The organism is Providencia sp. PROV032 (genome assembly GCF_028484875.1).
GTDB classification, from domain to species: domain Bacteria; phylum Pseudomonadota; class Gammaproteobacteria; order Enterobacterales; family Enterobacteriaceae; genus Providencia; species Providencia rettgeri_E.
This window is the reverse complement of record NZ_JAMPSX010000017.1, coordinates 1-57,671: the sequence shown is the minus strand read 5'-3', so window position 1 is coordinate 57,671 and position 57,671 is coordinate 1. Positions and strand designations below refer to the sequence as shown.

Annotated in this window: 41 protein-coding genes (1 of these 41 running past the window's edge); 18 read left to right on the top strand and 23 right to left on the bottom strand. The window is 41.6% G+C overall.

The annotated features are described in order from the left end of the window. The 6 genes from PSF42_RS12810 to PSF42_RS12785 form a co-directional block, all read right to left on the bottom strand. Positions 1-1,639, bottom strand: the 5' portion of a protein-coding gene (locus tag PSF42_RS12810) for an LTA synthase family protein (protein WP_125893740.1). Its footprint begins 26 nt before the window's first position; only the first 1,639 of its 1,665 coding nucleotides appear in the window; it begins with the start codon at positions 1,637-1,639; its stop codon lies beyond the left edge, outside the window. A gap of 69 nt (positions 1,640-1,708) precedes the next feature. Continuing rightward, on the bottom strand, positions 1,709-3,577 hold the full coding sequence (gene selB, locus PSF42_RS12805; protein WP_272680137.1) for a selenocysteine-specific translation elongation factor: 1,869 nt from the start codon (positions 3,575-3,577) through the stop codon (positions 1,709-1,711). After that, entirely contained in the window at positions 3,574-4,965 is a 1,392-nt protein-coding gene (selA, locus tag PSF42_RS12800) for an L-seryl-tRNA(Sec) selenium transferase (protein ID WP_125893744.1), read from the bottom strand. Before selA ends, selB begins: the two co-directional genes overlap by 4 nt. 22 nt (positions 4,966-4,987) lie before the next feature. After that, positions 4,988-5,911 carry a formate dehydrogenase accessory protein FdhE gene (fdhE, locus tag PSF42_RS12795; protein ID WP_272680136.1) on the bottom strand — a complete coding sequence of 308 codons (924 nt, stop codon included), beginning with the start codon at positions 5,909-5,911 and terminating at the stop codon, positions 4,988-4,990. A gap of 359 nt (positions 5,912-6,270) precedes the next feature. Then, positions 6,271-7,044, bottom strand: coding sequence for an FCD domain-containing protein (locus tag PSF42_RS12790; RefSeq protein ID WP_413776255.1), 774 nt, complete (start codon positions 7,042-7,044; stop codon positions 6,271-6,273). Between the two features lie 156 nt (positions 7,045-7,200). Continuing rightward, positions 7,201-8,496, bottom strand: a complete 1,296-nt coding sequence (locus PSF42_RS12785) for an MFS transporter (protein ID WP_272680135.1) — start codon at positions 8,494-8,496, stop codon at positions 7,201-7,203. 381 nt (positions 8,497-8,877) lie between these two features. On the opposite strand from PSF42_RS12785, the gene uxuA reads away from it, so the two are divergent. From uxuA to uxaC, 3 genes are all read left to right on the top strand, one after another. Beyond that, positions 8,878-10,065, top strand: a complete 1,188-nt coding sequence (gene uxuA / locus PSF42_RS12780) for a mannonate dehydratase (protein ID WP_125893752.1) — start codon at positions 8,878-8,880, stop codon at positions 10,063-10,065. Between the two features lie 64 nt (positions 10,066-10,129). Continuing rightward, complete coding sequence (locus PSF42_RS12775; protein WP_272680134.1) at positions 10,130-11,596, top strand: fructuronate reductase; 1,467 nt, start codon at positions 10,130-10,132, stop codon at positions 11,594-11,596. Positions 11,597-11,609: 13 nt separating this feature from the next. Continuing rightward, complete coding sequence (gene uxaC, locus PSF42_RS12770) at positions 11,610-13,022, top strand: glucuronate isomerase (protein WP_272680133.1); 1,413 nt, start codon at positions 11,610-11,612, stop codon at positions 13,020-13,022. A gap of 58 nt (positions 13,023-13,080) precedes the next feature. Here the strand turns inward: uxaC and PSF42_RS12765 are convergent, their stop codons facing one another. The 9 genes from PSF42_RS12765 to fdnG form a co-directional block, all read right to left on the bottom strand. After that, entirely contained in the window at positions 13,081-13,794 is a 714-nt protein-coding gene (locus tag PSF42_RS12765; protein WP_125893757.1) for a YoaK family protein, read from the bottom strand. A gap of 488 nt (positions 13,795-14,282) precedes the next feature. Then, entirely contained in the window at positions 14,283-16,016 is a 1,734-nt protein-coding gene (locus tag PSF42_RS12760; RefSeq protein WP_272680132.1) for a nitrilase-related carbon-nitrogen hydrolase, read from the bottom strand. 224 nt (positions 16,017-16,240) lie between these two features. After that, a complete protein-coding gene (gene frc, locus PSF42_RS12755) occupies positions 16,241-17,497 on the bottom strand; it encodes a formyl-CoA transferase (protein WP_125893761.1) in 1,257 nt (418 codons plus the stop codon). A gap of 75 nt (positions 17,498-17,572) precedes the next feature. Continuing rightward, entirely contained in the window at positions 17,573-18,517 is a 945-nt protein-coding gene (gene yfdV / locus PSF42_RS12750; protein WP_004906833.1) for a transporter YfdV, read from the bottom strand. 104 nt (positions 18,518-18,621) lie between these two features. Beyond that, positions 18,622-20,325 (bottom strand): oxalyl-CoA decarboxylase, encoded by a 1,704-nt coding sequence (gene oxc, locus PSF42_RS12745; RefSeq protein ID WP_272680131.1) that lies wholly within the window; start codon positions 20,323-20,325, stop codon positions 18,622-18,624. A gap of 64 nt (positions 20,326-20,389) precedes the next feature. Continuing rightward, entirely contained in the window at positions 20,390-21,640 is a 1,251-nt protein-coding gene (gene frc, locus PSF42_RS12740) for a formyl-CoA transferase (protein ID WP_125893766.1), read from the bottom strand. 656 nt (positions 21,641-22,296) lie between these two features. Beyond that, positions 22,297-22,953, bottom strand: a complete 657-nt coding sequence (gene fdoI / locus PSF42_RS12735) for a formate dehydrogenase cytochrome b556 subunit (protein ID WP_004906828.1) — start codon at positions 22,951-22,953, stop codon at positions 22,297-22,299. Further along, positions 22,950-23,894, bottom strand: coding sequence for a formate dehydrogenase subunit beta (gene fdxH, locus PSF42_RS12730; RefSeq protein WP_004906826.1), 945 nt, complete (start codon positions 23,892-23,894; stop codon positions 22,950-22,952). Before fdxH ends, fdoI begins: the two co-directional genes overlap by 4 nt. Before the next feature lie 11 nt (positions 23,895-23,905). After that, positions 23,906-26,953, bottom strand: coding sequence for a formate dehydrogenase-N subunit alpha (gene fdnG, locus PSF42_RS12725; protein ID WP_125893768.1), 3,048 nt, complete (start codon positions 26,951-26,953; stop codon positions 23,906-23,908). A 174-nt stretch (positions 26,954-27,127) separates the two neighbouring features. On the opposite strand from fdnG, the gene fdhD reads away from it, so the two are divergent. The 3 genes from fdhD (at position 27,128) to PSF42_RS12710 (ending at position 29,476) form a co-directional block, all read left to right on the top strand. Next, positions 27,128-27,958 (top strand): formate dehydrogenase accessory sulfurtransferase FdhD, encoded by an 831-nt coding sequence (gene fdhD / locus PSF42_RS12720; RefSeq protein ID WP_125893770.1) that lies wholly within the window; start codon positions 27,128-27,130, stop codon positions 27,956-27,958. 161 nt (positions 27,959-28,119) lie between these two features. Continuing rightward, positions 28,120-28,524, top strand: coding sequence for a DUF6088 family protein (locus tag PSF42_RS12715; protein ID WP_125893772.1), 405 nt, complete (start codon positions 28,120-28,122; stop codon positions 28,522-28,524). Continuing rightward, the gene (locus PSF42_RS12710) at positions 28,511-29,476 is read left to right on the top strand and encodes a nucleotidyl transferase AbiEii/AbiGii toxin family protein (RefSeq protein ID WP_248467294.1); all 966 of its coding nucleotides are present in this window, start codon (positions 28,511-28,513) and stop codon (positions 29,474-29,476) included. The genes PSF42_RS12715 and PSF42_RS12710 overlap by 14 nt, the downstream gene beginning before the upstream one ends. Positions 29,477-29,547: 71 nt before the next feature. Here PSF42_RS12710 and mnmE read toward each other — a convergent pair whose 3' ends face one another. The 5 genes from mnmE to rpmH all read right to left on the bottom strand — a co-directional run bounded on the left by mnmE (position 29,548) and on the right by rpmH (position 33,413). Then, positions 29,548-30,912 (bottom strand): tRNA uridine-5-carboxymethylaminomethyl(34) synthesis GTPase MnmE, encoded by a 1,365-nt coding sequence (gene mnmE, locus PSF42_RS12705; RefSeq protein ID WP_272680130.1) that lies wholly within the window; start codon positions 30,910-30,912, stop codon positions 29,548-29,550. Positions 30,913-31,012: 100 nt separating this feature from the next. After that, the gene (gene yidC, locus PSF42_RS12700; protein WP_272680129.1) at positions 31,013-32,662 is read right to left on the bottom strand and encodes a membrane protein insertase YidC; all 1,650 of its coding nucleotides are present in this window, start codon (positions 32,660-32,662) and stop codon (positions 31,013-31,015) included. Positions 32,663-32,664: 2 nt separating this feature from the next. Further along, positions 32,665-32,925, bottom strand: coding sequence for a membrane protein insertion efficiency factor YidD (gene yidD / locus PSF42_RS12695; protein ID WP_102140049.1), 261 nt, complete (start codon positions 32,923-32,925; stop codon positions 32,665-32,667). Further along, on the bottom strand, positions 32,889-33,248 hold the full coding sequence (gene rnpA, locus PSF42_RS12690) for a ribonuclease P protein component (protein ID WP_125893780.1): 360 nt from the start codon (positions 33,246-33,248) through the stop codon (positions 32,889-32,891). Before rnpA ends, yidD begins: the two co-directional genes overlap by 37 nt. Before the next feature lie 21 nt (positions 33,249-33,269). Next, complete coding sequence (gene rpmH / locus PSF42_RS12685) at positions 33,270-33,413, bottom strand: 50S ribosomal protein L34 (protein ID WP_042846776.1); 144 nt, start codon at positions 33,411-33,413, stop codon at positions 33,270-33,272. 761 nt (positions 33,414-34,174) lie between these two features. On the opposite strand from rpmH, the gene dnaA reads away from it, so the two are divergent. The 7 genes from dnaA to PSF42_RS12650 all read left to right on the top strand — a co-directional run bounded on the left by dnaA (position 34,175) and on the right by PSF42_RS12650 (position 45,637). After that, positions 34,175-35,566: a chromosomal replication initiator protein DnaA gene (gene dnaA, locus PSF42_RS12680; protein WP_125893782.1), complete on the top strand. Its 1,392-nt coding sequence runs from the start codon at positions 34,175-34,177 to the stop codon at positions 35,564-35,566. A 5-nt stretch (positions 35,567-35,571) separates the two neighbouring features. Next, positions 35,572-36,672, top strand: coding sequence for a DNA polymerase III subunit beta (dnaN, locus tag PSF42_RS12675; protein ID WP_004906243.1), 1,101 nt, complete (start codon positions 35,572-35,574; stop codon positions 36,670-36,672). A 9-nt stretch (positions 36,673-36,681) separates the two neighbouring features. Continuing rightward, complete coding sequence (gene recF, locus PSF42_RS12670) at positions 36,682-37,776, top strand: DNA replication/repair protein RecF (protein ID WP_272680128.1); 1,095 nt, start codon at positions 36,682-36,684, stop codon at positions 37,774-37,776. Positions 37,777-37,794: 18 nt separating this feature from the next. Further along, entirely contained in the window at positions 37,795-40,209 is a 2,415-nt protein-coding gene (gyrB, locus tag PSF42_RS12665) for a DNA topoisomerase (ATP-hydrolyzing) subunit B (protein WP_213913822.1), read from the top strand. A 299-nt stretch (positions 40,210-40,508) separates the two neighbouring features. Further along, a complete protein-coding gene (locus tag PSF42_RS12660; protein ID WP_272680127.1) occupies positions 40,509-43,406 on the top strand; it encodes an autotransporter domain-containing protein in 2,898 nt (965 codons plus the stop codon). Positions 43,407-43,615: 209 nt separating this feature from the next. Next, on the top strand, positions 43,616-45,199 hold the full coding sequence (locus PSF42_RS12655) for a phosphoethanolamine transferase (protein ID WP_272680126.1): 1,584 nt from the start codon (positions 43,616-43,618) through the stop codon (positions 45,197-45,199). A 90-nt stretch (positions 45,200-45,289) separates the two neighbouring features. Next, positions 45,290-45,637, top strand: a complete 348-nt coding sequence (locus PSF42_RS12650) for a DUF1622 domain-containing protein (protein ID WP_125893791.1) — start codon at positions 45,290-45,292, stop codon at positions 45,635-45,637. Between the two features lie 70 nt (positions 45,638-45,707). On the opposite strand, the gene asd is transcribed toward PSF42_RS12650, so the two are convergent. The 3 genes from asd to PSF42_RS12635 form a co-directional block, all read right to left on the bottom strand. Further along, positions 45,708-46,814, bottom strand: a complete 1,107-nt coding sequence (gene asd, locus PSF42_RS12645) for an aspartate-semialdehyde dehydrogenase (protein ID WP_213913826.1) — start codon at positions 46,812-46,814, stop codon at positions 45,708-45,710. A 336-nt stretch (positions 46,815-47,150) separates the two neighbouring features. Next, positions 47,151-47,291 (bottom strand): type B 50S ribosomal protein L36, encoded by a 141-nt coding sequence (gene ykgO / locus PSF42_RS12640; protein ID WP_004906260.1) that lies wholly within the window; start codon positions 47,289-47,291, stop codon positions 47,151-47,153. Positions 47,292-47,293: 2 nt separating this feature from the next. Next, complete coding sequence (locus PSF42_RS12635) at positions 47,294-47,554, bottom strand: type B 50S ribosomal protein L31 (protein WP_004906261.1); 261 nt, start codon at positions 47,552-47,554, stop codon at positions 47,294-47,296. A gap of 242 nt (positions 47,555-47,796) precedes the next feature. Here PSF42_RS12635 and nagK point away from each other — a divergent pair, with 242 nt between their 5' ends. The 5 genes from nagK (at position 47,797) to PSF42_RS12610 (ending at position 57,621) form a co-directional block, all read left to right on the top strand. After that, positions 47,797-48,708: an N-acetylglucosamine kinase gene (nagK, locus tag PSF42_RS12630; RefSeq protein WP_272680173.1), complete on the top strand. Its 912-nt coding sequence runs from the start codon at positions 47,797-47,799 to the stop codon at positions 48,706-48,708. A gap of 389 nt (positions 48,709-49,097) precedes the next feature. After that, positions 49,098-49,736 carry an OB-fold-containig protein gene (locus PSF42_RS12625; RefSeq protein ID WP_272680125.1) on the top strand — a complete coding sequence of 213 codons (639 nt, stop codon included), beginning with the start codon at positions 49,098-49,100 and terminating at the stop codon, positions 49,734-49,736. 75 nt (positions 49,737-49,811) lie between these two features. After that, positions 49,812-52,013, top strand: coding sequence for a flotillin family protein (locus PSF42_RS12620; protein WP_125893799.1), 2,202 nt, complete (start codon positions 49,812-49,814; stop codon positions 52,011-52,013). A 95-nt stretch (positions 52,014-52,108) separates the two neighbouring features. Then, on the top strand, positions 52,109-57,046 hold the full coding sequence (locus PSF42_RS12615) for a DNA repair ATPase (RefSeq protein WP_272680124.1): 4,938 nt from the start codon (positions 52,109-52,111) through the stop codon (positions 57,044-57,046). Beyond that, positions 57,046-57,621 (top strand): rhomboid family intramembrane serine protease, encoded by a 576-nt coding sequence (locus PSF42_RS12610; protein WP_213913833.1) that lies wholly within the window; start codon positions 57,046-57,048, stop codon positions 57,619-57,621. The genes PSF42_RS12615 and PSF42_RS12610 overlap by 1 nt, the downstream gene beginning before the upstream one ends. Positions 57,622-57,671: the final 50 nt, after the last annotated feature.

The window sequence follows — 57,671 nt, the reverse complement described above, 5'->3', positions numbered from 1 at the left end:
TGGCTGCGTCTAAAGTGCCATAAACATAGTTACGGTAGCTATCAAGTAGCTTTTGGTCCTCACAATCATTTAGCTTGCCATCACATAAGTGACGCATTTTGATGTTGGCCTCATAAAACGGGGAAATTTTTAAATTTGCCCTTTCTAACAAAATTCCGCCTAAGAAGGAAATATCCGTTAACTGCCCTGTTTTTATCGTAGTCCCTGATTTCAAATTATCCCGCAAAGTAAATTGTGTTAGGTAAGCGGGTGATGAAAATGAAGAATTATACTGATTTAAGCTAATACCTGGTTGATGGTCTCCAAAATATAAAAACATCAACGGGCGCTCACGTTTTTCAATAAATTCGGCGAAATCACGTATTGATGCATCTGAAGTTACGATTTTGTCCATATAATGGCTAAATTCGCCTGCTGCATCTGGGTTTTTAATTTTATCTTTTATGCCATAGTCATCACTGTGATTCTCTTTGTAAGGGCCATGTTCATACATTGTAAGAGAGAAAATAAATACGGGTTTATCTGTTTCTTTAGCTAAGATTTCTTTTACGTATTTCAGCATGTCATCTGTGCTGATCGTCCATAAATTATCTTGCAGTTTTCCTGGGTAACCAAGTTCTTGTGGTTGAATAATTCTATCAACCCCAAGCGTTTCATAAGCATGACCGGAGTGGTAAGCACCTTTATTAAAGGGAGTAAGTACCACAGTATAATAACCATTAGCCTTCATTTCTTTGAATAAGCTATTTTTAAGATGGTCAACGATAAAGTAAAATACGCCACTTTTTTGTGCACCGAAATCATCGCTATTTAAACCGGTTAGCGCTGAGAATTCAGATAACCAAGTCCCACCACCAAAAGTTTGCACCCGCATCTGACTATGCGCACTAACGCCACTATCTCGCTGGAACATAAATAAATCAGGAAGCTTGGTTCCTTCCGGCAAATTATAAATATGTGGGTCAACGGTAGATTCTTGCAATAATAAAACGATATCTGGTTTTTCTGATCCCACATTATTGTCTAAGGAAACTGCCGCTGCTTTCTCCACAAAGTAATCGGCTGAACCTGCAAATTCAGGGGATTGGTAACTCGCATTCTGTGCTGACATAATAATATTAGTCACGGTCCCACGGCCTTTTGGCAACGTCTGAGACCACCTGTCATAATAATGTGAGCTTGTTAAGTTAATACCGAAGTAACCTGCAACAATAAGAACAGCACCAATAACGCGAGTCATTTTTGATTTACTTGGCTTGAGCAACCGCCAGCTAATCACCCCATTGATGACTAATAATATAAGCAGCCCAACCAAGGCGACACCCGCTAACCAATAATGGCCTAAGGTTCCCATATTGGAAGTGTCCGTCATGATATTGATATCACTAAAGAAGAGCTGTTCTTTGTAATAATGAACTTTTAACTGATTCAAGAATTTAATGATGATAAATAATGTACTGGTAATCACCACAGAAAATAACCAGCGGGCTGTTAGCACCATTAAAATACCGAATAAAACGGCATATACACTGACCGATATGAGCACAGGATAAATTACGCTACCTTTTTCAAAAACCAAGAAAAGGGAGCCAATAAAGATCAATGCCAGATAAAAGCCTGCAAATAACTTTTTCTTCATCAGTTTTACCACAAATTTAATATTGGAGGTTGCTATGAGGCACTACTATAACGGATCCAAACACTCAATTTATTCAACGAAAATGCCTTTGTCTCGTAAATAGTGACCATCGCCTTTACGACGAGTAAAACCGCTTTTATCAAAAAACTCAAGAATTTGAATAGCAAGCTTACGGCCAATGCCTAATTCGTTACGGAAATCAGCTGCAAAAATGGCCTCATTTTCCAAGCAATAGCGATGAATCAATGAAGCAAAATAGTTAATTTGCTCATGGCTATAATAGCGGTCACGAACTATCGCTGTAATTAATCCCATTTGCGCAGCCTTTTTTAGAACGCGGCGCATCGTATCTTCTTCATAACCACTTTCTAATGCTAAATCACGGACCCACCACGCCTCGTTACGCGAAAATAAAGGATGTATTTGCTGCCAAATTAACTGCTGTTGCGCATCAAATACCAGCCCATGTTGGGGCATATGTAACCAACCTCGAGTTTGCTTAATAACATTTTCATCAATGAGGTCATTAATGAATTTAAATGTTAACGCCTCACTCATGGAAGGTAGAGCCATACGTTTTAAACGAGCTTTACCCACACCGATTTGGTCACTGTGTGTCTCATTAAATTTCTCAAGGGTTTGAACAATGCGATCTTTTGCTATTTGAGCTTTAAATACGGATAAAACATGGTTTCCAACACGTTCTACATCTGATTGTGATAGCAAATTATCTAACGCGTCATGGGTGAGTTGCCGTGCCCAACTGTAATCACGTAAATTAAGTTCACCTTGAGGAAGTTGTAACTTAAAGTGAGCCAGCTCATCTTGTTCTCGGCAAAGCTTAGATAACCAATCCAAGAACTCTGGGAGCCTTTTGCCTCGGCGTGGAGAAACCAAACGTATCACTCGAGCACCGCCTAACGTTTGGCGAGCGCTAATATCACGAATGATTAAGCGGTCATTCTCTACTAACCATAATGGGGTATCTAAAATTAACTCAGCAAGCACGGGGGTTTCCCCTTGCTCCACTAATAACGACACTCGCCCAGTGATATGGCTCGCACCATGATAAAGATGCACAGGCTGCCAGTGCTTAATTAAGGCATCGCATTCCAATTCGACAATAACCCGTGTTGCTATGAATGCAGGTTGCTCCGCAAGTAACCAATCACCTCGGGTAATATTTTCTTTATCAATATCGCCCGCCAAGTTTAAGGCCACGCGATCACCCGCAACAGCGAATTCAGATGGTTGGTTTTGCCGATGAATGCCTCTGACACGAACTTGCTTATCTGCGCCAGTCACCCAAAGTGACTCGCCAACGTGAATTTTTCCTGCTAATGCGGTGCCAGTCACCACTATCCCTGCGCCTTTTACCAAAAAGACGCGGTCAATGGCTAAACGAAAACGACGTTGGGTATTAGGATGTGAACCACTTTGCTGATGAAGTTGTTGCAGATATAACCGCAGCGCATTAATGCCACGGCCATCTTCAGTAGACGTAATAAATAATTTTGCGTCAGGCCAACCTTGCTGAGACAGCTCGGAGGTGACTTGCTCTGTAACTTGTTCAATTCGTGAGTGATCGACTCGGTCAGCCTTCGTCAATACGACACTGACATTTTCACAGCCTGCTAGTCTTAAAATCGAAAGGTGTTCAAGGGTCTGCGCCATTACCCCATCATCACAAGCGACAACCAAAAGAGCATGGTTTATGCCGCCAATCCCAGCCAACATATTGGCTAAAAACTTTTCGTGTCCAGGAACGTCGATAAAACCAATAGAACTCCCATCTGGCTGTGGCCAGTAGGCATACCCTAGGTCAATGGTCATGCCGCGCTTTTTTTCCTCGGGAAGGTGCGCGGTATTAACGCCAGTAATAGCTTGAATTAAAGAAGTTTTACCATGGTCAACATGGCCAGCTGTCGCAAAAATCATGAAAGTAAAGCCTGTAATAATGCATGTTCATCATCAAGACAGCGCAAGTCAAGCCACAATTTACCTTCTTTCATACGCCCAATCACAGGTTGAGGTAACTGACGCCACTGTGTAGCGAGTTGCTCTAATGTGCCACCTTTTCCATTTAGCGGTGTAAAGGTTACCGCAAAACTAGGAAGCCGGTCGATGGGAAGTGAACCGCTCCCTATTTGTGAGAGACAAGGCTCCACTTCAACAATAAATTTGTCCCCGTAAAAGGCTTGTAGAGCAACAACTATGCTTTCTGCGCTATCACGGATCGTCTCAGGGTCTCGGGTCAACCAACGCAATGTGGGTAAATCTGTTGTGAGTTTCTCAGGAGTTAGATACAGTTTTAGTGTTGCTTCTAGCGCAGCTAAAACCATTTTATCAACCCGCAAAGCTCGTTTTAATGGATGCTTCTGAATTGCATCAATCCATTTTTTCTTCCCTAAAATGATCCCTGCTTGTGGACCACCGAGAAGCTTATCTCCAGAAATTGAAACTAAATCAATGCCTTGAGAAAGGTAGCTTTGTGGCATCGGTTCTGCGGGTAGCCCATAAGCTGTCATATCAATCATCGAGCCGCTACCTAAATCAATTGCTGTCGGTAATTGGTACTTTCTACCTAACTCTGCGAGCTCTTCACCTTCAACTTCAGCCGTAAATCCTTCAATGCTGTAATTACTGGTATGCACTTTCATTAATAATGCAGTTTGATCATTAATCGCATTCTCATAATCACGTAAGTGAGTCCGATTCGTGGTTCCCACTTCAACTAATTGGCAGCCAGCCTGCGCCATCACATCAGGCACTCGGAAAGCTCCACCAATCTCAACCAATTCACCCCGAGAAACAATTACTTGCCGACCATTTGCAACTGTTGCTAATAATAATAAAACGGCTGCTGCATTATTATTAACAATGCACGCATCTTCTGCGCCAGTGAGTTCACACAGCAAATCAGCAATCGCACGGTCACGATGCCCACGCATCGCGCCATCTAGAGAATACTCTAATGTGACAGGCGAACTCATCACCTGGCTAACCGCATTCACTGCGGTGGTCGACATTACCGCACGGCCTAAATTGGTATGTAGCACTGTACCAGTCAAATTAAATACGTTTTTTAGCGCACTTTGCCCTAAAGCTTGATGGCGTTGAACTAACTCTTTGACCCAATCGTCCTGCCAAGCAGGTAATTTCCCTGCCTGTGCAATACAGGCTCGAGCTTGCTCCTGCATCTCACGTAAACATGCCGTGACCCAATGAGCCCCTGATTGTTCAACCAATATCTGAACTTCATCGAGCTGCAATAATTTGTCAATAGCAGGAAGTTGACGATATAAAGCCAAGTCTGATTCAGCCATAGTCACAATTCTCTTTTACCGCTTATTTTTCACCAGGGAACAAGAACGGGTTAATACTACTACGCGCAAAGCCTTCTTCTTCCATGCGAGCATCTAAAATAATTGATGCTAAATCATCAGCAACAGCTTCAACTTTGGCTTCTTTTTCTTGATAAAGAATCTTCAGATAGCTACCACAATCACCACAGCTTTCCGCTTTAACTGCTGCATTTTCATCATCTAATGACCAATAATTTAATTTACCGGTTTGCTCACAGTTACTGCATTTTACGCGCACCATATGCCATTCGGTTTCACATAAATTACAGTGTAAATAGCGTAAACCTTGAGAGGTGCCAATTTGCACAATACTCGACACTGGCATGCTATTACAAACAGGGCAGAAATGACGATGGTCACCATGTTCCGCACGCGCTTTACCTGGGATATTTGCGGCCATTTGCGCCCAGTACACCGATAGCGCAGCCCAAATAAACATCGATTTATCCGCAGGCACTTTTTCAAACTCTTCATTCAGCAAAGCCGTTGCCATACCTTCAAGTTCTGTTTCAGAGGCTTTATTCAGGTTTTCTAATGCAGGTCGCACAGACTCAGGCACGACTGGCATTAATTCAGCAATAATTGCCGTTAATAATTTGTGCCAATGTGTTGTCCGTGGAAATGTTTTTGCATCCAATGGCGAAGTTGTGCGTTCAAGGATAGAGACCATATCCACTTCTAATGGATTATCATGCTGTGCATTATGTTGGGCAGTTGCCACTTCAGCAGCAAAATTCAGATAATCTGCAAAAGGATGTTCTCCCGCACCAAGTTCTTTTAGTCGCTCAGCACGGCGCTGATATAAGCTTTTTAAGTTAGGAAACAGAACTGGTGGAATAAAACCAATTCCCTTTTCTTTCAATCTTTCTTGTCCTAACTCTTCTTTAGGAACGATACGAATACCCATTGCGTTCTCTCTTTTCTATTTTTTTATAACGACAATTCCCGAGAAAAGGCTATTTATTTTCTCGAAAGCGTTTTTGCTCATCATATTTATATCCGCGAAAGCGGTTCTCTAACATTCAGGATAAAACAAAAGTCACCTTGAGGCTACTCTGGCCCCTGAATTATCCATTCCATTAACCCGTAGTAGATCAAGGTAAATGTAAATCAGGATGATGATTGTTTTATTTGATATAAATAATTTGTTATCACTAGGATAAAAATAGTGAAGTTGAGGTTTGAAGTGGTTATGACTGCAAGGCGCTCAATATCATAGTCGCTCTATTGTTAGTTAAGAGCGACCTATTCAAATTAAATTTGTCTTTAATTACGTACTAAAACGACAGGGTAAGAATTGAATAAATAACCATCAAAATTAGGGTCGTCAACGTCCGATAGCTCAAGTAACCTTTGCTTTACATTCTCCAAATGCTGCCACATAGCTTCTTTTGCCGCTGCAGGATCTTTTTTAATCATGGCCGCTAAAATGACTTCGTGATCCGTCATCCATGCTTTTCGATAGTCTTTATCTGTGATGCGCGCGTGTAACTTTTGCCACATCGGGTTGTTTTCACGCCACTCCCATGATTGTTTCAGTAACTCGACTAACATACTATTATGCGTTGCTTGCGCTATCGCAAGGTGAAACTCACGATCTCCTATTTCATCTTCACCTGTTTTTAGTTCATCTCGTTCTCTTTTAAGCGCTTTACGCATATTCGCAATATCTACAGGGGTAACTTGTGTTGCTGCGAATTCTGCAATATTGCTTTCGAGTAATTGACGAGCTTGAAGTAATTCAAATGGCCCTGCGGCATTAAGAGCAAGGCCGTCAGGTTTATCCTGCTCACCAATTCCCTTGTCCTGAGGCAGTGCAATAACATAAACCCCAGACCCCTTACGAACTTCAATAAGATTTTCAATTTCTAACATAATCAAAGCTTCGCGTACGACTGCACGTGAAACATCTAGCATTTCAGCAATTTCCCGCTCCGGTGGAAGCCTGTCACCAATCGCATAGCTCATATTAGAGATCATTTGGCGTAAAGCATGGCCGACTTCCTGATAGGGGCGTTTATATTCAGTAAACTGTGTCATTACATTGGCCATTCAATTAAAACTTAACTTTTATTATATTTAGTTTAACAGATATTGGTCGACCAAAAATAGTTTTGTACTACACAAGTGCAATAAAAAACAAATAAAAAGGCGCAGAACAATAAATTCCGCGCCTTTTCAAATAACTAGCACTAATTACGATGTTGCTAATGAGTTATCTTGATTATGCCCATTTTCTTCCGGTTCTTTTTTTTCTTTAATAAGGATCCACAATACTGCAGCACCAATTAAATCAAAAACAGCTAAAGCCACAAAGAATGGACCAAAACCGATGATACCAACAAATGCACCGATGAATAAATTAAAGATTAACTGACCAGTCCAAGCACATGCACCTGCCATACCAACAGCTGTTGCAACTTCGTTCTTTTTGAATAAATCCGCACCGAGAGTGGCTGCAACTGTTGATAATAGCTGGTGAGAAAATCCACCAATACTAATAAGTAAAACAGCAACATATGGATTCTCAACAATACTCACTAAGCCAATGGTCGTCATCAAAATGGCACCAATGGTAAAAGTAATACGGCGCGAGTTAATTAATGATACTCCACGGTCATTTAAAAACTTGGCAACAAAACCACTTGCCAAGCAACCTAAATCTGCCATTAGGAATGGCAGCCAAACAAACATTGCGATTTCTTTGAGGCTAAAATTTAGTGTTTCTACAAAGAAAATAGGTACCCAGAAGTTAATCGTTCCCCAAGCCGGGTCAGCAAGAAAACGAGAAATCCCAATTCCCCAGAAATTACGTTGTTTCAAAATATTTGTAATAGACGTTTTTTCTTTCTTAGATACCTGAAGATATTTTTCTTGTCCATTTTCGATATAAGCACGCTCTTCATCGGATAATCTTTTCGCATCTTTAGGGTCTTTGTAAAAGAAAAACCAAATAAATGCAGCGATAATGGCCAATATACCCGAAATGATGAAAGCAAATTCCCAGCTATGAAATAGGATAGCCCAAGCAATTAATGGTGGCGCTAACATGGCACCAAAGGATGTTCCCATATTGAAAACACCAGTTGCGATGCCTCGCTCTTTCGCTGGAAACCAAGTTGATGCAGTTTTCACACCGGCAGGAATTGCGGAGGCTTCACTGAACCCCATAATCCCTCTCATAAAGGCTAAACCTTGCCATGAGCCTGTTAATGCATGCCCCATAGTGGCTAAACCCCAGATTAATGCACAAATAAAGAATCCTAATTTCAAGCCAATGGTGTCAATAAAAAAAACCATTATTGGTTGACCAATTGTATAGGCTAACTGGAATGCACTCACAATCCATGAATACTGTTCCTTTGTGATCCCTGTAGTTTCCATGATGGTTGGAGCAGCAACACCGAGTGCGGTTCTATCTAAGTAGTTAATTATGGTAATGAAGCAAACCAGAAGAATCATGTACCATCGATAATGTTTTAACTTTTTCATAATCAGCCTTTTACGTTTTATATTTTTCTTGTAATCCTGAATGAATAAATGGTTAGCCCCGTTAAAACCAAATTGGTCAACCAGTGGTAAAAATAGTTTTAAATTGATAACTCTTCTATTTTATTGTTCGGATTCTGCATAAAACAAAGGCTTTATTTTGTGAGCTGCCTCTTACTTTGTTATTGGTCACCCAAATTTAATGGGTATTTGTGATCTGGTTAACCAAACTGGTTGACCTCTATAGATCTTAAAACAACATCGTGGCACAATTTTTATAAAATAAGTGAACTGACTATCGGTTCCAAAATACGGCGCGACAAACTTGCAAAAAAGCTTATTAGCCGATTAAGAAGCATCTGTGAAATATAAACGAGGTTAAGTATGAAACAAACTTGGCGTTGGTACGGGCCGGCTGATCCGGTTTCTCTATCGGATATTCGTCAGGCAGGCGCAACAGGAATTGTAACGGCACTTCATCATATACCTAACGGTGAAGTATGGAGTGTTGACGAAATACAAAAACGCAAAGACTTAATTGAGGCCAACCAATTAGAGTGGGCGGTAGTGGAAAGTATTCCTATTCATGAAGATATCAAAACACATACTGGTGACTGCGATAAATGGATAGCAAACTACCAACAATCAATGCGTAACCTCGCAGCTTGTGGTATCCGTACAGTTTGTTATAACTTTATGCCAATACTTGATTGGACACGCACTGACTTAGAATATGAGCTTCCAGATGGCTCAAAGGCATTACGTTTTGATCAAATCGCTTTTGCTGTATTTGAGATTTACTTATTACAGCGAGAAAATGCGGAGCAAGATTACACCGCTGAAGAACAAGTTCAGGCAAAACAACGTTTTGAATCCATGAGCGATGAAGAGAAACAAAAGCTCATTAGTAATATCATCGCGGGCTTACCTGGTGCAGAAGAAGGGTATACCCTTGAGCAGTTCCGCCAACACCTAAAACGCTACGCAAATATCGATAAAAATAAATTACGTGAACACTTTGCTTATTTCTTAAAGAAAATAATTCCAGTTGCAGAAGAAATTGGTATGAAAATGGCGGTTCATCCCGATGATCCTCCTCGCCCAATTTTAGGTTTGCCACGTATCGTCTCAACAATTGAGGATATGCAATGGATGGCAGACACCGTTGATAGTGATGCAAACGGCTACACAATGTGTACAGGCTCCTATGGTGTAAGAGCTGATAACGATTTAGTGAATATGATCCGTACCTTTGGTTCACGCATTTATTTTCTGCATTTGCGTTCAACATTACGAGAAGATAACCCAAATACATTCCATGAAGCGGCGCATTTGGCGGGCGATGTTGATATGTATAATGTGGTTTGCGCTATTGCTGAAGAAGAGCATCGCCGACTACAAAGTGGCTCAGGTGAATTGATCCCTATGCGTCCAGACCACGGACACCAAATGCTTGATGACTTAAAGAAAAAAACAAACCCAGGTTACTCCGCGATAGGCCGCCTCAAGGGGCTCGCAGAACTGAGAGGGCTAGAATTAGGGATCCATCGCGCATTCTATCCAAAAAAATAATCATTCACCGTTGTACCTGACAGGCGGTCACATGATATTGGCCGCCAATCAACAGGGAATCATCATGGAAAAAAATATCGTTACTGCGGCAATTAATGCTAATCGCCCAAACTGGACAACAGACCGCCTAACCACCCGTATCGTGCATCTAGGTTGTGGCGCTTTTCATCGTGCTCACCAAGCGCTCTATACTCACCACGTGTTAGAAAAAACAGACAGTGATTGGGGCTATTGTGAAGTCAATCTCATGTCTAAACATGATGCGGCTTTGATAGAAAATCTTAAGCAACAATCCATGCTTTATACCGTGGCAGAAAAAGGTGAAACGCATACCGAATTAAAAATTATTGGCTCAATGAAAGAAGCGCTGCACCCGCTCATTGATGGTGTTGATGCCATTCTTGAAAAAATGGCTTCGCCTTCTGTCAGCATTGTTTCTCTTACTGTCACTGAAAAAGGTTATTGTGCCGACCCCGCAACAGGGAAATTAGATACAAATAACCCACTCATTCAACAAGATTTATCAACGCCAAACAATCCCGCCTCAGCGATTGGCTATATCACTGCGGCTCTAAAACGAAGATCTGAACGCAAACTACCGCCATTTACCGTACTTTCTTGTGATAATGTTCGCGAGAACGGCCATGTCGCTCGAGAAGCGGTTTTAGGATTAGCGAAATTACAAGATGCTGAATTAGCCCAATGGATAGAAGACAACGTCACATTCCCTTGCACTATGGTTGACCGCATTGTTCCCGCAGCAACAGAAGAAACCTTGTCTGAAATAGCAGAACTTTTAGGTGTTAAGGACGATTGTGCTATTGCTTGTGAACCTTTCCGCCAATGGGTCATTGAAGATAACTTTGTCAATGGTCGGCCAGAATGGGATTGTGCCGGTGCACAATTCGTTGAAGATGTTGTTCCATTCGAACTGATGAAACTAAGAATGTTAAATGGTAGCCACTCTTTCTTAGCCTATCTTGGCTACTTAGGTGGATACGCACATATCTCTGATACCATGACTAACCCCGATTATTGTCGTGCCGCTCATGCATTAATGTTAAATGAGCAAGCTTCGACCCTGATTATGCCAGAAGAAACTGACTTACCTGCCTACGCCAATAATTTAATTGAGCGCTTTACGAATCCATCATTGAAGCACCAAACATGGCAAATCGCGATGGACGGTAGCCAAAAACTCCCACAGCGTTTATTAGACCCTGTCGCATGGCATATCGAAAACCAATCTGATTATCGTCATTTAGCGTTGGGGATCGCCGGCTGGATGCGTTATGTCGCAGGTGTAGATGAACAAGGCCAAAAAATTGATGTCCGTGACCCGCTTGCTGATACATACGCCACCATTTATGCGAAACATGGGCTAACTGTTTCAGTTGTTGATGATTTACTCGCCATTGATGCCATTTTTGGTACTGAGTTACCTCAAAATCCACACTTTGTCGCTGCAATTAAATCAGCTTATCAACAGTTGCTTGATATCGGCGCGCGCCAAGCCGTTGCTAAGCTTTAAATTGGATACTGATATGAAAACATTTCTTTGTGAAGATTTTTTACTCAATAACGAAATGGCTCGCCGTCTTTATCATGACTATGCTGCAACAATGCCAGTCTATGATTATCACTGCCATTTGAACCCTCGTGAAATAGCAGAAAACCGCCAATTTGATAATCTTGGGCAAATCTGGCTAGAAGGTGACCATTATAAATGGCGTGGAATGCGGTCTGCTGGGATCCCTGAATCTCTTATTACAGGCCGTGAAACGAGTGACTACGAAAAATATCAAGCTTGGGCAAAAGCGGTTCCTATGACGCTAGGTAACCCTTTGTACCATTGGACTCATCTAGAATTACGTCGCCCTTTTGGTATTACGGGTAAGCTCTTTTCCCCTGAGACCTCTGAAGCCATTTGGCACGAAGCAAACGAAAAATTGGCTCACCCCGAATTTTCAGCTCGTGGGATTATGCAGCAAATGAACGTACACATGGTCGGTACAACCGATGACCCAACAGATCCATTAGAATATCATCAAAAAATTGCACAAGATGATACTTTCAATATCGAAGTCCGTCCAAGTTGGCGTCCAGATAGAGCATTTAAAATTGAGCTTGATGGTTTCGTCGATTACATGACGAAATTAGGGCAATCAGCGGATATTGAAATTAATCGTTTTAGTGATTTATTGTCAGCTTTAGGATCACGCCTAAACCACTTTGATAAGCATGGCTGTGTGGCCTCTGACCATGGAATTGAAGTGCTACGCTACGCCCCGATCCCCGATGAAAGTGTGCTCGATACTATTTTACAAAATAGACTTCGTGGGCAACCTCTGGATGAGCAATCTATTGCTCAATTCTCTACTGCAGTCATTGTCTGGCTAGGTAAGCAATATGCTAAGCGAAACTGGACTATGCAATTGCATATTGGTGCATTACGCAATAATAATACCCGGATGTTCAAACTGTTAGGTGCTGATAGCGGTTTCGATTCTATTGGTGATAGTCCTATAGCTTACCCACTTTCCCGTTTGTTAGATGAAATGGATAAGAGCAATGAGCTACCAAGAACCATTTTATATTGCTTAAACCCTCGTGATAATGAGGTACTAGCAACTATGATTGGCAATTTCCAGGGTGGTGGCATAGCAGGGAAAGTTCAGTTTGGTTCTGGTTGGTGGTTTAATGACCAAAAAGACGGCATGGTGCGTCAACTTGAGCAACTTTCACAATTAGGCTTATTAAGCCAATTTGTTGGAATGTTAACCGATTCTCGTAGCTTCCTATCCTATACGCGTCATGAATATTTCCGTCGCATACTATGTAATATGATTGGAACTTGGGCGGTTAATGGTGAAGTACCAAGTGATGAAAAAATGCTAGGAAATATGGTTCAAGATATCTGTTTTAATAATGCACTGAATTTTTTCACTTCAAAATAATGACTGTCATTTTATGAGATAGGCGGTATTTTCCCGCCTATCACTCATTGTTCAAAAACTAGTTAGAATCTATTGGCACTCCTTTATTTTCTTTCGAAAACTGGTGGCCAAAGAAAAATATCAAACATAGTGGGATTAATGTGGCAAATAAAGCATATTCCTTAACATAATCAGCCAATAACACCATCATGAAAGCCCCGCCAGCAAAACCCAATAGCGTCAGAAAGTAACAATAACTTTTATATAATGCACTTTTTCTTTCTTGACCTTTAAATGCAATAGACTCTGCCAATGAACTAAAGCCCAGTTGTACATTCAAAGTCACCGCAATATTGCCATATAGCATGCCATTAATCTTATGAAACGCATTACCTTGCATTCCCGCAATAAAAGAAAGAGCCCAAACAGCATGAAACCCATTAGAGTGAACATTAAAGAAAAAAATATAAACAATGAGTAATAATAAAAGGACGATTTCCAGTGATAATAATGTAAATGTCCATGTTTTTTCATCGGTATTATAGCGGTAGCGGATCCATGCCAACAGCATTGCCCCCGCACCAAAGGAAATAATGGAAACAATATAAGGCATCACTGCGGTTAGGCCATGCTTAGCAAACTCATAACCTAACATAATAATATTGCCTGACTGAAAAGTAGCGAATGATTTAGTCGTAAAGAAGGCATATCCATCGAGCATTCCTGACGCAATAGCTAATAAAAATGCGATCGCAGGTAACTGCATAAAAGGAACTTTTGGAGAGGAAATCATAGTTTACTTACCTGTCTTGATGATTCTTTTTCTGACTGACTTAGTCGACTGATATATACCGTAAAAATAGGAAAAACCGTCATTGCCGCCCACTAAATGGCATCCCCATACGTTTTAACATCAACATTAAGACCCCGTTCGAAAATGTAGAAAATTAAGCTAATAAAATAAACCGTTGAAAAGAGTAAAATCATATAAGATAAAAAAATCACATGTAAAATAGATGCAGAACTAAAATTGAATATCAAAGTAAATTGACCGCTTGAGAAAGGGGTCATGATTGAATGTTTCAATAGAAATACTCGCGATTAAAACCAACGAAGCAACACCCCTTAAAAAATGGAGTGTTTTAATCCGGGTTTCTTGGCTACCAAACTGTCGAAAAGTCAGCATATAAATAATCTAGTTATGGAAGTCATTAACCATAGCTCCTATTCACAGTAAGATCCCGTTGCTATATTTCTAATAACAACGGGATGATATGAACATTACTGCGTCAGTGGGGGGAACCAAATAGCTTGCTGACCACTCACCAACCGTTCTTGGTTAATCCAAGTAAAAGGAGCGGGTACCTGAGCTTGTAAACGTACATCTTCAGCACCTCGTTGTGCTGTCAATGTTGGAGTCAGCACAACAGGCTCTGGCCCATAAATCGCGGCTGACGTAGAATCACGTTCGTTTCGTCCACCACAAACCACCCATAACTGATTTAACGTAGCGATCGCATAAGGGGCAAAATCGGCACGCCCTGTTGGTGGCTCTTCAACCGAAAAAAGATGGCTATCAATCTCCACTTTTAAATCACTCGGCATACCCGCTGGCGCAGCAAGAATATCAGCGCGTAACGTACTATATAAACCACCTAACTCAGGTACGTCTAATTCATGTGCGGCTGCCAGCGCAATACGGCCAATTGGCGTTGCTGTCACACTCACAGAGCTACCCGCTGTTGCCCAGCCACTATCCCGCTCATTAAGATGTGTCACACGATAGCGCGCTAATATATCTCCTAACGGCCCTGCAAGTACTACCGTATGGAACAATCTATCCTTTTCAATTTCAGGGTAGCTTCCAACAATATACCCTTTCCCTTTTTGAGCGGCTTTACACAATGTTTGCTCGAAAACCCCACCCTGTTGTTCAGCATAAGACAAAACAATGTTGGGATCGTTGGTATAAGGTAGTGCGGAAAGCTCAGGAAGTACTAGGAGCTCATTTTCCCCCACTTGAATTGAGTCTAGTTTAGAAACCGATTTTTCCCACTGCGCTGCAATAAGTGTCGTTTGTGTTATTGTTGACGTAGCATTGATATCTGTTGGGCTGCGGTGAAAAGCGAGCGTTGGGAAATATAATTCAGGGCGACGCTTCGCCAGTAATGCATCGCGTTGTGTATCCGCTTCATCTAAATCAATTGTCGCACTGTATATACCATTTAGCCCGGGTTCTAGCTCTAACGGGCTAAGCACTGGAGATTGTGCCACTTTATGTCCTGATGGCGCCCATATGCTCGAACCACCATTATAATAAAGCCGTCCTTTGGTAATTGGATTGGTTTCAATTCCACTACGTGTTGCACAAATTACCCACACTCCATTGAAAGCACTCATATGCTGCACATGTGCAACGGTTGAATGATCGCCAAGCATTTCAGCAGGAGTCGCGTTCGGCATCATACGGTCAGAGACTGAATGCCAACCAATGATTTGTGCACCTTCCAATGCAGCTAACCGAACATATTGCCAGTAAGTATCATCATAACAAATCAATAAGGCGATACGGCCAATCGGTGTTTCAAAGGTTTTAACACCGGTATTACCCGGAGCAAACACTTTTTGGTCTTGGGAATTCAGGCCTATTTTACGATATTTACCAATAATGCCTTCTGGCCCCATCAAAACAGCGGAATTATAAGCTAGCCCTGTTTCGCTATCTCGTTCCGCGATACCGACACTCATATACATCCCTGTACGAGCCAATATAGGCAATACTGCCGCTGTCGTTTTTCCTGGGATGGTATCTAAATAAGGTGCTAATTCCGTAAAGTCTGAAAATAAATAACCACTCACTGCCGTTTCTGGAAATACAGCGTAATTTACCCCTTGAGCGGCCACTTTTTCTGTCGCTTCGACTAAACGTTGAATATTTCCATTTAGATCTCCCCATGCAGGAATAAAATCAACGGCTGCTACTTTACTGCTTTTTTTTATTTCAGCAATACTCATACAATAATCCTTATTCAAAGAATTTATTAGTAAATAAATAATTTTTTGCTATTAATAAAAATAAATATTAAATAGGAATGATATTTCTATAACTCCAAATAATTTAGGTAATAATAGCTTGAGTGTAGCGGCTATATTTAAATACATCGAGCACCTAAATATAGCTGCTAATATTAATTTTCCATTTTAGAAAGTCATATTAAGAGCGAATTTAATGTTATTAATTAAATAACATTATTTTTTCTCATTTCCATAATTTGTTCATCGCTATAACCAAGCTCTTTTAACACTTCGTTATTATGTTCCCCTAACAATGGAGCACTTTTAATTTCAGGCATAAAGGCTGAAAACTTCATTGGGCAGCCTACCGTTAAATATGTCCCTCGTTTTGGTTGTTGAACCTCGACAATCGAGCCGCTACGACGCAAAGAAGGGTCTTCCATAATTTCTTTCATACTTAATACTGCAGAACACGGCACATCAAACTGATCAAAATAATCGGTTAGTGCATGTTTATCTTTGTCTTTAGCGATTTCTTCAATTGCATCCCATACATCTTGGATATGGCTTGCACGTGCCTGTGTAGTGGCAAAAGCAGGATCAGTTTTCCATTCTGGACGCCCAATGGCATCACAGGTATTTTCCCAATTATGGTCTTGATTAATAAAGTAAATGTACGCATTTGGGTCAGTATCACTGCCTTTGCACTTAAGCATCGTTCCAGGTTGACCTCCCCCACTCGCATTTCCCCCACGGGGAACCGCATCACCAAACGTGCCATTTGGGTATTGAGGGTATTCCTCTAAGAAACCGAGTTTTTCTAAACGTTGTTGATCACGCAATTTCACACGACATAAATTAAGCACCGCATCTTGCATTGACATGGTCACACGTTGGCCTTTACCTGTTTTTTCTCGGTGTAACAGCGCCGTCAGTATGCCAATCAATAAATGCATACCCGTATTACTATCACCTAATGCTGCAGCACTTACCGTTGGCGGGCCATCAGGAAAACCCGTTGTCGATGCTGAACCACCAGCAGATTGAGCAACATTTTCATAGGCTTTCACATTCGCATACGGCGAGTTCTCATTAAACCCTTTAATCGAACCAAAAATTAACCGTGGATTAAGTTCTTGAATGTACTCCCACGTAAACCCCATATGGTCGATAGCCCCCGGATGAAAATTTTCAACTAATACATCAGATTGACGTATTAGCTTCTCCATTACGGCTTTGCCCTCTGGGGTTTTAGTATTGAGCTCTAAAGAACGTTTATTACTATTTAGCATCGTAAAATATAATGCATCGACATCAGGGATATCACGTAATTGATTACGCGTCACATCCCCAACTCCTGGTCGCTCTATTTTGATCACATCAGCGCCGAACCACGCAAGCATTTGTGTACAAGATGGGCCTGACTGGACTCCCGTAAAATCAAGAACGCGTATCCCATCAAGCGGTTTTGAAGAAGTCATAATTCACCTTTTTACAAAACTGCCATGGCGTCATTTCTCACGCCATGGCAACTCATTTTGCCCTATTGACTCTTTCTATGAAACGAGTCGAGAGATGTAGATCCACGCTGGAGCCGCAATGATAAAACCAAGTACACTCACCGCCAGCGACGCTGTTCCTGTACGGGTATACAGATTAAAGCGGCTTGCAATAATGATCCCAGAGAAAGCAGGTGGTAACGCTCCGGCTAATACCATCATTTGCAGTTGCTCTGTTCCCATATTAAACATCATACCTGCGAGCAACATTAATCCTGGCATTAACACTAGCTTTAATAGCGTGTTATAGACAATCTCACCATCGAACTCGAATTTATTTGCGGCTAATGTCAGACCGGCAGCAAATACCGCAACACCTGAGTTTGCTTTCGCAATTAAATCAAATGTCGGGTCCCAAACGGTAGGAATTTTCACACCAACCAATACCAGTGCAGTCGCGAGTACCGGAGCCCATACGACAGGTTCTTTAAAGGCTGAGATTAATGCATCCATACCGCCGCCGCCCTTTTTCCCTTCTGCATCAGATGGGTTCAGTAAGAACAAGCCAATCGGAATTGTAATGGCATTAACGATGATGGATATAATGGCAACAACCAACCCCGTTGAAACGGTTTCACCATAAATAGGGTCTAAAACCGCAAACCCTAAGAAACCAATTGTCGGAGAACCTGCAATTAATGCACATACCGCTGCTTCGCCACGACTATGTTTAAAAATATATTTACAGCTAAAGAAAGAGAAAAAGAAACAAACAAGTAAGACTACAAATGAAATAATCGTCAATTTAGCGTCTGCAAATATCATTTCTCGATTAGCGCGTGCGATAGAAACAAATAATGCAGCAGGTAATGCGTAATTTAATACCAACTTATTGAATGCTTTCGCTTGGTCACTGGTAAATACATTTCGTTTACCACTCACATAACCTAATACCATAATAATAATGATAGGTAATAGGTCGCTCATAAAAATCTTATACATAAAATCAGCCATAAGACCCACCTATTTTTGGCAATAAGATCCCGTACGCTACTCATTAAAATGAGTCGCGTAGGGTGATCTTGGTTAGTTAACGTTATACTGCGTTAATTTTTTACGACAGACTTCGGATTTAAATTACCAATATGGCCGCTTTCCGTTCCAACTGCAGGGTCAATAACAACGTTTATCAAGGTTGGATGACCCGATGTTAAACCGACCTTCAAAGCCTCCTGTACTTCTGCAGGCGTTGTTGCTTGATAACCAATGCCACCAAAAGCCTCAATCATTTTGTCATAACGAGCACCGCCCATTAAAACAGTCGGAGAAGGGTCTTGGTCACCATGGAGATTTACACCATCACCACGGTAAATTCCGCCATTATTGAAAATCAAAATAGTGACAGGCAATTTGTAGCGACAAATCGTTTCAATTTCCATACCACTAAAACCGAACGCGCTATCGCCTTCAATCGCCACAACTGGCTTACCACTGGTTACAGCGGCACCGATTGCATAACCCATTCCAACGCCCATTACGCCCCACGTTCCACAATCTAAGCGCTTACGTGGTTGGTACATATCAATAATATTTCTTCCATTATCCAGCGTGTTAGCGCCTTCATTAACGACATAAACGTCTTGGTGATCGACCAGCACATCGCGGATAGCACGTAACGCATTGAAGTAGTTCATCGGAGAAGTGTCAGTGTTCAACTTCACTGCCATTTTCTCGACATTGATTTTCTTGTGTTCATCAATGCTGGTAATCCATTCCGTTGGGGACTTAACAGGGATTGATTTAAGTCCTGCCAATAATGATTCAATACTTGAATAAATATCGCCAACAACGGGAGCCGCTATTGGACGGTTACTATCGATTTCAGAAGGTTCAATATCTAACTGAATGAATTGCGTTTCTGGTGACCAGTGCTTACCTTTACCATGATCAAGCAACCAATTAAGACGTGCGCCCATTAATACCACAACATCTGCACTGGATAAGGCATATGAACGAGCTGATGCGGCTGATAGAGGATGTATATCAGGTAACAAACCTTTAGCCATAGACATCGGTAAATAAGGGATACTGGTTGTTTCAATAAATTGGCGAATATTATCATCCGCTTGGGCATAAGCAGCGCCTTTGCCCAAAATAATTAATGGCCGCTTAGCCGATGCGAGCAACTTAAGGGCTTTATTTACTGAATCGGGTGATGGAATTTGTCTTGGTGCAGGGTCTTCAACGGTAAAAATGGTTTTATCCGCAGCGTCTTTATCCATCACGGCAGATAAAACTTCCGTTGTTAAGTCAAGATAAACCCCACCCGGACGGCCTGATACCGAAGCACGGATTGCTCGAGCGAGTGCGATACCAAGATCTTCGGGTTTATTCACACGGTAAGATGCTTTTACGAAAGGTTTTGCCGTGTTCATTTGGTCTAATTCTTCGTAATCACCCTGCTGCAAATCAATTATCGCTCTGTCGCTCGAACCACTGATTTGGATCATTGGAAAACCATTGGTGGTTGCATTAGCAAGAGCAACCATACCATTCAAGAAACCCGGTGCCGATACCGTTAAACAGATACCCGGTTTTTGGGTAATAAACCCACTGATTGCAGCCGCGTTTCCCGCAGATTGCTCATGACGAAATCCAATATAGCGAATACCTTCAGCTTGTGCATGCCTTGCCATGTCCGTTACTGGAATTCCAACAACACCGTAGATTGTATCAATGCCATTTTTTTTGAGAGCATCGACAATAATATGCATACCATCAGTCAGGTTTTGGGTTTGATCAGCAGACATGTCTACCTCATAATTAACTGATTAAAAGATTAAAGGGAGTGATAAGTCACCCCCAATTTTTAAATTAGATCGCTTTGTTCGCACGCATAGTCGCAATTTCATCTGCGCTATAACCTAGTTCAGTTAGAACTTGCTCGGTGTGCTCACCCAACAATGGTGCGCTTTTGATATCCGGTGTAAATGAAGAGAATTTCATCGGGCAACCTACCGTCAAGTAAGTTCCACGTTTTGGCTGCTCAACTTCAACAATACTTCCGCTCTTACGCAGAGATTGGTCTCGTGCGATTTCACGCATACTGAGTACAGGGGCACAAGGGACACCGTATTTACTCAAGTACTCGACCGCTTCATGTTTATCTTTATCTGCTAAGAATTTTTCAATTTCAGCAAAAATATCAAAGATATGAGGCTGACGAGCCTTTGGTGTATTGTAAGCGGGATCCGTCGCCCATTCAGGCTTACCAATCGCTACACAGGTTTGCTCCCAGTCCTGTTCTTGGATAGTAAAATAAATATAAGCATTTGGGTCTGTTTCCCAGCCTTTACATTTTAAGATCCAACCTGGCTGGCCACCACCGCCAGCATTACCACCACGAGGAACGGCATCACCAAATGTGCCATTTGGGTATTGTGGATATTCTTCAAGATAGCCAATTTTCTCTAAACGTTGCTGGTCACGAAGTTTGACACGGCACAAGTTGAGTACAGCATCTTGCATCGACATAGTCACTCGCTGGCCTTTGCCAGTTTTCTCACGATGTAATAGCGCTGCAAGTAAGCCAATCAGCAAGTGCATACCCGTATTGCTGTCACCTAGCGCAGCGGCACTCACTAATGGTGGGCCATCCCAAAACCCTGTGGTTGATGCGGCACCACCTGCGGCTTGGGCAACGTTTTCATAAGCTTTAACATCTGCATAAGGCGAGTCTTCATCAAAACCTTTGATGGAACCGAAAATCAAACGAGGATTTAATTCTTGAATGTGTTCCCAAGTGAAGCCCATATGGTCAATTGCACCTGGATGGAAGTTCTCAACGAGGACGTCGGCTTGCTTAATCAGCCGCTCCATAACCTCTTTACCTTCTGGAGTTTTTGTATTTAATTCCACTGATCGCTTATTACTATTAAGCATCGTGAAATACAGCGCATCCACATCAGGTATATCCCTTAATTGGTTACGCGTGACATCTCCAACTCCAGGGCGCTCAATCTTAATAACATCTGCGCCGAACCACGCTAACATTTGAGTACAAGATGGTCCTGATTGTACACCGGTGAAATCCAGTACTTTAATACCTTGTAAAGGAAGATCCATGTGGTACCTCTTTATTTAGCTATCGTAAATGGAATGAATTAGGGTTCTATTATTTAGCTGTGTTAAAAAGATATTTGAATATATGACTATTTTTATATTTATTAATAATTACATTACTCTTTTTATTAAATAATATCACCAATGTCCAGCAATTAATTCTTTTAATATATATGCATTATAACATTCTTAAAAAAAACAAATATCAGAACATTAGTTTACTTTTAAATTAAAATAAAAAACAAAGTCTCGAATTAATCAGCAGTGACCATTTAAGATAGACCTTTATTGATCTAATATCAATATTCAATAGCTATTCACAAAAAAACAACAATCACAAAAATAGTTTATTATCAATAAATTAAAGGGTTGATGTCTTTTTTTTACATAATATAAAAACGAATAAATGTTTATTTGTTTATTATTGGTTTAAAAAAATTGTAAATCATACGCGAAATAAGAGCATCTTTATTTGATGTGTATTTTTTTATTAATCTTATTTTGATTAACTATAATGATAATAAATCGCAAACAGGTCATCAAATAAATATATCTAATTTTATTTCTTTCAAATAAATTGAATGTTTATATTTTTTAGATATAAAAAACCCACAAATAACATTAGTCATTTGTGGGTTTGATAACAACAATAATAAAACTTAGTTTTTCTCTTGTTGCTGTTTTTGCTGTTTTTCTTTTTCCAAAAGCTGGCGGTACCACAATGGATGGTGTTTTCTAGCCCAACCACGAGTCACCCAACCTTCAACCATCGCACGCACTGAACCTTTCACCCAAATCGCGGCATAAGCGTGAACCACAATCATGATAATCAGCGCAATTGCAGAGAGCGAGTGAATAAGAATAGCTGCACGATAAACAGGGATTGGGAAATAATCTGCGAAATAAGGACGCCACATGATCACTCCCGTGATCACCAGCGCCAATAAGCAGATAGTGACCACCCAATACACCCCTTTTTGGCCTAGGTTATATTGGCCGACATCGCCCGCTTCTTCGTTTTTCAGTACTTTGCCGATATTTTTTGCCCACTTAATATCTTCTTTATTAATGAAGTTATGGTGGAAATAACGGAAGAACATAAATACGAACAGCAAGAACATCGCCGTCCCCACGAATGGATGCAAAATTCGAGACAGTTGTGGTGTACCCAAAATGTTCATAAACCAGTTTAGGGATGGGAAAAAGAACCCGAGCCCACTGATTGCGGTGAACAAGAAGCAAATCACAACCGCCCAGTGATTGATCCTTTCAATCGGCTTATGGCGGATAATTTTGTCGTTATCATCTGGCATCATTTCTGATCCTCCCCTTCTTTTGATTTCGAAGTGTCAGATGACATTGCATTATGCAAATCTTCTAAAGCCTCTTCTTCATCTTTTTTGGAGACGCGGTTCGGACCAATACCCACATAGTGGAAGATGGCCGCCGCAAATGTTGCAGCAAAACCAACCGCTGCTAACGGCTTCCAGATACCTTTCCAGAAAGTCACTGTAGGGCTGATTGTCGGGTTCTCCGGCAATCCGTGATACAGCTGAGGTTTATCTGCATGGTGCAGGACGTACATCACGTGCGTACCTCCAACACCTTCAGGGTCATATAAACCTGCATTCGCATAACCACGTGTTTTCAGCTCTTCAACACGCTCGCCAGCCATGTTGATCATGTCCTCTTTGCTACCAAAATGGATAGCGCCTGTTGGACAGGTTTTCACACACGCAGGCTCTTGGCCGACTTCAACACGGTCAACACACAGCGTACATTTGTATGCGCGGTTATCTTCTGGGTTAATACGCGGTACATCAAACGGGCAACCCGCAATACAATAACCACAACCAATACAGTGTTCCGATTGGAAGTCAACGATACCGTTTTTGTACTGCACTATCGCGCCTTCCGAAGGACACGCCTTCAGGCAGCCTGGGTCAGCACAGTGCATACAGCCATCTTTACGGATCAGCCATTCGAATTTATCGTTCTCTTCCACTTCAGAGAAGCGCATTACCGTCCATGACTTAGCGGTTAAATCTGTTGGGTTATCATATACCCCAACGTTAGTACCAATTTTGTCACGGATATCGTTCCATTCGGAACAGGCAACCTGACAAGCTTTACAGCCGATACAGGTCGTCACATCGATAAGCTTTGCAACTTCTTCCTTATAGTCCCGCACCTGAGGTGCGGGAGTCAGGGAATTGGTGGCAGAGCGACGAATAATGTCCTGAGATTGCATTGACATAATTTATCTCCTTACACCTTTTCCACATTGACAAGGAATGATTTAAATTCCGGTGTCTGAGTATTCGCATCACCCACAAACGGCGTTAATGTGTTAGCAATAAAGCCTTTCACAGCCAAACCTTCAAAGCCCCAGTGAATAGGAATACCGATAGTATCGATATCTTTCCCAGCCACTTTCAGCGTATGAATACGTTTGGTCACCACCGCTTTCGCTTTGATATAACCACGTTTGGAGCTGACTTTCACCGTATCGCCTTGCTTGATCCCTTTCTCATTCGCTAAACGTTCACCAATTTCAATGAACTGCTGTGGCTGAATGATGGCATTTAACAAAGCGTGTTTTGTCCAATAGTGGAAATGTTCAGTCAAGCGATAAGTGGTTCCCACATAAGGGAATTCTGTCGCTTTACCCATCTGCGCCCAGTCATCTTTAAACACACGAGCCGCCGGGTTTGACACAACTTTCGGGTGCAGTGGATTGGTATCCAATGGCGTTTCTATCGGTTCGTAATGCTCTGGGAATGGGCCTTCGGCCATTTTATCCAGTGCAAATAGACGTCCCATTCCTTCTGGCTGCATGATAAACGGACCAACACCACTACCTGGTGCAGCATTGCTATAGTCAGGAATATCCATGCCTATCCATTTGCTGCCATTCCACTCAAGGATTTGACGTTTTGGATCCCACGGTTTACCCATTGGGTCTGCCGATGCGCGGTTATAAATCACACGGCGGTTAAGAGGCCACGCCCATGCCCAACCTAATGTATTCCCCAGACCCGTTGGGTCAGAGTTATCACGGTTAGCCATTTGGTTGCCTTTTGGTGTCCAACTTCCCGTAAATATCCAGCAGCCACTCGCGGTGGTACCGTCATCACGTAACTGTGCAAACGAGCTCAGCAACTCACCTTTTTTCGCAATAACGTTGCCATCAGCATCTTTCAAGTCAACTAAAGCATAGCCATTGTTTTCTTGAGCAACTTCTTCTGGCGTTGGGTGATCACGGTCGAAGTAATTCCAAGTCATACTTAGAACTTGTTCAGGTACCGCACCGCCTTCAGAGGCATACAGTTGGCGTAAACGGTGGAAAATACCAGACAGGATTTCACCATCACTGATAGCTTCACCTGGGGCATCCGCACCTTTCCAGTGCCATTGCAACCAACGCGCTGAGTTAACAATCGAACCATTTTCTTCAGCAAAACAACAAGATGGCAGGCGGAATACCGTCGTTTGGATTTCTTCCGGCTTCACATCATTCATTTCGCCGTGGTTTTGCCAGAAATTCGACGTTTCGGTGTTCAGCGGGTCAACGGTGATTAAATACTTCAGCTTAGAAAGTGATTTAATCACTTTGTTTTTATTCGGGAATGAGGCCACTGGGTTAAAGCCTTGGCAAATATAGCCATTTACTTCGCCCTTATCCATCATCTCGAAATAACGCAGCACATCGTAGCCTTGATCCCATTTCGGTAATAAATCAAAGCCCCAGTTGTTTTCTTTCTGCGCTTTATCGCCATAGAACGTCTTCATCAAACTAACAAAGAATTTCGGGTAATTACCCCAATAGTTCACTTGGCCTTCAACCGTCGCTTTTGGCGTGTTTGCAGCTAAGTAACTTTCTAATGTCGTTTGTTTTTCTGATGGTAAGGTTAAATACCCCGGCAAGCTTTGAGATAGCAAACCTAAGTCAGTCAAACCTTGGATATTGGAGTGTCCGCGCAGTGCGTTAACACCACCGCCTAACATCCCCATATTACCCAACAGTAATTGGATCATCGCCATGGTACGAATATTTTGCGCACCCACGGTATGTTGAGTCCAACCTAATGCGTATAAGAACGAGGCTGTTTTATCTTTAGCACTGGTTTCTGCAAGGTACTCACAGACTTGCAAGAAGTCTTTGATTGGCGTCCCACAGATGTTATTCACCACTTCAGGTGTATAACGGCTGACGTGCTCTTTTAATAGGTTTAACACACAACGTGGGTGTTTCAGAGTAGGATCACGCAGCGCAAGGCCGTTTTCATCCATCTCATAGTTCCACGTGGTTTTGTCGTATTGACGTTTTTCTTCGTCATAACCTGTAAACAGGCCATCATCAAACCCATAATCTTCACGAATAACTAAACTGGCGTTGGTATACGCTTCCACGTATTCACGCTGAATTTTCTCATTATCCAGTAAATATTTGATAACACCTGATAAAAATGCGATATCAGTCCCTGAACGGATAGGCGTGTAAAAATCCGCCACTGCCGCAGTACGGGTAAAGCGTGGGTCAATAACAATGAGTTTGGCTTTATTATGGATTTTAGCTTCCATCGCCCAGCGGAAACCGACTGGATGCGCTTCTGCCGCATTACCACCCATAACGACAACTAGGTTTGCATTTTTAATGTCAACCCAGTGGTTGGTCATCGCACCGCGACCAAATGTTGGAGCAAGACTTGCTACCGTTGGTCCGTGTCAGACACGCGCTTGGTTATCGACGGCAAGCATGCCGAGAGCGCGGGTGAATTTTTGCGTTACAAATCCGCTTTCGTTACTACCCGCCGATGCGCACAGCATACCGGTGGTTAGCCAACGGTTAACCGTCACACCCTCTTTATTTTTCTCAATAAAGTTCGCATCGCGGTCTTCTTTCATTAGCTTAGCGATACGATCAAATGCGTCGTTCCAAGTGATACGTTTCCACTCATTAGTACCCGGCTCACGCACTTCAGGGTATTTCAAGCGGCTTTCACTGTGGATAAAATCGATAAGTCCAGCACCTTTCGGACAAAGTGCACCACGGTTTACCGGATGATCCGGGTCCCCTTCAATATGGAAAATGCTCTCTTTAGCATTTTTCGCGCCATCACCGAGGCTGTACATCAACAGCCCACAGCCGACAGAACAGTAGGTACAGGTATTTCTGGTTTCCTTCGCACGCAGTAATTTATACTGGCGCGTTGACGCTAACGCGGTGGCGGGTGCAAAACCCAAGGCCGCTGCCGTCGTACCTGCCATACCGCCAGCGCAGATCTTAAAGAACTGCCTTCTGCTGACTTGCATGGGGATCTCCTCATTTACATTGCTCATGTTTACCTAACGTCAATCGCGATAATCAGGTAAACTCTTCTTATTCAACGTTATCCTTACGTATCCAGGTTCATTGCCTGGCAAATGGTGTAAATTCTTTTTACCCATAATTAATATTATGTATCATTAATGCTAGGAATTCATCTAATGTATGAAACAAATACTACAAATGACTCCAAATTAACCAAAATGATTGGCTTAAACCACACAACCGTGCAACAAAAAGGCAACCTTGATTTGCCTGTTAATGATTATGTTGCGGAGGAATATCCTGTTGCTTTAGTCTTCAATGGCATATCCCATGTGGTAATGATGGCAACACCGAAAGATCTTGAGGATTTCGCGGTTGGGTTCGCTCTTTCTGAAGGGATAATACAGTCAGGTGATGAAATTCGTGGAATTGATATCGTTGAAGGCTGCAACCGCGGAATTGAAGTACAAGTTGAATTATCTAGCCGCCGGTTTATGGAGTTAAAAGAACGTCGCCGTAATTTAGCGGGGCGTACTGGCTGTGGTATTTGTGGAACAGAACAGCTTGACGAAATCTTCAAACCTATCGCCCCTCTGCCTTTTACTCAAACTTTTTCTTTGTCCTACCTCGATAATGCATTACATGAATTGAAAAAAGTGCAAGAAATTGGTGCACTGACGGGCTGTACCCACGCTGCTGCATGGATCTCTCCAGAAGGTGTGTTAGTGGGAGGTTGTGAGGATGTCGGTCGCCATGTGGCTCTTGATAAACTTTTGGGTATGAAACATCGCAACCAATGGCAACAAGGTGCGGTACTGGTTTCTAGCCGTGCCAGTTATGAAATGGTGCAAAAAGCCGCTAGCTGCGGCGCAGAAATTCTGTTTGCCGTTTCTGCGGCTACCGCCCTCGCTATTGAGGTAGCAGAGAAAGCCAACTTAACGTTAGTTGGATTCTGTCGTCAGGGGAAAGCCACGGTGTTTACGCATAGCTTTCGTATCAGGAACTAATTTTTAAAAATTAAATCTAATAATTGCAATATCATATAAATTATATCAGATTGAAAAATAATAAATATTTGTCATTTTAACTTGTTATTTTTGTCGTATTTTCTCCATTGAGAAATGTTGTATTTTTGATTATAATATAATCAAAGCGCATAGGAGGTATAATGACAATACAAGACAGAATACAAAAAAAAGTAAAGCGTTCTAGACGTTCTGTTTTCCTACGCTCTGACTTTTCAAAAATAGCTGATTATGATCAAGTAGGCCGTATACTCAAAAAACTTACAGACAATGGTTTATTAATGAGAATTGGTTATGGTGTCTATGTAAGAGCCAGAGTGAATCGCATCACTGGTAAATTAATGCCAGATAACCCAAGTGGTGCTGATGGCGTTATTATCGAAGTAATGAAAAAACTCAATGTTGATTATACTTTTGATAAGCTATCTATGATGAATTTGTCTGGTGAGAGTACACAAATTCCTTCTAACATTAAAATTATCCCTAAAAATCCTAAATTTACTCGTAAAATTAAGGTAGGGAAACAAAGTATCAATGAAACTCGATAGCTCTTTATTTATTGATGTTGCCGATGCCATAGGGCTCGGCAACCCTGCAATAGTTGAAAAAGATTATTATGTTGTTCAATTACTTAAACTACTATCTAACTTTCAGTTTACATATCACCAAGCCATCTTTTCAGGAGGAACAGCTCTCGCCAAATCGGATATCAAAACTTATCGAATGTCTGAAGACATTGATATAAAACTAATCCCAAACCAAAGATATCTTGAATTAGCATCTCGAAATGCAAGAAAAACAGCCAGAAAAGAAATAAAAAAAATTATTGAAGAAATAATTAACCAAAATCCTATTTTTTCTTTAGATAATGCGCCTTCTGTTAAAGATGAATACCGCTATTTTTCCTTTGATATCCGTTATCCTCAAGATCACAGGCAAGTACCATGTTTACGCCCTTTTATAAAATTAGAATTTATAGAGACAGACCTTCTTAGTGAACCCATATCTAGGAATATTCAATCTATTTATTCAAATGTTACAGAATCTGATATCGAAATTTATAACATGATTTGCTCGGCAATTATTGACACTCAAGCTGAAAAGTTACTATCAATGCTACGAAGAACAGCGAGTGTTGCAAGAAATGGCCAACGTGAAGATGATGAGACACTTATTCGACATGTTTATGATACTTTTCATATACAGCTATCCCAACCATCTAATATTGAATTCTTAAGTCAATTACTGAAAAAAGCACTTGATGGAGATATTACAAGATACGGAAATCAACACACACAACTGGTTGACTCGCCTATTACAGAACTTCGCTATGGGCTAAAATTATTAGTAGAAACCCCCAAATTCATAGAGCGTTATAATAACTATGTAAGTCCTATGGTTTATGCAGAAGTTCCTATTCAATGGGATGAAGCAATTATTGCTTTTACTAACTTAGCTAATCAAGTATTGGATTATATAGAACAAAAACTTAATAAATAAACTAAAAGTTAGCCAATTTTTATTACCCATTGGCTAACCACTGTACCTTTTATCTTACTAGCTAATAGTCATCACTTCCCAATGCAAAAACTTGAAAAAATACGGCCTAATAAATCATCAGAGGTAAATTCACCTGTAATTTCACTGAGTTCCTGCTGAGCTAAACGTAATTCCTCCGCCAGTAACTCACCGGAGCGGGCATTCACTAACTGGTCATGGCCCTGTGCTAGGTGAACGGCTGCTGCATTTAGTGCTTGTAAATGACGGCTGCGTGCTAAGAAACCACCTTCTGTATTGCTGTTAAAACCAATGGCTTCTTTTAGGTGATCGCGCAACAAATCAATGCCTTTTTCTTCGCGTGCAGACAAACGAATTAATGGATAACGCGTATTATCAATAAACTCAACGGGTTCGCCCGTCATGTCTGCTTTGTTACGAATGACGGTGACCGGAAGGTCGTCAGGTAAGCGCGCCATAAATTCAGGCCAAATCTCTTGTGGCTCTGTTGCATCGGTTGTGGTGCTATCGACCATAAACAGCACGTGGTCCGCTTGTTCAATCTCTTGCCAAGCACGCTCAATACCAATTCGTTCCACTTCATCACTGGCTTCACGTAGCCCTGCGGTATCAATGATATGCAGTGGCATGCCATCAATGTGAATATGTTCACGCAACACATCACGCGTCGTACCCGCAATATCCGTGACAATCGCAGCTTCGCGACCCGCCAATGCATTTAACAAGCTCGATTTACCTGCATTTGGGCGCCCGGCAATCACCACTTTCATCCCTTCTCGCAATAAACTGCCTTGGCGTGCTTGGGAGCGAACTTGCTCTAAATCTGCCACGACTTCATTGAGTTTTGCTTCAATTTTACCGTCAGACAGGAAGTCAATTTCTTCATCAGGGAAATCAATCGCAGCTTCTACATAGATGCGCAAGTGAGTGAGTGCTTCCACCAATTGATGAATATGGGAAGAAAACGCCCCTTGTAGGGAGTTCATTGCGGAACGCGCCGCTTGCTCTGAGCTTGCATCAATCAAGTCAGCAATCGCCTCTGCTTGGGCTAAATCCAGCTTATCATTTAAAAATGCACGCTCAGAGAACTCCCCTGGATTCGCAATGCGAATACCCGAGATCGTTAATATTCTTCTTAGCAATAAATCAAGAATGACTGGGCCGCCATGTCCTTGTAATTCAAGCACATCTTCACCCGTAAATGAATTTGGTCCAGGAAAGTAAAGCGCAATACCTTGGTCAAGGACAGCACCGTCCACATCACGAAATGGCAAATAATCTGCATAGCGTGGTTTAGGAAGTTTTCCTAGCACGATTTCAGCAACTTGTGCCGCTTTCGGGCCAGATACACGTAAAATACCGACACCGCCACGACCGGGAGGTGTTGCCTGTGCGACGATAGTATCGTTGATTTGCATGATGTTTCTCTGTCATTCCTATAAAAAATTAAGGCGGTCATTAAATGGCCGCCTTAATATTATATCGATAGCTGAGCGGAAGGCTCACCTAAAATTCAATTTATTTCTTTTCTTTTTTATCGCGACTGTGTAAACCACGTTTTTCCAGACCACGATAAATCACTTGCTGCTGGATAATAGTCACTAAGTTACTCACGATATAGTACAGTACCAGACCTGATGGGAACCACAGGAAGAAGATAGTAAACACGACAGGCATGTACGTCATGATCTTCTGCTGCATTGGGTCAGTGACTGCAGTTGGTGACATTTTCTGGATCACAAACATCGTTACACCCATCAATACCGGTAGGATGTAGTACGGGTCTTGTGCAGACAAGTCTTGGATCCAACCGAAGAATGGCGCGTGACGCAGTTCAACAGAACCCATCAACATGTAGTAAAGTGCAAGGAAGATAGGCATTTGGATAAGCAGCGGTAAACAACCACCCAGTGGGTTTACTTTTTCTGCTTTATACATCGCCATCATTTCTTGGCTCATGCGTTGTTTATCATCACCAATACGCTCACGCATTGCAGCCAATTTTGGTTGCAGTAAACGCATTTTCGCCATCGAGGTGTACTGTGCTTTAGTCAGCGGGTACATAATACCACGAACGATAAAGGTGATAACGATGATGGCAATACCCCAGTTACCCACAAAACCGTGAATGAATTTCAACAGTTTAAACAGTGGCTGAGAGATAAACCATAACCAACCATAATCTACAGTTAAGTCTAAATGAGGTGCAACTGCGGCCATTTCTGACTGAATTTCAGGACCAACCCATAACGTTGATGAATAAGTACCCGCACCGTTAGCTGCGATAGTCATTGGTTCACTCTTATAACCAATGATGGCAGATTTTTTATCAAGGTCGATAGTATAGAAAGTGCTCTTCTCAGAACTTGCAGGGATCCATGCCGTTGCAAAGTATTGTTGCAACATGGCCACCCAGCCACCTTTGGTGGTTAAGTCGAGGTTTTTATCTTCGATGTCACCAAAACTATATTTTTTATAGTTGTTTTCATCAGAAGAATACGCCGCACCACGATAGGTATGCAGAGCAAAGTTACTGCTGCCTGTATCACGCTCTTTCGGTAACTCAATTGTTTGTTTTAACTGACCAAAGAAAGCGAGGCTCAGTGGTTGAGCGGTTGGGTTTTGAATACTGTATTCAACTTCAACAGTATATTGGCCACGTTTAACAATGTACGTTTTCTGATACACAACACCGTTGTTATCTGTAAATGTCATTGGTACGCGCAAAACGTCCTGGCCTTCCCCTAATGTGAAAGTGTCGGAATCTACGCTATACAGTGGACGTTCGCCATTATTATTTGCTGGGTTGTCTGGACCATGAAGACCAATCAAACCACTCTGTGCCTGGTAGACAAAGCCTGGATTAGTTTCCAGTAAACGGAAAGGACTTTCCGAATGAAGGGTCGCAGGATAGGCTAACAGGTCAGCCTCATCGATATCACCACCACGAGTATTGATGCGAATATCCAGTACATCAGTCTTGACTGTGATGAGCTTACCTTGCTCACTGCCAGTAACGGCTTGAGCATCACTGCTTGGCATATCCGCTTGTTGCGAAGCTTGAACAGTTTTCACGTCCTGAGCAACTTTATCGCTCTCCCAGGCCTGCCAAACTAAGAACGACACGAACAACAAAGCGATGAGTAGAAGATTGCGTTGCGAATCCATCGTTATAATTCTCTATTATCATCAGTTTTTCTAGGTGGGACAGGATCATCTCCACCAGCGTGTAAAGGGTGGCATTTTAATACGCGTTTTGCCGTTAACCAACTCCCTTTTAACATACCAAACCTGCGCAATGCCTCAATTCCGTAATTTGAACAAGTGGGATTGAAGCGACAACGAGGTCCTAACAACGGGCTAATAGCCAGTTGGTAGCCTCTGATCAGCATGATCAGGATTTTTGAGCCAAGCGACGATGACGACGCCATAACTTATCCAATGTTTCCGTGATCTGTTGATTGTCAAGATTGGCGACCCCTTTCCTTACCAATAACACAAAATCCATTGGAGGCAAGTCGTGTTGATGCAAACGAAAGTATTCACGCGCTAATCGTTTAATACGATTTCGCTCATGAGCTCGTTTAACATTTTTTTTAGCGATGGTAAGACCGATGCGGGGATGCCCCAGCTCGTTTAGGCGACCAAGGATTGTTATCTCTGGGGAACTCGCCCTCTGCGGCTGCTTAAAGACATTATCGAAATGCCTGGGAGTTAACAAACGTAACTCCCGGGTAAAAGCGAGCGTAACCACTTGAATAGAGGGCTAGCTTTATTACTTAGATGAAACGGTCAGACTAGAGCGGCCTTTCGCACGACGGCGAGCCAGAACTTGACGACCATTTTTAGTAGCCATACGAGCGCGGAAACCGTGTGAACGGTTGCGCTTCAGTACAGACGGTTGAAAAGTGCGTTTCATAACGATTTCTACCTAACTTTAAAATTTATTACTGATTCAGTAAACGCGTTGGCAACCAGTGAAAACTGATTTACACCTGTGCCTCTATCGCAACAATATAGAAAGAGGCAGGATTGTAATAAAACATAGGGGGTCACGTCAATGAAATGACGCAATCAAACCACTTTTATTTATAGCCTGGCTGACCGGTTTGCCGACATATGTTGTGACAGCCGACGAATGATTACATTCGTATACTGGCCGAAAACCTGCTTTTGCCCCCGCCCCGCCTAACATTAATGTTAAAATAGAGCGATACGACCCAACAAGTTTACCTCAGTTTCGTGTAAAAATCACATCAGTACTGTACACAGGGAGGAAGATTATACGGACTCCGACCTAAAGCGCAAGGATCTTCAAGAGATCTAAAAATATTTTTTGATCATACAGAATATTTCCTGTAAATCGTCTAAAGTTATCCCCAGCATGTGGAAAAATGGCTGTAAATTAAGGTAGCCCAGTCTATTTCTTCTTTATAAGAGGTTCCTTATCACATTTACCTGTGGATAAAAAGCATAAAAACTGTGTAAAAGAATGGAGATCTCTGACTAATTTTGCGGTATGATCGCAGGTCTATTTCTGATCCATCGATCAGCAATATGCAGTAAGTAAGAGTTAATCTAAAACATTTTTGGGCCATTGCAATTAAATGTAAGCCCGAGAAAATTCTTTGTTTACATCCGTACTTCTTGTTCCATTGACCTTGTTTAGGGGAGTCCAACGTGTCACTTTCGCTTTGGCAGCAATGTCTTGCCCGATTGCAGGATGAACTACCTGCCACAGAATTCAGTATGTGGATACGCCCTCTTCAAGCTGAATTAAACGACAATACACTGGCACTTTATGCCCCAAATCGTTTCGTTCTCGACTGGGTTAGAGACAAGTACATCAATAATATCAATGAATTATTGAATGACTTTTGTGGAACTGACGCGCCTGCACTACACTTTGAGGTAGGCAATAAACCGATTACAGTCGCACCGGCAGCAACACAAGCACGTACAGCTCAACAGGTACCTGCGTTTGCCGTTCCGTCAGCCCCAATGAAACCGAGTTGGGACAATTCAGCCAAAGTACAACCCGATGTTGCTTATCGTTCTAATGTAAACCCTAAGCACACTTTTGATAACTTTGTTGAAGGTAAATCGAACCAATTGGCTCGCGCAGCGGCGAGGCAAGTGGCAGAAAATCCAGGTGGGGCCTACAACCCATTATTTCTTTATGGTGGGACTGGTTTAGGTAAAACCCACTTACTACACGCTGTCGGCAATAGTATTATGCAGCATAAAGCCAACGCTCGCGTGGTTTATATGCATTCAGAACGTTTTGTTCAGGATATGGTCAAAGCTCTACAGAACAATGCAATTGAAGAATTTAAACGTTATTACCGTTCTGTTGATGCACTGCTTATTGACGATATCCAGTTTTTTGCTAACAAAGAGCGCTCACAAGAAGAGTTTTTCCATACTTTTAATGCGCTACTTGAAGGTAATCAACAAATTATTTTGACCTCCGACCGTTATCCAAAAGAGATTAACGGTGTGGAGGATCGCTTAAAATCGCGTTTTGGCTGGGGCCTAACCGTTGCAATCGAACCACCAGAGTTAGAGACTCGAGTGGCGATTTTAATGAAAAAAGCAGATGAAAATGAGATCCAACTTCCGGGTGAAGTCGCCTTTTTCATCGCCAAACGCCTTCGCTCGAACGTTCGTGAGTTAGAAGGGGCGCTAAATCGCGTGATTGCCAACGCAAACTTTACTGGCCGAGCGATTACTATCGATTTTGTCAGAGAAGCACTGCGTGACTTATTAGCACTACAAGAAAAGCTGGTAACTATTGATAATATTCAAAAAACAGTTGCTGAATATTATAAAATTAAGGTAGCAGATTTACTGTCTAAACGCCGTTCCCGTTCTGTCGCACGTCCGCGTCAAATGGCAATGGCTCTGGCAAAAGAGCTGACTAATCATAGTTTACCTGAAATCGGGGATGCCTTTGGCGGCCGTGACCATACCACGGTGTTACATGCTTGTCGTAAAATTGAACAGTTACGGGAAGAAAGCCATGACATCAAAGAAGATTTTTCTAATTTAATCAGAACATTATCATCTTAATTGCTATGAAATTTACAATAGAACGCGAGCAGTTATTAAAACCGTTACAACAGGTTAGTGGTCCTTTAGGTGGGCGTCCAACTCTGCCTATTTTAGGTAACCTTTTATTACAGGTAAAAGAAGGCACCCTCCAACTCACTGGAACCGACCTTGAAATGGAGATGATGGCCAATGTTGCCCTAACTGGGGAGCATGAAATTGGCGCAACCACCGTGCCCGCACGCAAGTTTTTTGATATCTGGCGTGGGTTACCTGAAGGTTCTGAAATTCATGTAGAGTTGAATGATGACAGACTGCTCGTCCGTTCTGGGCGTAGTCGCTTCTCATTATCCACTTTACCCGCAGCTGACTTTCCAAACTTGGATGACTGGCAAAGCGAAGTGGAGTTTTCGCTTCCGCAATCAATACTGAAACGTTTAATTGAAGCGACTCAGTTTTCAATGGCACACCAAGATGTCCGTTATTACCTCAACGGCATGCTATTTGAAACCGAAGACCAAATGCTCAGAACCGTTTCAACCGATGGGCACAGGCTTGCCGTCTGTGCAATGGATATTGGTCAATCGCTACCTTCTCATTCAGTGATAGTGCCTCGTAAAGGGGTAATCGAGCTAATGCGTTTGTTAGATGGTGGTGATACACCTCTACAGCTGCAAATTGGTAGTAATAATATTCGCGCTCACGTTGGGGATTTTATCTTTACCTCTAAATTGGTTGATGGTCGTTTCCCTGATTATCGTCGCGTATTACCCAAAAACCCAGACAAAACCTTAGAAGCTCGCTGTGATTTACTCAAACAAGCTTTTTCTCGCGCCGCTATTTTATCGAATGAGAAATTCCGTGGTGTGCGCTTGTATTTCAGTGAAAACCAATTGCGCATTACGGCCAATAACCCAGAGCAAGAAGAAGCTGAAGAAATTGTTGATGTTAGCTACCAAGGTACTGAGATGGAAATTGGCTTTAACGTCAGCTACATCTTAGATGTCTTAAATGCGCTAAAAAGTGAAAATGTGCAACTTCTGTTAACTGACGCAGTTTCCAGTGTGCAGATTGAAGACGCTGATAGTAAAGCAGCGGTGTATGTTGTCATGCCAATGCGTTTGTAATCGGTATTTATGATCCTTTCGCGTTTATTGATCCGTGATTTTCGAAATATTGAAAATGCGGATCTCTCCCTTGCTAATGGGTTCAATTTTTTAATTGGCCCCAATGGGAGCGGTAAAACCAGCATATTGGAAGCCATATATACACTCGGTCATGGCCGTGCATTTCGCAGCATTCAAGCGAACCGGGTTATTCGTCATGAGCAAGAGCAATTCATTCTTCATGGTAAACTTAGCCATTTAGATGAACAGCGAAACGACCTTTCATTAGGCTTAAGCAAAAACCGTGATGGTGATAGTAAAGTTCGAATAGACGGTACTGATGGCCATAAAATTGCAGAGCTAGCAAAATTATTGCCAATGCAACTGATTACCCCAGAAGGGTTTACCTTGCTAAATGGCGGCCCTAAATATCGACGTGCTTTTATTGATTGGGGTTGTTTTCACAATGACCCGCTGTTTTTTTCAGTGTGGTCAGATTTAAAACGGTTATTAAAGCAACGCAATGCCGCTTTGCGACAAGTCACCCGTTATGAGCAAATTCGTCATTGGGACAAACAACTGGCACCGCTTTCCGAACAAATAAGCCAATGGCGTCATGACTATATTGCAGGTATTGCCGAAAATATTGAGCAAACTTGCCAACAATTTTTACCCGAATTTTCACTCTCGGTATCCTTCCAGCGTGGTTGGGATAAAGAAATTGATTATTCAGAACAATTAGAGCGCCAATTTGAGCGTGATAGAGCACTAACCTATACCGCTTCAGGGCCACATAAAGCGGATTTGCGTATTCGAGCAAATGGAACTCCTGTTGAAGATATGCTTTCGCGGGGTCAATTGAAGCTGCTTATGTGTGCATTACGGTTAGCGCAGGGTGAGTTTTTCACCCATCAGAGCGGGCAACAATGCCTGTATCTACTGGATGATTTTGCTTCTGAACTTGATGCCGGCCGTCGCCAATTACTGGCAACCCGTCTCAAAGCTACACAAGCACAAGTGTTTGTCAGTGCCATTACACCTGAGCAAGTTAATGATATGATAGATGCAAATAGCAAGATGTTTCGTGTAGAACATGGCAAAATAGAAGTTCAACCTCAGGAATAGAAAGAGCAGGAAACGTTGATGTCGAATACATATGACTCCTCAAGTATCAAGGTATTAAAAGGACTGGATGCGGTGCGTAAGCGCCCGGGCATGTATATCGGTGATACAGACGATGGAACAGGTCTTCATCACATGGTTTTCGAGGTTGTCGACAACGCCATCGACGAAGCCCTCGCAGGCTTCTGTGACGATATCGTGATCACTATCCATGCCGATAACTCTATCTCCGTACAGGATGATGGACGTGGTATCCCTACAGGTATCCACGAAGAAGAAGGTGTCTCCGCCGCAGAGGTTATCATGACCGTTCTGCACGCAGGGGGGAAATTTGATGACAACTCCTATAAAGTCTCCGGCGGTTTGCACGGTGTTGGGGTTTCCGTTGTTAACGCCTTATCTGAAACACTTGAACTCGTTATTCGTCGTGATGGCAAAGTTCATGAGCAAATCTACAAACACGGTGAGCCTCAAGGCCCTCTGACTGTTGTCGGCGAAACCGACCAAACAGGAACCCGTGTTCGTTTTTGGCCAAGTATGGACACCTTTAAAGGCGTGACTGAGTTTGAATATGACGTCTTAGCAAAACGCTTACGTGAGTTATCATTCCTAAACTCGGGTGTTTCTATCAGGCTCATTGATAAACGTGATGGCAAAGAAGACCATTTCCATTATGAAGGTGGCATCAAAGCCTTTGTTGAGTATTTAAGCCGTAACAAAACCCCTATCCACCCTTCTGTCTTTTATTTTTCCACTGAAAAAGACGGTATTGGCGTTGAAGTCTCAATGCAGTGGAATGATGGTTTCCAAGAAAACGTGTACTGCTTCACCAACAACATTCCTCAGCGCGATGGGGGGACTCACCTCGCTGGTTTCCGTGCAGCAATGACACGTACATTGAATAACTACATGGAAAAAGAAGGCTATCAAAAGAAAAGCAAAGTCAACGCAACAGGTGACGATGCTCGTGAAGGCCTGATTGCGGTTATTTCAGTAAAAGTTCCAGATCCTAAATTCTCATCACAAACCAAAGAAAAATTGGTCTCTTCCGAAGTGAAAACAGCGGTTGAAACGATGATGAATGAGAAATTAGTTGAATATTTACTTGAAAATCCAAACGATGCGAAAATCGTTGTGGGTAAAATCATTGATGCCGCACGCGCACGCGAGGCAGCACGTAAAGCCCGTGAGATGACTCGCCGTAAAGGTGCGTTAGACTTAGCTGGCTTACCGGGTAAATTGGCTGACTGCCAAGAACGCGACCCTGCGCTATCTGAACTGTACCTTGTGGAAGGGGACTCCGCGGGTGGCTCTGCAAAACAGGGTCGTAACCGCAAAAACCAAGCGATTTTGCCACTGAAAGGTAAAATTCTAAACGTCGAAAAAGCGCGTTTTGATAAAATGCTGTCTTCACAAGAAGTGGCAACCCTGATCACAGCATTAGGCTGTGGTATTGGCCGTGATGAATATAACCCAGACAAACTGCGTTATCACAGCATCATTATCATGACGGATGCGGACGTCGATGGTTCGCACATTCGTACACTACTATTGACCTTCTTCTACCGCCAGATGCCTGAAATCGTTGAACGTGGCCATATCTTTATCGCTCAACCACCACTGTATAAAGTGAAACGTGGTAAACAAGAGCAATATATTAAAGATGACGATGCGATGGACGATTACCTGATTTCTATCGCTCTTGATGGCGCGGAACTGCATTTAAGTGCAGAAGCGCCAGCCATGAAAGGTGAAGAACTCGAAAAACTGGTTGTTGAATATAATGCTGCGCACCGTATTATTCGTCGCCTTGAGCGTCTTTATCCTCAAGCCTTACTTAACAGCTTAGTTTATCAGTCAACCCTGACGGAAGATGATTTAAAAATCAGCGAAAAAGTTGAAGAGTGGGCGAAAACGCTGGTTAAACGCTTAGAAGATAACGAACAATTTGGTAGCACTTACAGCTACACCATTAACGAAAACCGTGAGCGTCAATTATTCGAGCCAACTATTCGTATTCGCACCCATGGTGTTGATACCGACTACAACCTCGACTTTGACTTTGTTCATGGCAGTGAGTACCGCCGCATTACGCATTTAGGTGACTTAATCAGTGGCTTAATTGAAGAAGGTGCTTACATCAAGCGTGGTGAACGTCGCCAAGACATCGATAACTTTGAAGAAGCTTTGACTTGGTTAACGCGTGAATCACGTCGCGGCCTATACGTACAGCGCTATAAAGGCCTTGGTGAAATGAACCCAGAACAACTTTGGGAAACCACCATGAACCCTGAGACGCGCCGTATGATGCGTGTAACGGTCAAAGATGCAATTGCAACCGACTTACTATTCACCACATTAATGGGTGATGCTGTTGAGCCGCGCCGTGCATTTATCGAAGAAAATGCCCTAAAAGCAGCGAATATTGATATTTAATTATTCGGCTAACTAAATAATATTTAATAACCCCATACGAAAGTTTGGGGTTATTTTTTTATAAATTTTTTGATCACTATTATCTTATTTCCACTCCTTAATTAAACTAGTAATAAAAAAATAAAAAAACAAAGCCCATCAATAGAGAACCACATCATAAAAAACAAAACAATTTAAAATAAAGTTTATTACTTTAATTAATAACGATTTTGTATTTTCAAAACTGTCATAAAAAATAAATATATTATAAATAAACTCCGCCAAATGAAATTTTAACCAATAGCATCGGCGGGATTACAATGAGAAAAACCTGTATATCAGCATCAATAACTTTATTACCATTCATATTCACAAGTACTCTAATAGCAAAAAATCATATTATAGAATTAGAGAAAAATATTATCGATACAAGAAATGTATGGCTTGAAGATATAAAACACAATGTTATTAATAATACCCCTAAAGAAGGCAGCGAAGTTGCTGAGCAAGATAGGCTTATTAGCAATGAATACATCAATATCAAGGGTGAAAGAAAAAATTTAGCACTCGCAGATAAATCCCAAAGCTCAGATTATTTATTTAATAGTTATCAAACGATACTGTTTGGCGAACAGGATATTAATATAAAAGACCATAAACAATATAAAGAAATCCGTTCGTTACATGATACAAGCACTCGTGCCTATGATGAAAAAAAACAACGTACTAGGTCGATTGATTTTATTCTAAAAGACCATTTTAAGCGTGGTCGTCCTTACCAAGTATTGGATGACGAAGGTCATTATATTGCAGGTTATTCACATATACAGGGCTCATCTTACCCTAGCGGCCATACATGGAATGGTTTTAAACAAGCGGCAGTATTGGCGATGATTTTCCCTGAAAAAGGCAGTGAAACGTTCAACCGAGCGATTGAATACGGTGAAAGCCGCGTAATTGTTGGTGCACACTTCGCTACCGATACCATCGCTTCTCGTGTCGGTAATTATTATTTATTATCACAGCTGCTATCCGATGAAAAAAACAGCAAATTCATTGTTGAGTCGGCTAAAAATATTCGTACAGATATTTCATCGTCATGTTCAAATAACAGTCAAAATTGCCTAACCGTATCTAACCCTATAACCAATGACCATATTGGTTACTATGGAAAAAAAGAAACGCAAAAGATATCTATGATCGAGCCTAAAAATATACCTAAAACAGCGGGTTATTTACTTCGATTACGCTTCCCATACTTGAATAAAACACAGTGGAACAATATTTTAGCCAGCACTGCGTATCCAAGCCAATCTATTGCGGGTTGGAATATCAAAGAAAATGATCCAAATAGCTATTGGGGGTTAATTAACTTACCTGCGGCTCATCATGGCCCCTCCTATTTATATGAAAACTTTATCGTCAATCAAGACGTTAATGACTTTGATATTGCCAATTTCGGTAAGCTAGATGAATGGAAAAATAATATTCAAGGTACGGGAAAGTTAACGAAACAAGGCCTAGGGACATTAGTATTATCTGGCAACAATACCTTCGCAGGCTTTACAGTAAACCAAGGCCATTTAGTCTTAACAGGTGAGAATAAATACTCGCAAAAATCCCATATAAATGGCGGAACGGTTACCCTTAAAAAACACTTAGATTCCGCAGTTGATGTCCAGAAAGGAACGTTAGTCTTAGATGACGGAAAAATCGGTGCTTCGGTGAATATTAACCACCACGGTTTACTGACGGGTAATGGGAGCATTCGACAATTAACCGCTAACCAAGGTGCAGTTGTTGCACCCGGTCACTCAATTGGCACAATTAACATCATTGATTCCGTAACTTTTGCCCCCAACAGCCATTATTTGGTTGAAATCAATTCAGCAGGTAAAAATGATAAAGTCATCAGCCAAGGCTCAGCTTCATTAAAGGGTGGTACCGTCAGTGTCACGCTTGAAAATCAAAATAACCCGCTTTCTAAGCAAGATATCAACCAGTTATTTGATACACAATATACGATATTAAGCGCTCAAAAGGGGGTTGATGGCCAATTTGATGCTGTTGTGCCTAATTACCAGTTTATTGGAACGACACTAAATTACACCCCCAAAGAGGTTACACTTAAGGTAGGGCGCAATAACACTGCATTTTCCAGTGCAGCTGAAACGCAAAACCAAACCGCTGTGGCTAACGCTATTGAAACGCTTCCTACGCACCATGCTCTCTATAACCAAATGTTAAAAAGCCAAACAAAACAACAAGCTCAAGCGATATTTCGCAATGTCACCGGGCAAATATACGCTGACCTATTATCCAATCAAATAAATAATAGCCGTCAGATTAAAGAAACAGTACTTGAACAAGCTCGCTTGTCTGGATCATGGGGTAGCGAAAGCAAAGGCAATGTATGGGTCAAAATGCTCTATGATTGGGATAAAACGACTGGCGATAACAATGCCACTGGGTATAAGTCATCAAATTATGGTCTATTGCTTGGGGCAAATCGACGTTTTATTAACGAAAAAATGACATTAGGTATCGCCGCAGGTTTTAGCCAAAGTGACTTATCTAACCACTTTGACCACGCTAACAGTAATAACTACCATGCCGCCATTTATGGTAGCGCTTTATGGCAACCTATCGCGGTTCGTGCAGGGCTCGGTCACACTTCACATCTTATTCATACCGAACGCTCAATCAGTGATGGCACAAGTCACTCAGCGAGCTATTATACCAACACACATCAAGCTTTTATGGAGCTGGCCTATCCAATTAACTCAAATGGGATAAATATTGAGCCATTCACCAATCTCACTTATATCAGCGCAATGAATCATGCTATTAATGAAAACATCAACAACACATCACTACAGGCACGTAAACAGCGCATCAATACGATGTTATCTACCCTTGGGCTACGCCTTGATAACCAATGGAAATTGAGTAAAACATCAAATATCGGTTTACACGGTGAGCTTAATTATCAATACCAATATGGGAATTTAAATAGAGGGATAAAATTGAATTTTACCGATACCCCGAGCTCATTTACAACGCATAGTGTTCCTGCATCACGCCATGGTGTCGCATTAAAAGTCGGTACCGATATCAATATAAAAGAAAATACTAAGCTATCAATTAATTATAATAAATTTTTATCAAAAAATTATCACGATAACAATATTGATGCCAAAATTGCGGTAACTTTCTAACTCAATACTTTACCTCCCCTCGCAACTTGTGGGGGGCAGGTCATGACTAAACCTAACGCTCTTTTACAGTTTTTTACGCCATTATTTTGATTACCTTACCTTTTTTTATGTTATAAACGAACAATGTCTTAAGTTAATTAGATGTTAACTTATTATTTTAAATTGCCTCTATAACCTCAGGTAAGGTCAAAAATACGTAAAATAACACTATGATACGCCAAATTATTATTTCAATTTATGCATTATTGATATCTATCACCCCTGTATTTTTCAGTGGAGATGTTAGCATTATCGCTGATATGGCCATCGTAATTTCAGGAGCACTGATAATACTGTTGTGTGCAGGTATTTATCGTTTTTTGCTTGGCAAAATTTTCACGGTGTTTGTTTCACTCCTGTGGGCTCTCAATTTATCTGTTTCGTTTTTCTTTTATCAAAAGCACGATATCCGCTTTTCTTCTTCGATTGCAGAAACTTTTATCAATACCAATAGCAGTGAAACCGTAGGAATGCTTTCCTATAACATTGGTTATGTTATTTTTTATTTATTTGTTTTTTCTGCTTATTTAGCATGTATTCATCAATGTGCAAAATACATGAATCGTCGTATAACAACGACAAGTATGGCTCTACTTTGTGGCTATCTATTAGCTATTCCAACCTATTACCCCTCATTACTAAGCAAGCCTGATAGCGCGTTATTGATCACAGAAAAATACTTCTTAAATACCCCTTTCTACAATGCGGCAGCTTTAGTAAAAAATTTATATGAAAACAGAGGCATAAAAAAAATATCATCACAAAAGGTCGCATTTAACTACCAGAAAAAAGCGTCTGAAACTGAAATCTATGTGCTTGTCATTGGTGAGTCATTACGCCGTGACCATATGAGTTTTTATGGCTATCAATATGATACAACGCCCAATTTAAATCAGCGAAAATCACAAATACTGGCGTTTCAACAAGCCTATTCTCCGGCGCCGGTGACTATCTTGTCGGTTCCCATTTCACTGTCCAATATTCGTTTTGAGCAGATGCAGGATAAATCACACTATTCGGACAATATCATTTCATTAGCCAATCATGCGGGCTTTAAAACCTATTGGGTCAGCAACCAGGGAAAAACCAATAAACGTACTAGTGTCATTTCTGCTATTGCTTCTATGTCACAAAAGAAAACGTGGAACGAATTTGTCGGCTACGATGAAGAGCTGCAAGATGACTTCAATAACGCGATCAATGACCCTACTGATAAGAAAAAACTCATTGTGTTACATACTTATGGTAGCCATGAACCTGCTTGTAACCGCTTCCCTGAAACTGAACTAAAAACATTTAGTGGCCAAGAAGATGACGATTGCTACGACAGTTCCGTCGCTTATACCGATAAATTTATCGAAAACCTAATACAACAACTCGAAGGGAAACCTGCGACTTTGATGTACTATTCAGACCATGCGTTGCAACGCTTAGACAGCGATAACAATATTCACTACCACCATGGTGTTAACAACCCAAGAAAAGAAGCCTATGAAATTCCTTTGCTGATTTGGTACAGCGAAAGCGCCAGTAAACCAAACATCAAACCAGTAAACTTGCAGTCACCTTATTCTACAGCGAATAATTATTGGCTAATCAGTGATTGGCTTAATATACAACAAGGTTCACAACAAGCTTGCTTATCACCTTTACGTGAGTGTTATCAACCCAATAAAAATATTCAGGTCATTGATGGCAATCGAAATATTTTATCCATTAGCCAATTACCTTCTGAAACGATAGATCCACAATAAAACAGACCTACAATAAAACTCGATATTTTGGCAATATTTGCTCATAGTTAACAAATATGAATCCAATACACTTATCGAGTCGAGGCCTGAATGTTCGATTTAGTTTTTTTACGTGAGTTACTGGTGTCTAGTGTTCACGTGCTTCAATTACTGTTAGAAGCTATTTCAGTTATCTGCGTAGTGATTGGGTTAATCAAGACCCTGATCGTGTGGATGAGAACCCAAAAAACACGAATGGCTCGCTATTGTTTTGGTGATTGGCTAGCCACTGCGTTAGAGTTCCAATTAGCCGCTGATATCTTAGCCACAACCGTTGACCCAGATTTAGATAGCCTCATTAAACTCGGTATTATTGCTGTGATCCGAACGTTCTTGAACTATTTCTTAGCAAAAGAGTTAGAACACCAGCCACCGCAGAATGAACCGGCTCGTCACTAATTTAGGTACAAAAAAACCTGCATATTAAATTATGCAGGCTTATCGAATACGACTTATTACGGTGCCGCGCTTATAATAAAATTCTTAACATACGACGAAGAGGCTCAGCGGCGCCCCACAGCAATTGGTCACCAACCGTAAAGGCGGATAAGTATTCAGGGCCCATATTCAGTTTACGCAAGCGACCAACAGGGGTGCTAAGCGTGCCAGTGACAGCCGCTGGAGTTAACTCACGCATAGTGATTTCGCGGTCATTAGGAACCACTTTCACCCAATCATTATGTGAGGCAAGCAATTGCTCAACTTCATTCAACGGAATATCTTTTTTCAGTTTCAATGTGAAAGCTTGGCTATGGCAGCGCAGCGCACCCACACGGACACACAGCCCATCAACTGGAATAATATTACTGCCCGTTTCCAAAATTTTGTTGGTTTCTGCTTGGCCCTTCCACTCTTCGCGGCTTTGGCCATTTTCTAACGCTTTATCAATCCATGGGATCAGGCTACCCGCTAATGGTACGCCGAATGCATCCGTTGGCATTGTGCCACTGCGAGTGAAATCTGTGACTTTTTTCTCGATATCTAAAATAGCGGAGGCCGGGTCTTGGAGTTCTTTAGCCACTTGCGTGTGCAAAGACCCCATTTGTGCCAGAAGCTCGCGCATATTGCGTGCCCCAGCCCCTGAAGCAGCTTGATACGTTGCCACAGATGCCCATTCCACTAAATTATTAGTGAACAACCCACCTAAAGACATCAACATTAAACTTACCGTACAATTCCCACCGACAAAGGTCTTAATGCCTTTATTTAAGCCATCTTGGATATGTTGGTTATTCACGGGATCCAGAATAATAATCGCATCATCTTTCATACGTAATGAAGACGCCGCATCAATCCAATAACCATTCCAGCCAGACTCACGCAGTTTAGGATAAACTTCATTCGTGTAGTCGCCGCCTTGGCAGCTAATAATAATATCCAATGCTTTTAGTGCATCGATATCAAAAGCATCCTGTAAAACGCTACGATGGCCACCATAAACCGGTGCTTCCGCACCCTGTTGTGAAGTGGTAAAGAAAACAGGACGGATCGCATCAAAATCACGTTCTTCTACCATTCTCTGCATCAATACTGAGCCGACCATTCCTCGCCAGCCAACAAACCCTACATTTTTCATTTTTACTCACCCTGTTCGTTTAAATTTTCACCAAAAAATTTCTAGTTTCGACCCCACAAAGTAAATACCGTCATTGTTATCATTCATTCAGTATTCACAAAAATTGAAGCTAGAAATTTTTCGCATGTATTAAACCTGACAAAATATGCATCTATGTGCAAGTGAATTTCATCACTAATAATAAGAAGATTAGTAATCATGCTAATGATCGAGGGAATCAGTGGACAAAAAAACAAATAAAAAAAAGCCACGGCAGAGAGCAATAATCTGCAATGGCTAAGTAAATACAATATAAAGCGATACAGGAAATTTTATAATTATGTTTAAATTCAATAATTAACGTTTTTTCTTACAGCCTTGCACTGCTTTAAAACGCGGGTTTGTTTTGCATATCACATATACCCGGCCACGACGGCGAACAATTTGGCAATCTGGATGACGGGTTTTTGCCGTTTTTAATGAACTCAGTACTTTCATCTTTATTTACCCTCTGACTGTAAAAAACGACCAAAACGCTTTTGAAACTGTGCCGTTTTACCTTCCTGAGAAATCATTTTCTGTTTACCGGTATAAAACGGATGCGACTGAGAAGAGACATCAAGCGTGACATACGGAAATATTTCACCCTCATACTCGATTGTTTTTTCGGTTTTTATTGTTGAGCCTACTTTAAAATAGGCATCTGCACTTGTGTCATGGAAAACCACGGTACGATATTGTGGATGGATCCCCTGTTTCATAATAACCACCTAAATGTAATGTTATAATATAACAGTATAACATTTGAGATAACGGTGCAATTATTTTTTATTCAAAAAGGCTAAAAAGCTAAGAAAAGAGTCCATATACAAAATAAAAACCAAAACAGTAATTTATCCTCTGATGAACTTTTGTATAATTAGGCCAGTAGATTCCATCACTTATTATTTATCAAATAGATACATTATCTTTTTAATAAATAAGCCATTAGGGGAAGATGAAAATGTATTACGGCTTTGACATGGGCGGGACAAAAATTGAACTTGCCGTCTTTGACAACGAATTAAATCAGGTCTGGCAAAAACGCGTTCCTACACCTAAAGATGATTACCAGACACTCTTAAATACGTTTCTCGAACTCACTCAAGAAGCAGATAAAAAATTTAGCTGCCAAGGAAAAGTCGGTGTTGGCGTCCCTGGTATCGTAAACCATGCGGAAGGAACCGTATTTACAACCAATGTCCCTACTGCACAATACAAACCTTTAGTTCATGACCTTGCTAATATATTACAACGTCCAGTAAAAGTGGAAAATGACGCCAATTGTTTTGCATTATCAGAAGCTTGGGACCCTAATTTCAAGCGCTTCCCTACTGTTCTTGGCTTAATTTTAGGGACTGGTGTGGGCGGTGGGTTTATTATAAATGGCAAAGTTTTATCCGGTAAAAATGGAATTGCAGGGGAAATAGGTCACATGAATCTCAGCGTTCGTGGAGCCAAGCTATTAGGGGAAAAAGTCCCTGAAATAACTTGTGGCTGTGGCCAAACAGCTTGCTTTGAAACCTATCTATCCGGTCCGGGCTTTGAGCGTATTTATTCCTCATTCACCAATGAAAAACGTTCGGCTATCGAAATTATTGAGCTATATAAGCAAGGTAATATTCAAGCAAAAGAACATGTTAACCGTTATATGTCATTACTTGCGATGTTTATGGGGCAAATCGTCACTGTTTTTGACCCCGATTTAGTGGTGATTGGCGGAGGCTTATCACAATTTGAAGAGATCTATAAACAACTACCAGAAGTGCTTCCACAATACCTATATGGCATAGCAACATTACCTGCAATCGAAAAAGCGCGTTATGGTGACTCTGGAGGCGCACGAGGTGCGGCATTCCTGAACTTGATAGACTAATCTTACTTTTTTGCGCTTCATAGATAATTTAAATAATGAAGCGCAAATTTATCACCCTAATCATCCCTATTCTCCCCATTTTGTACTTTAAACACCTGTTCTTTGTTTGAGAATGATTATCATCAACTTAATTTTTAATGGTAAAATCCTATCTCATTGATGCCTTGCTGTTATCAATAAAACTTTAGGAATAACTTCACCAAATAAGGCTGGATAAATAACCAGTATTGTAAGAAACTCAAAAAAATAAAAAGTGCTTATAGACTAGTCTGATACTGCAATTAATTAAAAAATATATTATTAAGCTAAATAATTTTATGGTGATAAATTAAACAAACGTTCCTTTTCACATAAGCTCAATAATGCATTAATAATAAAGAGAAAACCCTATGAGTTTGTTTTTCCATAACAGTTTGATGTTCCCGACAATTATCTTTAGTGGTTTGCTAATCATTGTTCTATTTTATTGGTTGTGTGCCGCTTTTGGATTATTGGATATCGACAACTTTAATCTTGATACCGAATTTGACGCCGGTATTGATGCAACGGGTTTCGCAGGCTGGTTAACCAAACTTGGCTTAGCAGGGATCCCGGTCACAATTATTGTCACGTTATTTACTCTTTTTGGCTGGATAATCAGTTATTTCAGCGTACATATCTTTATTCGCTTCATTGATACTGATTTATTACGTTATCTCGTCAGCTTCGCCGTTTTTGCGATCACCCTATTTATCTCTCTTCATTTAACCGCTTTGTGCTTAAAACCTGTGCGCAAAAAATTGGTGAATCTCAATAAACCTAAAACAGTACAACAGCTTATCGGTAAATACGCCACAGTACGTTCAGGAACGGTAAATGAACAAAATGGCGAGGCACTATTAGAAGATGGCGGGGCTGGGTTAATTTTACAAATACGCGCCCCATCCTCCGAGCAGTTAAAACGCGGTGATCGTGTTGTCATCATTAGCTATGACGCATCATCGCACAGTTACCAAGTTGTCAGTGAAAATGAGTTTCGCCACGGATAACTTCACTTTTAAAAAATAAATATCTTGCTTGCATAATCGAAATGACGTCATCGTCAGAACCAATGGAGAATTAATATGGATTTGGCTGCACTAATGCCCTTTTTAACCATTATCGGGGGGATCATCCTAGTTATTCTAGGCTTCTTTGGATTATTCAAAGCCTTCTATATCAAAGTTCCACAAGGTACTGCTTTGATTGTCAATGACATGTCGTCACAGCCTAAAGTACATTTTACTGGGGCATTAGTTTACCCTGTCATCTATAAAAAAGAATTCATGCGCATTTCATTGCTGACCTTGGAAGTTGACCGCCGAGGCAAAGACGGGCTGATTTGTCATGATAACTTACGTGCTGATATCACTGTTGCGTTCTATTTGCGCGTAAATGAAACGACAGAAGATGTACTGAAAGTGGCTAAAGCTATCGGTGTTGACCGTGCATCAGACCATCAAGCAGTCAGTACATTATTCAGTGCAAAATTCTCTGAAGCGTTAAAAACAGTGGGTAAGCAACTGGATTTAGCCACTTTATTTGAAAACCGGCAAGACTTCCGTGATCGCATTGTTGATGTGATAGGAAAAGACCTTAACGGCTATGCACTTGAAGATGTGGCGATTGATTACCTAGAACAAACACCAAAATCAGCCTTAGATCCAAACAATATCTTTGACTCCGAAGGTATTCGTAAAATTACTGAAATTACCGCGATCCACAATATTGAAACCAACCAAAAAGAGCGTGACCAAGAGCTCGCAATTCAAAAGAAAAATGTTGAAACTCGCGAAGCAAGTTTGGCTTTAGAGCGCCAACAAGCCGATGCCGAAGCTCGCCAAAAGCGTGAAATTGATAATATTCGCGCCCGTGAACAAGCTGAAACCTTACGTGTTCAAGAGGAAGAGCGCCTTAAAGCAGAGCAAGCGCGTATTCAAACCCAGCAAGAAATTGAAATCCGCGAAGAAAATCGCATGCGAGAAGTTGAAGTCGCACAACAAAACCGTACTCGAGCTGTAGCTATCGAAGAAGAACGAGTGAGCCGCGCACGTGAACTTGAGATTGTTGCCCGAGAAAGAGAAGTTGAGTTACAACGTATAGAAAAAGAAAAAGCACTCGAAGAAGAACGCAAAAATATCTCCAATGTTATACGTGAGCGTGTAGCCGTTGAAAAAACCGTGGCACAAGAAGAAGAGCGCATCAAAGAAGTTCGTGAAGTCTCTGAAGCTGAACGCATGCGCCAAGTCACCGTGATTAACGCACAGGCAGAAGCAGAAGAGTCACTCGTTCGCCAAGTGAAAAAAGCCGAAGCTGATGAAGCCAGTGCTAAACACCGTGCAGAAGAAATAAGCACCATGGCACAAGCAGAACTCGAAGCATCTGCAAAGCAAGCTGAAGCCAAAAAACGCTTAGCTGAAGGGGTTGAGGCCGAACACGCGGCATTAGGTTTAGCAGAAGCTCGAGTTCGCCAAGCAACTGCAGAGGCAGAAGAAAAAGAAGGGCTTGTTCTTGCCAATATTACGGCTGAAAAACTGTTAGCAGAAGCACGTGGGCTGAAAGAAAAAGGCTTAACGGAAGCTCAGGTTATGGAAGCTAAAGCTAAAGCAGAGCAACAACAAGGGTTTGCTGAAGCAAAAATCCTTGAAGAGAAATTAGCAGCCCAAGCTCGTGGTGAAGAACAGCAAGCAAATGCTAAAGAAAAACTAGGCTTAGCTGACGCGAAAGTACTGGAAGAAAAACTGGCAGCACAAGCTCGAGGGGAAGGACAATTAGGTTCAGCGCAAGCCGAAGTTATCCGCCAACGCTTGAAAGCTGAAGCCGATGGTTTAACCGACAAATTTAAATCAATGGATCACCTCAGCGATACCGCACGTTCACATGAAGAGTTCCGTATGCGCCTTGAGAAAGAGTTCGAACAATCCATGGCCTCTATCGACGCAAATAAAGAAATTGCCCGCGAGCAAGCTGATGTACTGGCTGCAGCACTTAGCAAAACCAATATTGAAATCGTGGGCGGCGACGGCAGCTTCTTCAATACCTTCTCTAAAGCACTAAGCCTCGGTAAAGCGGTTGATGGCTTTATGGATAAAAGCAGTTTTGCAAAAGAAAATGTCGAAAAGCTCATTAATCGAAGCAAAGAAGACAAGAAAATTGATATTGCAGCATTACTGAAAAACCCAGAAGTTCAAGACCTTATAAACGGTTTTATGGCAACTAAAGGCACTAACCAGCCAGCCAAAACAGTCTTGTCAAAACCGATTCCACCAACGGATGACCAGCTGTAAACCTTTAGCACATTGGGGGAGTGAACCTGCCCCCTATTATTTTCCATTATTTGTTTTCCATTTTTATTGTCTTAGTTAAGGGAATTCGCTGCGCAATGTCAGATATTCAGGATACGGATCGCGAACAAGAAATACTCGATAGCGCTGTTGCAGAAGGCGGTGCTTATGAAATATTACGTAAACGCCTGACAGACCAAGGGCAACAACTGCATCAAAAAGCCGCACAACTTAATGAAATGCGGTTGGATGAATTTGGTCAAAGCCAAATGGATATTATTGGTCGTATTCGCATTCGTACTGAAAATAATTGCCAAGCAAGGGATATTGTCCGCGTCGGTGAATGGCTTTTATTTGGCTATAACGTATTCCTCGGCCTAAAAAAAGAAACACACCTCGAAGATGTATTTTCACTATATCGGTTAATTGAAAACAACGATGAGTTTGATGTTGAAGCCGTCCCTTATGAAGAAACTTTCTTAAATGATAATCGCTTTGTTCAAGACTTTACTGAACTCTATACCTATTATAAGAACACACAGTTACTGCAACTTGTTGAACGGGACGGCAAACTTCTCGCTAGCTTTCAAATTGGCGATCGCATCACGGATGTGCGAGTTTTCCGCTGGTCAATCTCCAGCGACAAACGCAAAATTGAGTATATTGATAACCGGGGTGAACGCGATATTGCCCTCCCTCCAGCCTATGACTTTGAATGGCAAAAAACCACACGAGAAGACACTGTTAACGGTCGATACCCTCACATCAATGTTCTTGACACTGTATTCATAGAAACTATTGGTGGTGATTTAACCATCAAATGTGAAAATAATACTGAAGATGGTTTAGGGATTTACCGAGAAGCAGTTCTTGATAAAAACCAATCTTTGGATGACGCACAAATTGAATATGCACAAACTGGCAGCCTAATTCTCTTAAAAGTTTTACCTTATCGGGAAGAAACTTGGCGTTACTTGGTTTACAACACACTCTCTCAATCCGTACAACGTATTGATGCTATTGGGCAAGCATGTGTCCAGCTACCAGAAGACCACGGTATTATTTTCCCTGGCGGCTACTACTTACAAAATGGTGACTATAAAACGTTTGAGCAATCTATGGATGGAATGCGTTTTCGCCGTTTGCGTCGTTCTCCAAATGGAGAGGATGTCCTATATGTTTTCTATTCACCAAATCAAGGACGCATTGCCCTATTCAATTATAATTTAATTGAACGCACACTTTCGGTTCCACTTATTGGCCATGGCTATGCCATGCTTGAAGATGGAAAAATGGTGTTATTTGAAGGTGAAGGGGAAGAAGCGACTCGCGTTCACCCTATGCAAGTTTGGCAGACCCCATTTTACTCAGAAGAATTTGCCGACCAACAACCAACTCGTAGCGGTTTTTTAGGGCGTATAGGCAATGCAGATTTAGTTCGGGGCATTTCTGAAATATTGAATATTTCCAAAGAAATAGAAGGCAGTCAAATTTCCATCGCTCGCTACGAACTACTCAGCCAACAAGCAAAAAATTTACTGGATATTTATTACTGGTTTGGTGATGAACAATGCCTTGGTATTGGCAAATTGCTCAAAGAAATCACCCAGACAAGTGAACTCGTCCTTGATGAATATGAGAAGGTCGAAAGCATACAGCAGCAATCTGCCAAATCAATGAATGAGGCCATCAGCCGCCAAAAATCATTACTTTCACTGACGTTGCCTGAAAGTTGGGCTGATATTCAACAATTTGTTGATGGCTTAAATGCCCTAAGTGCTCAGCGCGGGCACTTGATTTCACTACGTGAATTTCGCTATATGGATTTAGAAAAGCTTAGCGAAATGGAAAGTGAAATAGAGAAAAATCAACAGTATGTCTCACAAGAGACCGCTGTCTTTCTCGCTAGCGATAAAGCATTACAGCCCTTTAAAACACAATTAACTGTTTTCGAAGAACAAATAGAAAAAGCCCAAAACAGTGCTCAGCTAGACATTCCAATGAAAGATATGGAAAAAATGTCTACTGATTTAGATATGCTATCAAACTTAATGGCTTCACTGAGTTTCAACGATGTCACACAACAAACTCACATTATTGATGCTATTTCGCAAATCTATGCTCAGCTAAACCAATCTCGAGCTCGTTTACAACAAAAACGAAAATCGCAAAGCAGCGTGGAAACTGTTGCTCAATTTGGCGCACAATTCCGGCTGTTCAGCCAAGGCATTACCAATGCCCTGTCTCTTGCCACTGATCCTGAGCGTTGTGATGATCAGCTATCAAGATTACTTGTTCAGTTAGAAGAACTCGAAAGCCAATTTAGCAATCATGATGAATTTCTTGATGATATATTGGCTAAGCGGGAAGAATTACTCGAAACATTTGAATCACATAAACAAGTTCTTATTGATGACCGCCAGCGCCGCGCACAAAATTTAGTTACTGCGGCTGATCGTCTACTAGACAGCCTGCAACGACGAACAGCCCGTTTACAGTCTCAAGATGAACTCAATGCCTTCTTTGCCTCAGACCCTCTAGCGCTTAAAACACGTGAAATAATTGAAAAATTAAGGGATATTAACGATAACGTTAAAGCTGATGACATTGACGCACGTTTGAAATCCTCTCGAGACCAAGCCATTCGAGTTTTGCGTGATAAAACAGATATTTTTGAAGATGGTGGAAATGTCATTAAGCTCGGGCGTCACCGGTTCAGCGTAAACACCCAAGAGCTTGACCTTACTATTTTACCCAAAAATGAACAACTCTGGGTTTATCTCACAGGAACAGACTTCCAAGAACCCATAGAAAATGAACAATTATCACAGCTCAAACCTTATTGGAGCGCTTCATTAGAATCTGAGTCTGATACGGTTTACCGTGCCGAATACCTCGCTTATTCAGTTATCTATGCCGCAACAAAACGCCAAGATGGGCTAGATTTTGACATTCTAAAAAACGCATTAACATCAACAGAAAAACTTGAAAAAATTGTCCGTGATTTTGCGAGCCCACGTTATAAAGAAGGCTATGAGAAAGGTATTCATGACCACGATGCGGTCGCTTTACTGAAAAAACTACTGCCACTCGGTGAAAGTGCAGATTTATTACGGTATAGCCCGACAGCCCGTGCTATCGCAGCTATTTATTGGGAGCAAGTACAAAACGACGATTTCCCCGCTTTATGGCCTGAACGTGCAAGAACAGCTATGAATATTCACCAATTATTCCATAATGACAATGCACTGATTGACCTACAAGCTGAAATCGAAGCGGGGATTAGCTTATTTTTACAAGATAACCCCATTCAATGCCAAGCTTATGAGCAAACCCAAGCCGCTGAATATCTTAGTTTTGTATTAGCAAGAACCCCAATAGAGCTCGTCTATAGCAAATACGCCAGGGAGTTAGTTTTAGCGCTCCAGAGCCGCTTAGAAGACGCTCATATGTGGGGTGATTTTAATCGCTCACAACAAAATTTAGGCACTCGCTACGCTCAGCGCTGGTCATTAGTTCAAAACTGGCTACAAGGGCTGTGCTCAACCCCTGAGTTTGCTCACCTTGTTCCATACATACCGGGGGCTATTGCCATTATTATCTTAGATAAAGTCGCTTCCGCTCGCTTTAGTGAAGCTGATCTTTACTTTAAGGTTAGTGGGTTGCTCGGAGAACACCCGACCATTGAAAACCAAACTCTAGCACTGAGTTTAGATAACTACTTCAGTCGTATGCGTGGTCAAAGGAAGCGATTCATTCCCGAATTTCGTCAGTATCAAGCGCTGCGCCAACAGATTGTGACTGAAGAACGTAGTCGTTTAAAACTGCATGAATACAAAGCAAAGCCTCTCAGCTCTTTTGTACGTAACAAACTGATAAACGACGTCTATTTGCCTATCATTGGCGATAATATGGCAAAACAAATTGGGGCCTTAGGGGAAGGTAAACGCACTGACCTCATGGGGCTGCTATTAATGATTTCACCGCCCGGGTACGGTAAAACCACATTAATGGAATATGCCGCTGACCGCTTAGGGCTAATTTTTATGAAGGTCAACGGCCCTGCTCTTGGCCATGATGTACTTTCTCTTGATCCTGAACAAGCGCCTAACGCAACCGCAAGACAGGAGCTAGAAAAACTCAATCTAGCTTTAGAAATGGGTAATAATGTGATGCTATACGTTGATGATATTCAGCACACACACCCTGAGTTTTTGCAAAAATTTATCTCCTTATGTGATGGAACACGGCGCATTGAAGGAGTTTGGAAAGGCAAAACCAAGACGTATGACATGCGGGGTAAAAAATTCTGTGTCGTTATGGCAGGGAATCCATACACCGAATCTGGGGAAGTATTCCGCATTCCAGATATGCTAGCAAACCGTGCGGATATTTATAACCTTGGTGAAGTGCTTGGTGGTATGGATGAAGCATTTGCTTTGAGCTATATCGAAAACAGCCTGACATCAAACCCAGTATTAGCCCCTCTTGCATTACGAGATCTAAACGACCTGTACTTATTTGTCGATAAAGCGATGGGCAAATCCGTCTCTACCAATACTTTAAGTTACCCATACTCTGATGCTGAAATTAATGAAATTACATCGGTAATTAGTAAATTAATCAAGTTACGGGATATTGTATTGAAAGTTAACCAACACTATATCGCTAGCGCAGCGCAATCCGATAAATACCGGACAGAGCCTGCATTTCGCTTGCAAGGTAGTTACCGTAATATGAATAAACTCAGCGAAAAAATCTCTTCAGTGATGAATAATGATGAACTTGAAAGATTACTCGATGACCACTACTTGGGTGAAGCACAGCTGCTCACAACAGGTGCAGAAGAGAACTTACTCAAACTGGCTGAACTGCGTGGTACATTAACAGAAAAAGATTCTGCACGTTGGCAACAAATCAAGAAAGACTTTATGCGTAACAAATCGTTAGGTGGAGATAATGCAGATATTGGTGATCGGGTTGTTGGCCAGCTAGCGTCACTTGTTGAAAGTGTTCAAGCACTAGGCAACCACTAATGAGCTATTTATCAGGGTATCCTCGCGTTAAGTTATTAACCTCAATTGTTGCAATTTTTATTATTGTTCAATCGGTTAATAGCTTAACTGCTGGCGGACTAACCCAGTTTGGGCTAGTTCCACGTACAGAATGGGGCTTGCTCGGTATCTTCTTCGCTCCATTTATTCATGGAAGCTGGGAGCATCTACTCAGCAATTTGCCCCCATTTATCATCTTAAGCGCATTATTGCTTCATCGCACCATCAAAGCTTACATATTGGCATCACTGTTTATCATTATTGCGGGTGGATTAGCAGTTTGGCTCATTGGTAGGAATGCAGTTCACATCGGCGCAAGCGGGTGGGTTTTTGGTTTATGGGGGTTGTTAATTGCTCAAGGCTTCTTCCGTCGAAACTGGGTTGATATCGCTATCGCATTATTAGTGCTGTTCTATTTTGGCACAATGGCGAGTGGCTTGTTACCGACTCACTTATACATTTCAACGGAATCTCATATAGCGGGGGCTATTGCTGGGGCTATCTATGCATGGCTGAGTCATCGTTACCATCAAAAAACCAATAATCGCTCACCTTAAATTAGCACCATCACAATTATGACTCACTTTTTATGCTTTATTTAAATTTA

Bases quoted from the DNA above. Each gene is read 5' to 3' on its own strand.
- PSF42_RS12650 (WP_125893791.1), top strand. From the start codon at position 45,290: ATGTTCGATTTAGTTTTTTTACGTGAGTTACTGGTGTCTAGTGTTCAC.
- dnaN (WP_004906243.1), top strand. From the start codon at position 35,572: ATGAAATTTACAATAGAACGCGAGCAGTTATTAAAACCGTTACAACAG.
- PSF42_RS12625 (WP_272680125.1), top strand. From the start codon at position 49,098: ATGAGTTTGTTTTTCCATAACAGTTTGATGTTCCCGACAATTATCTTT.
- PSF42_RS12760 (WP_272680132.1), bottom strand. From the start codon at position 16,016: ATGAGTATTGCTGAAATAAAAAAAAGCAGTAAAGTAGCAGCCGTTGAT.
- fdhD (WP_125893770.1), top strand. From the start codon at position 27,128: ATGTATGAAACAAATACTACAAATGACTCCAAATTAACCAAAATGATT.
- selB (WP_272680137.1), bottom strand. From the start codon at position 3,577: ATGATTTTTGCGACAGCTGGCCATGTTGACCATGGTAAAACTTCTTTA.
- asd (WP_213913826.1), bottom strand. From the start codon at position 46,814: ATGAAAAATGTAGGGTTTGTTGGCTGGCGAGGAATGGTCGGCTCAGTA.
- ykgO (WP_004906260.1), bottom strand. From the start codon at position 47,291: ATGAAAGTACTGAGTTCATTAAAAACGGCAAAAACCCGTCATCCAGAT.
- recF (WP_272680128.1), top strand. From the start codon at position 36,682: ATGATCCTTTCGCGTTTATTGATCCGTGATTTTCGAAATATTGAAAAT.
- PSF42_RS12660 (WP_272680127.1), top strand. From the start codon at position 40,509: ATGAGAAAAACCTGTATATCAGCATCAATAACTTTATTACCATTCATA.
- selA (WP_125893744.1), bottom strand. From the start codon at position 4,965: ATGGCTGAATCAGACTTGGCTTTATATCGTCAACTTCCTGCTATTGAC.
- fdhE (WP_272680136.1), bottom strand. From the start codon at position 5,911: ATGGGTATTCGTATCGTTCCTAAAGAAGAGTTAGGACAAGAAAGATTG.
- PSF42_RS12710 (WP_248467294.1), top strand. From the start codon at position 28,511: ATGAAACTCGATAGCTCTTTATTTATTGATGTTGCCGATGCCATAGGG.
- yfdV (WP_004906833.1), bottom strand. From the start codon at position 18,517: ATGTATAAGATTTTTATGAGCGACCTATTACCTATCATTATTATTATG.
- frc (WP_125893766.1), bottom strand. From the start codon at position 21,640: ATGGATCTTCCTTTACAAGGTATTAAAGTACTGGATTTCACCGGTGTA.
- yidD (WP_102140049.1), bottom strand. From the start codon at position 32,925: ATGGCGTCGTCATCGTCGCTTGGCTCAAAAATCCTGATCATGCTGATC.
- uxaC (WP_272680133.1), top strand. From the start codon at position 11,610: ATGAAAACATTTCTTTGTGAAGATTTTTTACTCAATAACGAAATGGCT.
- PSF42_RS12790 (WP_413776255.1), bottom strand. From the start codon at position 7,044: ATGACACAGTTTACTGAATATAAACGCCCCTATCAGGAAGTCGGCCAT.
- fdoI (WP_004906828.1), bottom strand. From the start codon at position 22,953: ATGATGCCAGATGATAACGACAAAATTATCCGCCATAAGCCGATTGAA.
- nagK (WP_272680173.1), top strand. From the start codon at position 47,797: ATGTATTACGGCTTTGACATGGGCGGGACAAAAATTGAACTTGCCGTC.
- uxuA (WP_125893752.1), top strand. From the start codon at position 8,878: ATGAAACAAACTTGGCGTTGGTACGGGCCGGCTGATCCGGTTTCTCTA.
- PSF42_RS12635 (WP_004906261.1), bottom strand. From the start codon at position 47,554: ATGAAACAGGGGATCCATCCACAATATCGTACCGTGGTTTTCCATGAC.
- PSF42_RS12620 (WP_125893799.1), top strand. From the start codon at position 49,812: ATGGATTTGGCTGCACTAATGCCCTTTTTAACCATTATCGGGGGGATC.
- gyrB (WP_213913822.1), top strand. From the start codon at position 37,795: ATGTCGAATACATATGACTCCTCAAGTATCAAGGTATTAAAAGGACTG.
- frc (WP_125893761.1), bottom strand. From the start codon at position 17,497: ATGACTTCTTCAAAACCGCTTGATGGGATACGCGTTCTTGATTTTACG.
- PSF42_RS12610 (WP_213913833.1), top strand. From the start codon at position 57,046: ATGAGCTATTTATCAGGGTATCCTCGCGTTAAGTTATTAACCTCAATT.
- yidC (WP_272680129.1), bottom strand. From the start codon at position 32,662: ATGGATTCGCAACGCAATCTTCTACTCATCGCTTTGTTGTTCGTGTCG.
- oxc (WP_272680131.1), bottom strand. From the start codon at position 20,325: ATGTCTGCTGATCAAACCCAAAACCTGACTGATGGTATGCATATTATT.
- fdxH (WP_004906826.1), bottom strand. From the start codon at position 23,894: ATGTCAATGCAATCTCAGGACATTATTCGTCGCTCTGCCACCAATTCC.
- PSF42_RS12615 (WP_272680124.1), top strand. From the start codon at position 52,109: ATGTCAGATATTCAGGATACGGATCGCGAACAAGAAATACTCGATAGC.
- PSF42_RS12715 (WP_125893772.1), top strand. From the start codon at position 28,120: ATGACAATACAAGACAGAATACAAAAAAAAGTAAAGCGTTCTAGACGT.
- PSF42_RS12655 (WP_272680126.1), top strand. From the start codon at position 43,616: ATGATACGCCAAATTATTATTTCAATTTATGCATTATTGATATCTATC.
- mnmE (WP_272680130.1), bottom strand. From the start codon at position 30,912: ATGCAAATCAACGATACTATCGTCGCACAGGCAACACCTCCCGGTCGT.
- PSF42_RS12785 (WP_272680135.1), bottom strand. From the start codon at position 8,496: ATGAAAAAGTTAAAACATTATCGATGGTACATGATTCTTCTGGTTTGC.
- rpmH (WP_042846776.1), bottom strand. From the start codon at position 33,413: ATGAAACGCACTTTTCAACCGTCTGTACTGAAGCGCAACCGTTCACAC.
- PSF42_RS12765 (WP_125893757.1), bottom strand. From the start codon at position 13,794: ATGATTTCCTCTCCAAAAGTTCCTTTTATGCAGTTACCTGCGATCGCA.
- PSF42_RS12775 (WP_272680134.1), top strand. From the start codon at position 10,130: ATGGAAAAAAATATCGTTACTGCGGCAATTAATGCTAATCGCCCAAAC.